The sequence below is a fragment of the Nocardia sp. bgisy134 genome (assembly GCF_057708325.1).
Map to the genome: position 1 here is coordinate 1 of NZ_JBYIRW010000018.1, position 57,671 is coordinate 57,671.

Genomic DNA, 57,671 nt, shown 5'->3' on the forward strand with positions numbered 1-57,671 from the left:
CGGCCACGCGCCGCCACCAACACACACGCATCCCCGAGCGACATCACCCCCGCCACATGCGCAGCAGCCACCTCGCCGATCGAATGACCGGCCACCACATCCGCACGCACGCCCCACGACTCCAGCAGCCGGAACAACGCCACCTCGAACGCGAACAACCCCGCCTGAGCGAACACCGTCCGATCGATCAGAGCCTCGTCGGCCAACGCCACGTTCAGCGAAACCGACTGTCCCAACAGCGGATCCAGCTGAGCGACGATCGCATCGAAAGCCTCGGCGAACACCGGATACGCACCACGCAGCTCGGCAGCCATACCCGCCCACTGCGCACCCTGACCGGAAAACACCACACCCGTCGAACCCGGCAGCACACGACCGGTCACCACACCGGGAATGGTTTCGGCGCGACCCAGCGCCCGCACTCCCGCCAGCAGACCATCACGGTTATCGGCCACGACAACAGCGCGATGCTCGAACACAGCACGCGTGGACGCCATCGAGAAACCGACATCCACCGGATCCAGATCGTTCTCACCCGCATGAGACGCCAAACGGACCGCCTGACCCGCAAGAGCCTCACCACCACGCGCCGAAACCACCCACGGCAGCAACCCACCCGCCGGGACAGTCTTCACCACCGGCACCGAAGCCTGATCCACCACCGGCTCGGTCGCGGGGGCCTCTTCCACGATGACGTGAGCATTCGTGCCGCTGATACCGAAGGACGAGACACCGGCACGACGCGGCCGATCTGCCACCGGCCACGCCACCGCCTCGGTCAGCAACCGGATGTGGCCTTCGGTCCAATCGACCTTGGTGCTGGGCTGATCGACATGCAGGGTCTGGGGCAGCACACCGTGCCGCATCGCCATCACCATCTTGATCACACCACCCACACCCGCCGCGGCTTGGGAATGACCGATGTTGGACTTCAACGACCCCAACCACAACGGACGATCCGCATCACGGTCCTGCCCGTAGGTCGCCAGCAGCGCTTGGGCTTCGATCGGATCGCCCAGAGTCGTACCGGTGCCGTGAGCTTCGACCACGTCCACCTCGCCAGGGGACACCCCGGCATTCGCCAACGCCGCCCGAATGACCCGCCGCTGCGACGGACCGTTGGGCGCGGTCAAACCATTCGAGGCGCCATCCTGATTCACCGCCGAACCAGCGATCACCGCAAGAATCTGGTGACCGTTACGCTGCGCGTCGGACAACCGCTCCAACACCAGTACGCCGACACCTTCCGACCAGCCCACCCCATCGGCGGCATCGGCGAAGGACTTGCACCGCCCGTCCGGGGCCAGCCCGCGCTGTCGGCTGAACTCCACGAAGGTCTCCGGCGTGGCCATCACCGCCACACCACCGGCCAATGCCAGATCACACTCCCCCGACCGCAACGACGCCGCAGCCGAATGCATTGCCACCAAAGACGATGAACACGCCGTGTCCACGGTGACCGAGGGCCCTTCCAGACCGAACACATACGACACTCGCCCGGACGCGATCGATCCCGAATTCGCATTGGCCGGATAGTCGTGATACATCATGCCGACCCACACACCGGTCCGGCTTCCCTTCAGCGAGCCGGGATCGACGCCGGCCCGCTCGAACGCCTCCCATGAGGTCTCCAGCAGCAGAAACTGCTGCGGATCCATCAGCGCGGCTTCGTTGGGACTGATATTGAAGAACGCCGGATCGAACTCGCCGGCGGAATGCAGGAATCCACCCTCGCGGGTATAGGTGCTGTTCGGTGTCTCGCCGGTGTGATCGTAGAGACGTTCGGTATCCCAGCCTCGATTTTCGGGGAACTCCGACGTCGCGTCGGTCCCGTCCGAGACCAACCGCCAGAGGTCCTCGGGAGAGCCGACACCACCCGGATAACGACACGCCATACCCACAATCGCAATAGGTTCGCGAAGGGCTGCGTCGAGCTTGCGGTTGCGGGCACGCAATCTCTCGGTCTCTTTGAGTGAGACGCGCAACGCCTGAGCGAGCTTCTGGGTATTGTCGTCGGGCTTCGTCATTATTGTTCCAGCTCTTCCTACGGTCACCGTGACTCGTCGACGAAATCTCGTCTACGAGACAGAATTCCGATGCATTACGGGTGATCGCGGCACGGGTTTTCCACCCGTGCCGCGGACATCGCCGTCAGTCCTCTGATGAGTTGTTGTAAGCCATGTCGATCAAGTCATCGATATCGAGCTCGTCGATCGATTCATCCGAGATGCTCTGATCGATCTCGCTGTGGCTTTCCTGTCCATGTGCGAGCTGCATGAGTGCATCCAGCATGCCCGCGTCGCGGAGACGGGCGACGGGGATCGTTTGCAGGGCTCTGCGAATATCGTCTTCCGACGAATCCGTCGATCGGCCGGAGTTGCGGTGGTCGGTGAACTCGTCGGCCAGGTATTTGGCCAAAGCCTCCGGTGACGGGTAGTCGAACACCAGAGTCGCGGGCAACCGCAGACCTGTAACGGATTTGAGGGCGTTGCGGAATTCGATAGCGGTGATCGAATCGAAGCCCAATTCGTTGAAGGCCCGGTCCGCCGCAATCGCATTCGCATTCTGATGACCCAGCACCGCCGCGACCTGACCGCGAACGATTTCGACGAGCACACCGAGACGTTCGCTGTCGGGTGTGTTCGCCAAACGGGCACGAAGCGCCGTGGGTGCGCCCGAGGCTGTTGCGCGGCGCGCGGGTACCAGGCCGGACAACAGGGTCGCGGCGAACCCCGTGCTGCGGAGACTCGCCAGATCGAGACGGGCGAGAATGGGAGCCGCCGTGCCGATCTCGGCAGCGGCATGGAACAGCGCCAAGCCCTGTTCTTCCGACAAAGGCAGCATGCCCGTACGAGACATGCGGTGCCGATCGACGTCGCTGAGCTCCGCGCCCATCCCGCCATCCATGCTCCACAGACCCCACGCCAGAGACCGGCCGGAGCGCCCGGATGCCCTGCGGTGTGCCGCGAGTGCGTCCAGGCAGGCGTTGGCCGCGGCATAGTTGCCCTGACCAGGGCTGCCGAATGCTCCGGCCGCCGAGCTGAACAGCACGAACGCTTTCAACGGCAGATCGGCGGTCAATTCGTGCAGGTGCAGAGCGGCATCGACCTTGGGCCGCAAAACCACGTCCATCCGATCCGCGGTCAGCGAAGCGATGGCGCCATCGTCGAGCACACCGGCCGTATGGAACACGCCGGTGAGCGGACGGCTCGCGGGAACGTCCGCCAACACCTCGGCAAGCGCCCCACGGTCGGCGACATCGCAGGCGGCGAACTCGACTTCGGCGCCGAGACCCTGCAACTCCGCCCGCAGCTCAGCAGCGCCGGGAGCGGATTCACCACGGCGGCTCAGCAACAGCAGGTGACGGACACCCAGCGCGTCGACCAGATGCCGGGCGAACAATCCACCGAGGAAGCCGCTGGCACCGGTGATCAGAACCGTCTCGTCCGGACCGAAAGTGGGGCTCGGAGCCGAAGCGGTCGCCTGAGTGGCGGCCGCTCGGGTGAGTCGCGCACCGTGTACCTGTCCACCGCGCACGGCCACCTGCGGTTCCTCCGCGGCCAGAATCCCGCCGAGCAGCCCCTCGATGTCGGAATCGGTGTCCACCAACATGATCCGGCCCTGACTCTCCGCCTGCGCGGAACGAACCAGGCCACCCACAGCAGCACCGGCCAGATTCGTAATGTTCTCCCCGGCAACCGATACCGCACCACTGGTCCGAACCACCAGCACCGAATCAACGGACCGCTGATGGGCAATCCAGGACTGAAGCGCTTGCAGCACATCGTGAGTCGCGGCACGAACGGCTGCGGGATCGTTGCCCGTCGGGCATTCCAATATGACCGCCGCCGGGACCTCGTCACCGAGATCCGCCCAGGACACTGCGCTGACCTCGGCATCGGACACCGAGATCGGTGTCCAACCAACCTGGAACATCGCATTACCGGCAGTGGACGCACCGGCCGTGAGCTGTGCGGGATCGATGGGCCGGGAAGCCAGATGCCGCACCGTGGCGACCGGAGCGCCCGACGGATCCGCCAGATCCAGAGCGGCACCGTGCTCACCGACGCGGGTGAGCCGAACACGCAAGGCGTTGGCACCGGCCGCGTGCACGGTGACACCGGACCACTCGAACGGCAGCGCGAGCCCACTTCCCTCCGCGGGCGTGTGCCCGGCGATGAGCAGTGCGTGCAAGGCGGAGTCGAACAGCGCAGGGTGGATCCCGAAACCCTCGGCATCCCGCGGATCGGGCAGCGCAACCTCGGCGAACAGCTCGTCGCCACGCTGCCAAGCCGCCTGCAAACCCTGGAAGGACGGGCCATACCCATACCCGGCATCGAGCAGCTCGTCGTATACACCGTCGATCGGCAACGGCTGCGCACCAACCGGAGGCCAGGAGGTGAGACCGGAATCGGCCGCCACCTCGCCCGGGGCAAGCACACCTTCGGCGTTCAGCGTCCACGACGACGCCGAAGCGACATCATCAGGGCAGGAGAAGATCCGCACCGCGCGACGGCCCGTCGGGTCCTGGTCGCCGACCACAATGCGCAGCGCGAGCCCGCCGGACTCCGACAGCACCAGCGGGGCCTGTAGGACCAGCTCCTCCAGGGTCGGGCAGCCGACCTGCTCCGCCGCGTGCAGGGCGAGTTCGACGAGACCTGTGCCGGGGAACAGCACGGTGTCCATCACCCTGTGGTCGGCCAGCCATGGGTACGTCTGCGCCGACAGGCGGCCGGTGAGGATCACCGCGTCGGAGTCCGGTTGCGATATCACCGCCGAAACCAGGGGATGTCCGGTTGCCACCAGACCCATCGCCCGAGCGTCACTGCCACCGGCGAACCCTTCGGCCATCCAATAGCGTCGACGCTGGAAGGCGTAGGTGGGCAGGTCGATTCGCCGGCCTGCGGAACCGGCGTACCGACCGGACCAATCCACCGTCGAACCTGCGACATGCAACCGGGCGAGACCCGTCAGCAGGGTCGAGGGGTCCGCATTGTTTCGTCTGGTCAGCGGGACTGTGGTCGCGGTGTCGAGGGTCTGGACGATCATCGGGGCCAGCACCGCATCGGGCCCGACCTCGGCGAACCTGGTCACGCCCATGCCCGCCATCACGGCGACCGCATCAGCGAATCGCACCGTTTCGCGGACCTGACCGACCCAGTACGACGGATCCGACATCTCGTCACCGACCCGGGCGCCGGTCACTGTGGACACCAACGGGATGGCGGGCCGACCGAACGCCAAACCCTGCACCACTGAAGCGAACTCAGCCAGCATCGGCTCCATCAGCGCCGAATGGAAAGCGTGCGAAACCCGCAACCGATGCGTCCGCCACCCACGATCGACACAACGATCGACCACAGCGGCGACATCAGCCTCGACACCGGAGAGCACCACCGACGACGGACCATTGACCGCCGCCATCGACACCTCGAGCTGGGCTTCGACACCTCCCAGCAACGCCAGCACCTCGGCGACCTCGTCTTCCGAGGCACCCACGGCGACCATCGCCCCACCCGCGGGCAACGCCTGCATCAACCGGCCACGCGCCGCTACCAGCACACACGCATCCCCGAGCGACATCACCCCCGCCACATGCGCAGCCGCGACCTCGCCGATCGAATGACCGGCCACCACATCCGCACGCACGCCCCACGACTCCAGCAGCCGGAACAACGCCACCTCGAACGCGAACAAACCCGCCTGAGCGAACACCGTCGCATCGACCATGTCCTCGGACGACAACGCCTCACCCAGCGAAACCGACTGCCCCAACAACGGATCCAACTCAGCCACGATCGCATCGAAAGCCTCGGCGAACACCGGATACGCACCACGCAGCTCAGTAGCCATACCCGCCCACTGCGCACCCTGGCCGGAGAACACCACACCAGTCGAACCCGGCACCACACGACCGGTCACCACACCGGGCGCCTGCACGTCGGCGGCCAGCGCCCGCACTCCGGCGAGCAGACCGTCGCGGTCATCGGCCATGACAACAGCACGATGCTCGAAGACACCACGCGTCGACGCCAACGAGTAACCCACATCGATCGGATCGTGGTCGTCGACATACGACGCCAGACGGGCGGCTTGACTCGCGAGAGCCTCGCCACTACGTGCCGAGAGCACCCACGGCAGCACTCCACCGGCCGAGCCGATACTGACCGCAGGCACCGATCCCAGCGCCGGCACCGAACCCACCACCGGCGGAGCCTGCTCCACGATGACGTGCGCATTCGTGCCACTGATACCGAACGACGACACACCGGCACGACGCGGCCGATCCACGACCGGCCACGGCACCGACTCGGTCAACAACCGAACGTGGCCCTCGGACCAATCGACCTTGGTACTCGGCTGATCGACATGCAGGGTCTGGGGCAGCACACCGTGCCGCATCGCCATCACCATCTTGATCACACCACCCACACCCGCGGCGGCCTGAGCATGACCGATATTGGACTTCAACGATCCCAGCCACAACGGACGATCCGGGTCACGATCCTGCCCGTAGGTAGCCAGCAATGCCTGGGCTTCGATCGGATCGCCCAACGTGGTGCCGGTGCCATGCGCTTCCACAGCATCGACCTCGACCGGGGACACTCCGGCATTCGCCAGTGCTTGGCGGATCACTCGCCTTTGCGAGGGACCGTTCGGCGCGGTCAAACCATTCGACGCACCATCCTGATTCACCGCCGAACCGGCAAGCACCGCCAACACCTGATGACCATTGCGGCGGGCGTCGGACAACCGCTCCAACACCAGCACACCGGCGCCTTCGGACCAGCCGACACCATCGGCGGCATCGGCGAACGACTTACACCGTCCATCCGGCGACAACCCACGCTGACGACCGAACTCGAGGAACATATCCGGTGTCGCCATAACCGCCACACCACCGGCCAACGCCAGATCACACTCGCCCGACCGCAACGACTGCCCGGCCAGATGCAGGGCCACCAGCGACGACGAACACGCCGTATCCACGGTGACCGACGGCCCTTCCAGACCGAACACATACGACACACGACCCGAGACCAAACTGCCTGCGGCACCGCTACCGGTCCCGGTTGCCTGGGCGTAGTCGTGGTACATCAGACCGGTGAACACGCCGGTCGAACTGCCCCGCAGCACCGCCGGATCCATACCGGCCCGTTCCAACGCCTCCCACGAGACCTCCAAAAGCAACCGCTGCTGGGGATCCATCACCGTGGCCTCGTTGGGGCTGATTCCGAAGAAGTCCGCGTCGAATTCGGCTGCGGAGTACAAGAACCCACCACTGCGCGTATAGGTCTTGCCCGCCTTACCGGGTTCGGGATCGTAGATGCCCTCGATGTCCCAGCCTCGATCCACCGGCATCTCCCCGGTGGTATCGACGCCCGAGACGACCAGATTCCACAGGTCCTCCGGCGAGGCGACCCCACCTGGATAACGGCAGGCCATCGCGACCACAGCGATCGGCTCGTCGTCGGCTCGAACCCGACTGACCGCGTGCTCTTCGACAGCTTCGGTACCGGTGAGTTGCGTACCGATGAACTCGGCCACGACTTGCGGATTGGGGTAATCGAAGATGAGCGTGGCCGGGAGCTGCAGACCGGTCGCGGTGTTGAGCTTGTTGCGGAACTCGACGGCGCTCAACGAGTCGAACCCGAGCTGCTGGAAAGCCTGCTGGGGTTCGACGGAATCGAGGGAGGCGTGTCCGAGGATGCCCGCGGCAACCGACCGGACGAGGTCGACCAGAGCACCTTCGCGGTCGGAATCCGACAGGCCTGCCAGCGTCTGTAGAAACGCCTGACCCGCGGGGGTCCGGCTGGGGCGGCGCACAGGTGCCGGTGCCATCGAGCGGACGAGAGCCGGGATCTGCTCGCCCCGTGTTCGAAGCACCGCGGGATCGACCCGCAGTGCTACCAGCTGAGCGGTATCGGCGGCGATCGCCGCATCGAACAATGCCAGACCCTCGGCCTCGGTCAGCGGCGGGAAGCCCTGCCTGCGCATCCGATCGAAATCGTCCTCGGACAGCTCGATACCGAGCCCGCTCGACCGCGCCCACATGCCGTAATCGAGGGAGGCCGCAGGCAGCCCCAACCTGTGACGATGCACCGCGAGGGCATCCAGGAAGACGTTGGCCGCAGCGTAATTGGCTTGGCCCGCGGCCAGCACCAACCCACCCGCCGAGGACACCAGCACGAACAGCGACAGCGATCGATCACGCGTGAGCTCGTGCAGATGCCATGCGGCATCGACCTTGGGCCGGAAAACATACCCGATCCGGTCCACCGTCATCGACTCGATCACACCGTTGTCGGCAGTTCCCGCCGCGTGCACCACACCCACCAGGGGATGCTCGTCGGAGATGCCGTCCAGCAGCGCGGCCAGCGCGGACCGATCGGACACATCACACGCGGCAATGGTGACCTCGGCGCCGAGCTCGACCAACTCGTCACGCATCTCAGCGGCACCCGGAGCGTCCAGGCCTCGCCGAGACGTCAAAAGCAGATGTCCCACACCATGTTCGGTCACCAGATGCCGAGCGATCACGGCACCCAGACCACCGGTACCACCGGTAACCAGCACGGTGCCAGGCTCTGTCAGCCGAGCGATCGTGCCCGGTGCGTGGCGGATCAAACGCGGCACGAGCAGTGTCGTGCCGCGTAGCGCGGCCTCCGGTTCCCCAGCAGCGGCTGCCACTGCGGTCGCGACAGCGAACATGTCACCGTCCTGATCCAGATCGACAAGCTGGAACCGACCCGGGTGCTCGGCCTGCGCGGCACGCAGCAGCCCCCACACCGGCGCTTGATCCAGACGCACCTGCTCGGAATCGGCAACGGCCACCGCCTGCCTGGTCGATACGACCAAACGGGAAGCAGCGAAACGGGTTTCGGCCATCCAGCCCTGGACGTTGTCGAGCACAGAGGTCACGACCTGCCGTGCCGCCGCTGTCGGCGGACCGTCCTGGAGCGGGCACTCGAGCAGCACGATGTCGGGAACAGCCGACTCCTCGGCCGCATCCAGATCGGTGATCAACGCCGCGAGATCACGATAGCGCCGCACTCCGTCGGAACTCTGGTCACCGCGGTTCTCGCCGGAACCGAGGACCGCCACGCGGCCCGGGTCGACACTCACCGCTGACGAGGCCGCAACGGTGACCCATTCCACGCCGAAGAGGGCCTCCGACACCCGGCCCGCGCCCAGGCGTTCGGCCGACACCGGCCGAGACACCAGAGCACCCACCGACAGCACCGGCCGGCCCTGGTCATCGGCTATCTGCACCGCGAAGTCGTCGCCTTCGGGGACGCTGTGTACCCGCACGGCGGCGGCACCGGTCGAGTGCACGACCACACGATTCCAGGCGAAAGGCAGCACCGCGGAATCATTTCCGCTGCGACGACCATGAATGATCTCGGTGTGCAGGGCCGCGTCGAACAATGCGGGATGGATTCCGAAACCCTTGGCATCCTGCGGATCCGGCAGCGCGACCTCGGCGAACAACTCATCGCCGCGCCGCCAAGCCGCCCGCAGACCCTGGAAGAACGGGCCATACCCGTACCCGAGTTCGAGCAACTCGTCATAGGCTCCGTCGATGTCCAACGGCTGCGCGCCAGCCGGAGGCCACGAAGTCAGATCGAAATCAGCCATGACGTCACCCGGGGCGAGCACGCCCTCGGCGTGGAGCGACCACGGACCCTCTGCGGCCTGTCGAGAATGGACGGTCAGTCGTCGGCGACCGGCCTCGTCGGCAGCGGTCACCACGACCTGTACCGCGACACTGCCTTCGGCGGGCAACGTCAACGCGGTGTGCAGGACGAGCTCGTCCACCACCGGGCAGCCCAGCAGACCGCCGACATAACCGGCCAGCTCGACGAATCCGGTACCCGGCAGCAACACGACTCCGTGCACGCTGTGGTCGGCCAGCCATTCGACGGAGTCCAGCGACCACCGGCCGGTGAGGCTCATTCCACCCGACTCCGGGTGCGGCACAACGGCACCGAGCAAGGGATGGTCCACCGTATCGAGCCCGACGGCGGTGATTCCGCCGAGTTCGGCACCGAGCCACGACTGGGCCAACATCTGCTTGGCGTCGAGCCAGAACCGCTCGTGTTGGAAAGCGTAGGTGGGCAGGTCGATTCGCCGAGCTCCGGTACCGGCGTAGAGACCGGCCCAGTCCACTTCGGCACCGGCCACGAACAACCCGGCCACCGCATTCAATACGGTTGAGGCATCTGCGTGGTCACGTCTGGTGACAGCGACTGTCGCTGCGTCACTGAGAGTTTGGGCGACCATCGGTGTCAAGACGGCGTCGGGCCCGACCTCGGCGAACCTGGATACACCCATGGCCGCCATCGCGGCGACCGCATCGGCGAACCGCACCGTTTCACGAACCTGACCGACCCAATACGACGGATCCGACATCTCGTCTTCGACGCGGGCACCGGTCACCGTCGACACCAACGGGATACTCGGGCGGGCGAACGCCAAACCCTCTATCGCCGAAGCGAACTCATCCAGCATCGGCTCCATCGACGCCGAATGGAAAGCGTGCGACACCCGCAGCCTGTGTATACGCCAACCCTGTTCGGCGCACCGATCGGCGACAGCCACGACATCGTTCTCGACACCGGAGAGCACTACCGACGACGGACCGTTCACCGCCGCGATCGACACCCCACCGGCCAGCAGCGGTAGTACGTCGGCCTCGGACGCACCGACGGCAATCATCGCCCCGCCCGCGGGCAGCGCCCACATCAACCGGCCACGCGCCGCCACGAGCACACACGCATCCGCCAACGACAACACACCCGCCACATGCGCGGCAGCGACCTCACCGATCGAATGTCCGGCCACCACATCCGCACGCACGCCCCACGACTCGAGCAGCCGGAACAACGCCACCTCGAACGCGAACAACCCCGCCTGCGCGAACACCGTCTGGTCGATCAGGTCATCGCTCACCAAAGCAGCACTCAGCGAAACAGTCTGCCCCAGCATCGGATCCAGTTCAGCGACGATCGCGTCGAAATGCTCGGCGAACACCGGATACGCACCATGGAGCGCGGCGGCCATGCCAGCCCACTGCGCACCCTGACCCGAAAACACCACACCCGTCGAACCCGGCACCACACGACCGGTCACGACGCCAGGAGCCTGCGCGCCGGCAGCCAATGCCCGCATACCTACGAGCAGACCATCACGACCCTCGGCCACCACGACTCCGCGATGCTCGAACACACTGCGCGTCGATGCCAGCGAGAAGCCGATATCGAGCGGATCATGTTCGCCCACACGCGATGTCAAACGATCGGCTTGATCGGCAAGCGCCTCGCGACCGCGGGCCGAAACCACCCACGGCAGCACAGCCGGGACGGTCCGCACAACCGGCGCCGGAGCAGGCTCCACCACCGACGCCTGTTCCAGGATGAGGTGAGCGTTGGTGCCGCTGATACCGAACGAGGACACACCGGCGCGGCGCGGCCGATCCACCTCCGGCCATGCCACCTGCTCGGTCAGCAACCGGATGTGGCCTTCGGACCAATCGACCTTTGTGGAGGGCTGATCGACGTGCAGGGTCTGCGGCAGCAGCCCGTGCCGCATCGCCATCACCATCTTGATCACACCGCCGACACCCGCCGCCGCCTGAGTGTGACCGATATTGGACTTCAACGACCCCAACCACAACGGACGATCCGCATCACGGGCCTGACCGTAAGTAGCAAGCAGCGCCTGCGCCTCGATCGGATCTCCCAAGGTGGTACCGGTGCCGTGGGCTTCCACCGCGTCGACCTCCGTTGGGGAGACCCCGGCATTCGCCAATGCTTGGCGGATCACCCGCCGCTGCGACGGACCGTTCGGCGCGGTCAAACCATTCGACGCGCCGTCCTGATTCACCGCCGAACCCGCGATCACCGCGAGAACCTCATGACCATTGCGGCGCGCGTCGGACAACCGCTCCAACACCAGCACACCGGCGCCTTCGGACCAGCCGACACCATCGGCGGCATCGGCGAACGACTTACTCCGCCCGTCCGGCGAAAGCCCCCGCTGCCGACTGAACTCGACAAAGACCTCCGGCGTCGCCATGACCGCCACACCACCGGCCAACGCCAGATCACATTCGCCCGACCGCAACGACTGCGCGGCCAGATGCATCGCCACCAGCGACGACGAACACGCCGTATCCACGGTGACCGACGGCCCCTCCAGACCGAACACATACGAAACTCGACCGGACGCGATAGATCCCGAATTCGAATTGACCGGATAGTCGTGATACATCATCCCGGTGAAGACCCCGGTCGAACTGCCACTCAGCACGGTGGGATCGACACCGGCCCGCTCCAATGCCTCCCATGAGGTCTCCAGCAACAGGAACTGCTGCGGATCCATCAGCGCGGCTTCATTGGGACTGATGCCGAAGAAGACAGGATCGAACTCGCCGGCAGAATGCAGGAATCCACCCTCACGCGTGTAGGTGGTGTGCGGTGTTTCGCCGGTGGGATCGTAGATACGTTCGGTATCCCAGCCACGATTCACGGGGAATTCCGACGTCGTGTCGATACCGTCTACGACCAAATTCCAAAGATCCTCGGGCGAACTGACACCACCCGGGTACCGGCAAGCCATGCCGACGATCGCAATAGGTTCGTCGGCAACAACTTTGGCGGCAGTGACCGCGATGTCCTCTCCTGCGCCGGTGAGCTCGCCCGCGAGGTATGTGGCCAGCGCCTGTGGTGTCGGGTAGTCGAAGACCACCGCGGCCGAAAGCGACAGGCCGGTGGCGGTTTTGAGCCGGTTGCGCAGCTCGACCGCGCTCAGCGAATCGAAGCCCAGGTCCTGGAACGCGCGATCGGGATCGATCGCGGACGCACTGTCATGACCGAGGACGGCCGCGACGTACGTGCGCACGGTATCGAGTACCGCCTGCTGCTGTCGATCGGCGTCCAGACCGGCCAGCCGCTGCTGGAGACCGGACATCACCGCCGATGTCGCCGCCGCCGGCCGCCGGGCGGCTCTCGGCGCCAGTTCCCGCAGCAGCGGTGGCAGCAGTCCGGCATCGGCCTGGGCACGAATCGCGGCGGTGTCCACCGCGGCGATCACCGCGTGTGCCACGCCGCGGTCGAGCACCGCATTCCAGCCGGCCAACGCCTGCTCATCCGGCATCGCGGTGAATCCGCCCCGGCTCATCCGGGCCACATCGGTCTCACTCAGGTGTCCGGTCATGCCCCCCGAGCGTGCCCACGGACCCCACGCCAGCGATTGGCCGGCCAGCCCTCGTGCACGACGGTGCGCCACCAGCCCGTCGAGGAAGGTATTCGCGGCCGCGTAGTTGGCCTGTCCTGGTCCGCCGATCGTGCCCGACACCGACGAGAACACCACGAACGCCGCAAGATTCAGCTCCGCGGTCGCCTCGTGCAGGTACCAGGCGGCATCCACCTTCGGCGCCAGGACTGCGTCCAACCGTTGTGCGGTCAGCGACGCGATGATCCCGTCGTCGAGCACACCCGCGGCATGGATCACGCCCGTCAACGGCCACTGTGCAGGCGCTTCGGCAGGCAGCCCCGCCACCGCGTCGGTGTCGGTGACGTCGCAGGCCACCACCCGAACCTGTGCGCCCAGTTGCTCCAACTCGGCGCACAGCGGTGCCACGCCGTCGGCCCGCGGACCGCTGCGGCTCACCAGTAGCAACGACCGCACGCCGTGCTCGGCCACCACGTGGCGGGCCACCACCGCACCCAAACCACCTGTGCCGCCGGTGATCAGCACCGTTCCCGTGCCGAAGGCGGAAGCATCATCGCCAGGTACGGAAGGCACCACGGTCGCGGGTCGGGTGAGCCGAGCGGTGTGGGTGACTCCGGCGCGCACGACCACCTGGGGTTCGCCCACGGCCATGACAGTGGCCGCGAGTTGCTCGTCGATGCCGGTGTCCGCATCGACCAAGACGATTCGGCCCGGATCTTCCGTCTGCGCTGTGCGCACCAAACCCCACACCGCGGCGCCGGCAAGGTCGGTGAGGTCTTCATCGGGCAGCGCGACCGCGCCGCGCGTGGCGATCAGCAGGGTGCTCGAGGCGAACCGGTCCTGATCCAGCCATGCCTGCACCACCTCGAGGATCCGCGCGACCTCGGAATGGGTGGCGGTCACCACATCGGTGCCGGTGTGTTCGTCCCACCCGAACCCGGCCTCGACCACCACCACCGGGGGTACCGGCGACTCCGGATCCAGGTCCCACCGACCCACGGCCACATCTCGAGGTGTTACCGCCACCACCGCGGACTCGGACGCGGTCGGCGACCACACCAGTTCCAGTACCGGATCGGCCGCGCCCGCGGCAGCCGCGGCGAGCTGCTCGAGTGGCATCGGCCGGGTCTTCACCGATCCCGACAACACCGGCTGTCCCTGCTCATCGGCTACCGACACCGACACCGACGATCCGGTCGTGGTCAGACGTACGCGCAGCACCGACGCTCCGGCCGCGTGCAGCGACACCGATTCCCACGAGAACGGCAGCACGACCTGCCCGGCCCCGACCGTGAACGGTGAATCAGGCTTTCCCGCAGCGCTTTCGAGTACACCAGCCAGCAGTCCCGCCTGCAGGGCAGCATCCAGCAGTGCCGGATGGATCCCGAATCCTTCGGCTCGCACCCCGGTGTCCGCATCGACGGCGATCTCGGCGAACACGTCCGCACCGCGTCGCCACAGCGCCCGCACACCCTGGAACGCCGGACCGTAGTCGTAACCACGCGCCAGCAGCTCCGGGTACGCGGCCGCGACATCGATACCACTCGACGCGGCCGGCGGCCATGCCGCCGGTTCGGGTTCGGTCATGTCGTCGTGGGTGGTCAGCAGCCCTCGCGCGTGCAGTACCCACTGTCCGTCGCGGTCGTGTTCATCGCGGGAGTAGATCGATATCGGCCGCTGCGGGGACTCGTGTTCGGGCCCGCCGACGATGACGTGGATCTGCACACCGCCTGCCGCGGGCAGCAGCAGTGGCGCCTGTAGCGTCAATTCCTCGATCACCGGACACCCGGTGACGGCGCCTGCACGCAACGCCAGCTCCACAAACCCGGTGCCCGGCAACAACACCGACCCGGCTACCGCATGGTCGGCCAGCCAGGGCTGTGTCGCTACCGACAATCGGCCGGTCAACAGCACGCCACCGGACTCAGGCACCGACACCATCGCGCCCAGCAACGGATGGTCCACCGCACCCAAACCAACGGATTCGACACCCGCCGTGCCGGCAGTGGCCTCGAGCCAGTAGCGACGGCGCTGGAACGCATAGGTGGGCAACGCGACCCTATCCGTGCGGCGGCCCGCATACAGCGGCGTCCAGTCCACCCCTACACCGACGACAGAGGCTTGTGCCAGCGCGGACACGAACTGAGTCGGCTCGTCGATCGAGCGCCGGGCGGCCGCGACCACTATCGACTTGGCCTCGACGGCCGGAGTCTCGACAAGACATTGCCGAGTCATCGCGGCCAGCACCGCATCCGGTCCGATCTCCACGAATCGCCGCACACCCGCCTCGACCAGGGCGTCGATCCCTGGTGCGAACCGGACACACCGCCGCACCTGCTCGACCCAGTACGCGGGATCGGTCAGCTCGGCAGCGACCACGACCGCCGAAACGTTCGACACGATCGGCAAGGACGGCTCGCGGTACGTCAATCCTTCGGCGACAGCGCGGAACTCGTCGAGCATCGGCTCCATCGACACCGAGTGGAACGCGTGGCTGACCCGTAGCCGGGAGGTCTTCACTCCATCCGCAACCAGCCGATCACCGATCTCGTCTATCACCGACGCTTCCCCGGACAACACCACCGACGACGGGCTGTTCACCGCCGCCAACGACACCCGGCCGCCGAACTCGGCCAGCACCTCCAACGCCTCGGCCTCTGACACCGCGACCGCGAGCATTGCCCCGCCCTCCGGCAAGGCACCCATCAACAGACCACGCGCCACAACCAGCGCACACGCGTCCTCGAGCGACCACACCCCCGCCACATACGCCGCCGCCAACTCACCGATCGAGTGCCCGATCAGCAGATCCGGTGTCACACCGAATGATTCGATCAACCGGAACAACGCCACCTCGAACGCGAACAACGCCGGCTGGGTGAATTCGGTCCGATCCAACACACCCTCGGTGTCGGCGAACATCAACTCCTTCAAGGACAGCGCGGAGCTCCTCGATGGGTGGGCCCGACCCAACAACGGATCGACCTGCGCGCACACCTCGTCGAACGCCGCCGCGAATACCGGAAACGCGTCGTACAGACCCGCACCCATCCCCATCCGCTGCGCACCCTGCCCCGTGAACAGAAACGCCGTCTTCCCCGAACCCGCCGACCCCTCGATCGTGCGCGGCGAACCCACCGCCAAATCGGCCAGACCCGCCAGCAGTTCGTCCCGATCCCGACCGACGACGACACCCCGGCGCTCCAGCAATGCCCGCGAGTCCACCAATGACCGCGCCGCCGACCAGATGTCGACCTCCGGGCGATCGACCAACCACGCCCGCAACCGCTCGGCCTGCGCCCGCAGGCCCTCCTCCGATGTGGCCGAGATCGTCCACGCCACAGCGGCATCGATGTCCGGCAAGGCCGATCCGTGCTCAGGCATCGATACCGCCTGGGCCGGAGCCTCCTCGATGATCACGTGCGCGTTGGTGCCGCTGACTCCGAACGAGGACACACCGGCGCGGCGAACCGTCCCCCCTGCGCGCCATGGTTCCGCCCGAGACAGCAGTCGCACCGCGCCTGCCGACCAATCCACGTGCGGGGACGGCGTTTCCGCGTGCAGGGTCGCGGGCAGGGTTTCGTGTCGCAGCGACTGCACCATCTTGATCACGCCACCGACACCGGCCGCCGCGACGGTGTGACCGATATTCGATTTGATCGATCCGATGCGGAGCGGCTCCCGATCCCCACGCTCCTGCCCGTACGCGGCGATCAACGCGTTGGCTTCGATGGGATCTCCCAGCGGAGTGCCGGTCCCGTGCGCTTCCACCGCATCCACGTCGGCGGGCGTGAGCCCGGCATTCGCGAGGGCCTGCGCGATCACTCGCTCCTGCGACGGACCGTTCGGCGCTGTCAGGCCATTGCTCGCACCGTCCTGATTCACCGCACTGCCCCGGACGACGGCCAGGATGTCATGGCCGAGCCGCTGCGCATCCGACAGCCGCTCCAAGACCAGGACGCCCACGCCTTCGGCGAAGGCCACACCGTCGGCCGCGGCGGAGAACGCCTTGCAGCGGCCATCCGGCGACAGGCCGCGTTGCCGCGCGAAATCAACGGAGAGATAAGGGGTTGCGGCCACGGTGACGCCGCCGGCCAGGGCCAGTGACGTTTCGCCCTGACGCAGGGCCTGACACGCCAGATGCAATGCCACCAGTGAGGACGAGCATGCGGTATCGATCGTGACCGCTGGTCCCTCGAGGCCGAACACGTATGCGACGCGGCCGGAGATGACACTGTGGGTGGTGCCGGTCAGCCGGAACCCTTCGAGATCGCCGGTGACGCGGTCGACATATCCGGAGGCGCACGCGCCCGCGAACACGCCGGTATCGCTGCCGCGCAACGCGATCGGGTCGATTCCGGATTGCTCCAGTGCCTCCCAGGATGCTTCCAGCAGCAACCGCTGCTGCGGATCCATCGCCAGGGCTTCCCGCGGGCTGATTCCGAAGAATCCGGCGTCGAAATCACCGGCATCGTCGAGGAATCCGCCGCCGCGGCTGTAGACCGTGCCGGGTCTATCCGGATCCTGGTCGATCAGCTGGTCGAGATCCCACCCACGATCGTTCGGGAATTCCGTGGTGGCATCGGTACCCGACCGCACCAGATCCCACAACTGGTCCGGGGTTCGGACGCCGCCGGGGAATCGGCAGCTCATGCCGACGATCGCGATGGGCTCGTCCACGCGGACGCGGCGCGACACCCGGGTCGTTCCGGAACCGGACGCCGCTCCCTCGATCTTGGAGTGCAAGAGGGTGGCCACCGCCGCGGCGGTGGGGTGGTCGAAGACCATGGTGGACGGTAGCTGGACACCGGTGGCCTTCGACAGGCGGTTGCGGAATTCGACGCCGCCGAGCGAGTCGAATCCCAGTGTGTCGAATCGCTCGTCGGGACTGATGTCTTCGGCGGAGCCGTGCCCAAGGACGGCTGCCGCGTGCTCCCGGACGAGTTCGAGCACCACCTCGGCGCGTTTGGCCTCCGGTACCCGGCTCAGTCGAGTGCCGAGCGAACTCGACGCGGCCGCGGTCGGGGCTGTGGTGCGGGGCAGGTAACCGCGCAGCACCGCAGGCACCGCACCGTCGCGCGCTTCGCGCCGCAGCTCCGCCGGGTCGAACCCGATCGCAGCCAGGTGCGCGGCGGCGCGTGCGGTGGCCGCATCGAACAGCCGGAGACCTTCGTCGTTCCCGAGCGGGTGGAGACCGAGCCTCTCCCAGCGGGCGACGGCGCTGCGGTCCAAAGCGCCGGTCATACCGGCGGCGGAATTCCAGGGCCCCCACGCCAGCGAAATCGCGGACAGTCCTTCGGCTCGGCGACGGTGCGCCAGTGCGTCGAGGAATGCGTTGGCTGCCGCGTAGTTGCCCTGTCCCGCCGATCCGATCGTTGCCGCGATGGACGAGAACAGCACGAAGGCCGACAGGTCACGGTCGCGACTGAGCTCGTGCAGATGCCACGCGGCCGCAGCCTTCGAGTCGAACACTCGCCGCAGTTGCTCGGCGGTCAGGCCTGCGAGGGTGCCGTCGTCGAGGACACCCGCCGCATGTACTACGCCGGTCAGCGGATGATCGGCGTCGATCGAATCCAACAGCGAACGGAGGGCTGCTCGATCGCCCACATCGCAGGCCGCCACGCTGACGCCAGCTCCGGCCGCCGACAGCTCGGACACCAGTTCCGTCGCACCGTCGGCAGTTTCGCCACGCCTGGACACCAGCAGCAAACGGCGGACTCCGTGTGCGGCGACCAGACGTCGGGCCACGAGGGCGCCGAGGCCACCGGTGCCACCGGTTATCAGTACGGTGCCATCGCCAAATGACGGGTGGGCCTGCGTCGCGTAGCGACTCGATGAGGGGTGGTGGTCGGGCGACGGGTGGGCCTGTCCCTCGGCATCGTGTTCGGCTCGTGCTTTCGCGAGCCTGGGCACGAGCAATGCTCCGGCGCGCACCGCGACCTGTGGTTCGCCTGCCGCGATCACCGCACCGATCGGCATCGAATCACCCAGGGGCGCAGCGGCCGACGGATCGGCGTCGACGAGAACGAACCGACCCGGATATTCGGATTGGGCGCTACGCATCAGCCCCCAGACGGCTGCCGCGGCGAGATCCGGCGCCTCGCCAGGCAGCGCGGCACCGTTGGTGGTCACCAGAACCAGCCGAGTGTCGGCCAGGCGGTCTTCGGCCAGCCAGGCCTGCACCGTCGCCAAGACCGTTTCCAGGTGGCCGCGAACGGCCGCCGGATCGTCGGCCGCGGCGCTGTCCTGCGGATGCCAGATCACGACATCCGGAATAGTCGGTGCCGCAGCGAGTTCCGATGGGCTCGGCGAGCAGGTGTCGATTCCGGCGATCGGCACCGAACCGAGGACGGCCATCCGTTCCGCGGACGGACTCGGTGCCGTTGCCTGCACGGGCATCCACTGGACGCCGTAGAGATCGGCGTCGTCCCCGGCCACTGTGCCGCGCATCTGTTGTACGTCGTAGGGCCGCATGACGACCGCGTCGACGGAGACCACCGGCCGCCCCGAATCGTCCACGGTCGCGACGGAGATCGTCTCCGGCCCGGTCGCCGTGGCGATGACCCGCAGCGTCGTCGCCTTGACCAGCGGCTGGTGCAGTCGCGCCCCGCCCCAACGGAACAGCAACCGGCCGGTGTTCGGATCGCTGCCTTGATCGCGCCAGACGAGCCCTGCCAGACCGGCGTGCATCACGAGGTCGAGCAGAGCGGGATGCAGATCGAACCGCTCCGGTTCGGCCGCGGCTGCGGTATCCAGGGTGATCTCGGAGAAGACGGTCCCGCCCCGCTGCCACGCGGCGTCGACACCGAGGAACGCGGGACCGTATTCGAGTCCGGAGCCCTTCGCGATCTGCTCGGGAATCCATGCCGTGTCGAGGGTTTCGGCGTCGACCGGCGGCCAAGCCTCATCGCGCAGCTGATTCAGCAGCGCGTCGTCGCCGTCCCAGGAGGGGGCCAGTACGCCACTGGCGTTGCGCACCCATTCGCCCGCTCGGCGACCTGTCTTACGGAAGTAGAAGCTGAACTGCCGTCGCCCGGTCCGGTCCGGCTCCTGCACCGACACCTGGAGCTCGACCTCGTCGTCCTCCGACGGAAGGATCGGAGCCTCCAGGGTCAGCTCCTCGACGACGCCGCAATCTATTCTGCTGCCCGCTACGAGGAGGAACTCGACGAGCGTCGCACTCGGCAGCACCACGGTGCCGTAGGTCATATGGTCGGCGACCCACGGGTCGGTCGGCAGCGAGAACCGGCCGGTGAAAACGAACTCGTCCTTGCCGGCCACCGGCACCACGCCGGTGAGCAACGGGTGGCCGTGGGCGTCGCCGGTGGCTTCGGGACGCGGCGGCAACCAGAATCGCTGGTGTTGGAAGGCATACGTGGGCAGGGGAACTCGCGGCATCGCACGGCCACCGAACAGTGACGTCCAGTCCACCCGCACGCCGGACGTGTGAGCGTGCGCCAACATCGTCAGGAACTGTTGGGGCTCATCGTGATCCCGGCGCGTAGCCGCGGCAACCACCGACGACTCCACGCTGTCCGGAAGGGTCTGCCGGGTCAGCGCCGCCAGCACCGCGTCGGGCCCCACTTCCAGGAAGCGACGCACACCCGAGTCGATCAACGTCTCGATACCCGGCGCGAATCGCACCGCGGCCCGCACTTGCCGGACCCAGTAGGCAGCTTCCATCACCTCGTCCCCGGCAAGCTGACCGGAAACATTCGATACCACAGGAAGGCGCGGCCGGTTGTACGTCAAGTTCGCTGCGACAGATTCGAATTCGGCCAGCATCGGCTCCATCCGATGCGAGTGGAAGGCGTGGCTGACTCGCAGCCGCGAGGTCTTCCGGCCACGCTCGGCGAATCGAGCCTCGATTTCGGCGACCGCGTCCTCGTCACCCGAGATCACCAGGGCCGCAGGCGCGTTCACCGCAGCGACCGACACTCGCTCGGAATACCGAGCGACGACATCGTTCACTTCGCTTTCGGACGCCGCGATGGCCAGCATCGCTCCGCCCTCGGGCAACGCACCCATGAGACGGCCGCGCGCCGCCACCAACCGGCAGGCATCCTCGAGCGACCACAGACCCGCGAGGTATGCGGCCGCGACTTCGCCGATCGAATGGCCGATCAACACGTCCGGGGTGACGCCGAACGACTCCAGCAGCCGATACAGCGCGACCTCGAAGGCGAACAACGCAGGCTGGGTGAACTCCGTCCGATTCAGAATCGTGGCATCAGTACCGCCATGAGCGGCGCCGCTGAACATGAGTTGTTTCAGCGAGCACTCCAACACCGGATCGAACTGGGCGCACACCGAATCCAACACGTCGGCGAATACCGGGAACGCCTCGTACAAGCCTGCGCCCATGCCGATTCGCTGGGCACCCTGACCGGTGAACAAGAACGCCGTCGTCCCCGAGCCGATGGCGCCCGCGACGACACCGGAGCCGGTTCCCGATTCGGCAAGATCGGCCAGCCGCTCGAGCAACTCGGCCCGATCGCGACCGAGGATCACACTCCGCGAATCCAACTGCGCCCGGGACGTCGCCAGCGAATAGGCGGCATCGGCGATGTCGATCTCCGGCCGCTCCGACAACCATGCGCGCAGCCGTGCCGCCTGCGCGCGCAGGCCTGCCTCGCCCTTACCCGACACCAGCACCGGGGTGACCGGCACGGTGATAGTCGAGTGCCGCTCCGCTTCGTCGTCGATGTCACCCTCGGTGGCCGCCACCGGTGCAGCAGGTGCTTCTTCGAGGATCACATGCGCGTTGGTACCGCTGATCCCGAAGGACGACACACCGGCCCGACGCACTCGATCGCCTGCGGTCCACGGTTCGGCTTCGGTCAGTAGACGCACCGCGCCCGCATCCCAATCCACGTGCGGCGTAGGAGTTTCGACGTGCAGCGTGCGCGGCAGTCGTTCGTGCCGCATCGCCTGCACCATCTTGATCACACCGGCCACACCGGCAGCGGCGACCGTATGGCCGATATTCGATTTCAAGGAACCGATCCGCAACGATTCCCGATCACCGCGATCCTGTCCGTAGGCGGCGATCAACGCCTGCGCTTCGATCGGATCACCCAGGGTCGTGCCGGTCCCGTGCGCCTCCACGGCGTCGACATCGACCGCCGAGATCCCCGCATTGGCGAGGGCCTGCGCAATCACCCGTTGCTGGGCCGGACCGTTCGGTGCGGTCAGGCCGTTGCTCGCGCCGTCCTGGTTCACCGCACTACCGCGAACGACGGCCAGGATGTTGTGACCGAGCCGCCGCGCATCCGAAAGCCGCTCGAGCACAAGCACACCCGAGCCCTCTGACCACGCCACACCGTCGGCGGCGGCCGAGAACGCCTTGCACCGACCATCGGGTGACAGGCCGCGCTGGCGGGAGAAGTCCACGTACAGATACGGGCTGGCCGCCACGGTCACACCACCGGCGAGCACCAGCGAGCTGTCGCCCTGGCGCAGCGCCTGGCAGGCCAGGTGCAACGCCACCAGCGATGACGAGCACGCCGTATCCACCGTCACCGCAGGCCCTTCCAGGCCGAACGCGTACGCGACGCGACCCGAGATGACGCTGTGCGACGTGCCGGTCAGCCGGAAGCCCTCCAGGTCACCGGTCACCCGACGGGAGTATCCCGACGAGCAGGCACCGACGAAGACGCCGGTATCGCTGCCCCGCAACGACATCGGGTCGACACCCGCGTCCTCCAGGGCTTCCCATGCTGTTTCGAGCAGCAACCGCTGCTGCGGATCCATCGCCAGCGCTTCGCGAGGACTGATGCCGAAGAAGCCTGGATCGAAATCGCCTGCACCGCCCAGGAATCCACCGTGGCGCGTGTAGACCTTTCCAGGCTTGTCGGGGTCCGGGTCGAACAGCCGGTCCAGGTCCCACCCGCGGTCGGTGGGAAATTCGCCGATGACATCCCGGTCCGCCGCGAGCAGGTCCCACAGATCCTCGGCGGACCGAACGCCGCCCGGGAATCGGGCACTCATGCCGACGATCGCGATCGGCTCGTCCGACGCCGGGGATGGTCGGCCAGCGGAACGGGTGAGCTCAGCGCGCCGCTGCCCGCGGCCCGTCCCCGTGACCCGTTCCAGTAGTAACGCCGCGACCGCACTCGCGGTCGGATGGTCGAATATGAGCGTCTTCGGCAGCGGCACACCGGTGGCCCGCATCAGTCGGTTCTGCAGCTCCACTCCGCTGACGGAGTCGAAACCGAACTCGGTGAACGGCAGGTCGGGGTGGATCGACAGGGCCGACTCGTGGCCTAGGACGGCAGCGGCATGCTCACCAACGAGATCGAGAACTACTGTGTCGCGCTGATATTCGGGGACCGACAGCAGTTTGCGTGCCAGCGGGCCGTCGTCCCACGCTCCGGTCTGCTCCCTGCCCTCCGAAAGCTGGCCCTCGGAAATCTGCTCCTCGGTTATCGCAACGACGTCGGTTACGCGGGAAGCGACGGATGCACCGGCCCAGAAACTACGGCGCTGGAACGCGTACGGCGGCAGGTCGACCCGCGTCCCACCGGACACCAGCGCGCGCGGATCCACCGGCACACCGGCGCAATGGGCCTGTGCCAGCGACGCCATGAACCGTTCCGGTCCACCGTCACCGCGCCGCAACGATCCGACAACCTGCACGCCCTCGGCCGCACCGGCCGCCTCGGCGGTGACGCCGATGCCCATCGTGAGCACCGGATGCGGACTCGCCTCGATGAACCCGTTGATACCGTCACCGATCAGCGCCGTAACGGCATCGGCGAATCGAACCGGTTCCCGCAGTGACCGATACCAGTATTCGGCGTCCAGTTCCGCCGTATCCAACCGGTCGGCGAATACCGTGGAGAAGAAGGGCACCGACCCTGATCGCGGGCGGATCGGCTCCAGTTCCTCGAGCAGCCGATCACGCAGCCGCTCAACCGCTTTCGAATGCGACGCGTAATCCACCGGAATCCGGCGGGCCCATACACCGTCGCGGGCGCAGTCGGCGAGGAAGTCATCCATCGCCGAAACGTCACCGGCTATCACACTTTGCGCCGGTCCATTCACCGCCGCCAACGACAGCCGGTCCCCATACGCCGACAAACGTTCCCGGACCGCCTCCGCGCCGAGTCCGATCGAGGCCATACCGCCCTGTCCGGCCAGCTCATCGGCGACCGCCCGCGATCGGAGAGCCACCACACGCGCCGCGTCGGACAGCGATAGTCCACCGGCAACATAGGCGGCGGCGATCTCGCCCTGGGAATGGCCGATCACCACGTCCGGCTCCACGCCGGCCGCTCGCCACATCCGGGCCAGCGAGACCATCACCGCGAACAGCGTCGGCTGCACCACATCCACGCGATCCAGCGGGGGCGCGTCACCTTCGCGACGCAGCACCGCCGTCAGCGACCAGTCCACGTACGGCGCGAGCGCCGCTTCACATTCCGCAATCGACTCCGCGAACACGCCACCCGAATCCAACAGCCCGAGCGCCATCCCCTCCCACTGGCTGCCCTGCCCCGGGAAGACGAACGCGATCCGCCGCTGCTCGGCCCGCGCGGTTGTCGGCTCGACCGCCACAGCGGGCGCGGTCGGGTCGGCCAGTGCTGCCATGCCTGCCAGCAGCTCCGCTCGATCCCGCCCGACGACGTTGCCGCACCATTCCATTCGGGCTCGCGTGGCCAGGAGCGAGTGCGCCACATCGACCGCATCCAGCTCCGGGCGATGGAGCAGCCACTCTCGGAGCCGGGCCGCTTGCGCACGCACGCCGTCCTCGCTGCGGGCCGACACCACCCACGGCACCGCACCGGCCGCGTCGCGTGCCGTGGACGCGGCGGACCCGACGGCGGGCGCCTCCTCCACGATCACGTGGGCATTCGATCCCCCCATACCGAACGACGACACGCCTGCCATGCGCACGTTGTCGACGGGCCAGTTCTCGGTGCCGGTCACGACCCGTAAACCCAAGTCCTCGAGTGGAATTCGCGGATTCGGCGTCTCGAAGTTCAGGCTGGCCACCAGTTCCCGGTTGCTCAGACAGAGCACGGTCTTGATGAGGCCCGCGATACCGGAAGCACCTTCCAGATGCCCGATATTCGTCTTGACCGATCCGACGGCCAGCGGCGCATCCTGCGTCCGGCTCACGCCGTAGGTTTCGCCGAGCGCGGCGGCCTCCACCGGATCACCGGCGGGTGTTCCGGTCCCGTGCAATTCGACGTACTGCACCGACGGCGCCTCGACACCTGCCGCCGTCAGAGCCGAGCGGATCGCCGCGGCCTGCGCGTCCCGGCTCGGGGCGCTCAGCACTCGGCGTTCGTTGCCGGTGTTGACCGCACTGCCGCGGATCACGGCATGAATCCGGTCGCCGTCGGCGACCGCCTGCGCCAGTGGTTTCAGCACCACCATGCCGCCGCCCTCGCCGCGCACGAAACCGTCGGCCCGCGCATCGAAGGTGTAGCACCCGCCGAGCGCCGACTGCGCGCCGAACTGCTCGATACGCTCGCCGCTCGTAGGCGACAGAATGAGGTTCAGGCCACCGGCCAAGGCCACATCGCTCTCGCCGCTGCGCAGACTCTCACAGGCCAGATGAACCGCGACCAGCGAGGATGCCTGGGCGCTGTCGATTACGATGCTCGGGCCGCTGAAACCGAAGTAGTTCGAGACGCGGTTGGCGATGATGCCGCGTCCGACACCCCACAGCGAGTGGCGGCTGACACCCGGCCCGCCCTGGGAGGCCACGATTTCGGCGAAATCGCTTCCGGTGGAACCGAGGAACACACCACACCGCCGGGCGTCGCGCGCCGTGGCTGCCAGGCCTGCGTCCTCCAGCGCCTCCCAGCTCAACTCCAGTGCAAGCAACTGCTGCGGATCGAGCGCCCGCGCCTCGTTAGGCGAGACCCCGAAGAAGTCCACATCGAAATGCCCTGCGGTGTCGATGAATCCGGCACGCTCGGTGATGTTCTCTCGCCCGAGGGGAGCTGTGCCGATCTCGGCGCGCCCTTCCCTGAGCAGTTGCCAGAAACTGTCGAGATCGGCCGCGCCCGGCATTCTGCAGGACATGCCAACGATAGCGACGGCAAACGCCGATCCGGTCACCTCTGAACATCCTTCCTCAAGGCATGCTGTGACCCCCCGTAAGCATCTGACGTGTGTGTTTGTTGCCGATCACCGTTATCGGAGACGTTTGCCGGTCGCCCCGCCGGCAATGCGTTCTCGATTCGGCGTTTCCGCCGCGGCTCCTCAGCGATGGCGGTCGGTGAACGACCGCCGCCTCCCGCGACACCATCCGGATCGCGGAGCAGATCAGGTAACCATCAATTAGTAGGTCAAAATTTAGGTTTAAACTAAAGATTCTGTTAAACTGGGGTCCACTCAGACGTTTCCTACTTCGGCATAATGGATTTCGACGCGACCGAGGCTCGGCGAATCACCCCGAGGCATGCGGAACGCCTTCGCAGGCGACCCGGACCCCGAGGAGATGCGCGCAGACTGGACCCAGCTGTGCCGCCGGGCTCAGCAGAGCAATCGATCAGCGAGTGACGCTTCAGAAAACCGAAGCGTTACGGTGGCATGCCAGGGACGCAGCCTTCGCGCCATCGGGCGCGCGTAAGAGGGTGTAGTGCCCGAACAAGGTGCGTACGTCGCACCTACGCTATGGCGGTGTGGATTGGCACAATGATCCCTCTCGGATTTTCGTACGACAGCACACGATTCATGGTTACCGAACAGTATTTGTACGATCTTGACCTTGTCAACCGTCCGGAAGTATCACGACGGTTACTCTGACTCAGGACCAGCCGCAGGCTCGATCGAGCCGGTGGTCACCGGTCGGCTCCGGCGCTCCACCAGTGGAGGTTCGATGGATCGTCGGCGTCGTCGCGGTCGCCGCGCTCGGCATCTCGCTTCTCGGTGATCGATCGCCGCCGCGAGCCGTTCGGGTGGTGGTTGTGTCCGTTCACCGGGATGAGATCCTTCCGTCGGCTCACCAGGAAGAGCTCGCCCGCTCGGCCTCGACCGGCGACCGTCGGTTGCCGATCCCGAGATCGACGAACCCACCGAGCGAATCAGGCAACTCGGCGGACCCGGTGCCGGTCCGGAATCGCTTGTCCCGGAGACTGATTCGACTATCGGTCTATGATCTTGGTGCAGCCAGGGGCGGTGGCCGTCAGGCGGACCGCACCGCTCCAATTGCGAGTCGGCCCGCAGTGCTGCATAGTTGACCGATCGGTCGCAATAGCTCTAGTATCTCGAAATATGGTGCGCACCAAGGAATTCGACTTTGCCGTGATGTTGGACCGCACACTGGAACTGTGCTGATTTCGCGGCTACGAGGCGCCCTACACCGCGAATCCGACTGGGCACCCTGGCACTGCCAGGGCCTGCGCATTCGCGACCTCCAGCCGCAAACACGAGCGCTTCAGAGGCGCTGCAACGCGGAGGTCGTCGCGGAGGTCGCGCCCGAGTTGACAGGTGCCAGCAGACCAGCTGCCCCGCATCGCGATCCGCGCCCACGAGCCGACAGCGATGCTGTCAAGGGCGCGGATCTCTGTCGACGAAGGCCGTCGGCTGTTCCGGTACGTATCCGCCGCGCCGGAAGCGATCCAACCCGAGTTCGGTCCCGAGTTCCGATCGCAGTCCCGGATTACGCACGTAGAACACGAACAGGTGGTAGACCCGGGTCGGGTCGGTCTCGAGATCCTTGTGGCCGATGTCGATGGTTCGGTAGCCGGTGTCGGCATCACCGGCGACAAGGGTGATCACGTTGGTTCCGCTGCCGACTTTGTTTTTCTCTCGGCGGCTGCGGGCGCCGACTGCCGAGATGTCCTGCCAGGCAACATTGGTCGGGCCTTTGCCGTAATCGATCGAGATGTCCTGTGCCGTGAGCACGATGCCGACGTTGCCGAGGGTCTTGCGAGGGTGGTATGTGCCGAGGCCGATGAGGATGGCGAACAAAGCTGGCAGGGAAATGAGGAAGAAGAACGCTGCTCCGGACGACCAGTCGTCGTTCAACGATGCGATGAGTTGCCACAGTCCGGCCCCGAGCAGGGCAACTCCGAATGCGATAGCTACCAGACTTCCGATCGAGGAAGGGCGCGGCACCGGCAGCACGAGCGCGGAGCCAGCTCCGGTGGCTCGAATGTCAGCGGCCACCGGAGCAGTTCGGGGGAGTTCCGACCATCCCCATAGGGTGAGAGTAGCAGCGAAGGGGCCCAGAAGCACGAGCCCGAGGAGTACGCCCCACACCGATTCCGGATCTCTCACAGCTGTCCAGATCCCACCCAGAACCAACGGCCACACGACCATCGCCATGGCGAACGGCAGCACCGTATAGCGGTACGCGCCGAACGCCTTTCGTTCCCAATCCGCTGGTAGCGGCAAGCTGGACGTGCTCCGGTATCTACCCACGAGATCTCCTCCTGCGATCTTGCACGCTTACGCCGTTGCCGATCTGATCCCAGCCTCGGTTGCGCCCTGCACGATCTGAATCAGTTTCGGCACCATTCCGATGATCGTCGACGCTTCTTTCGCAAGCTGGAGCAGGATCTGCGACATCTTCGTGCCTGCGCCCGCGATGCTCGTGCTGGCGCGGGCGACCGCCGCGAAAGACGCCGTCCCCCCGGTGCAGATGATGATCGCGGCAGCCTCGACCAGCACGCCGGCCAGCCAGTTCAGGAGTTCGGTCACGACACCGCGAACACCCTCGACCAGGTCACCGAGCGCGGCATTCACTTTGCTCAGCGAGGTCGCGAGGGAGGACTGAGCCTCGATGTCCGCCATGAACGCATCGGCCTTGGCTTTGTAGGCCGCGCCTGCGGCACCGGCCCATTCACTGACGTCTTTCTGCAGTTCGGTGTTCCATGTCGCGGCGGCTTCGGTCAGCGCACCGGAAATGTTTTCCCAGGACGTGGAATACGCCTTGACCATGTCCGGGTTACCGGTGACCCAGTCGAGCGCCTTGCGCAGCGGTTCGACATTCTCCAGCATCCAGCCCATCAGCAGGGCGCCAACGATATTGAACGGATCGAACTTCGCCAGGGGAACCCCTGCGGACATGCGGCTCCGGTACTCCAGCACGTCCGCCGCGGCGACGGCTACCGAGGAAGCTTTGAGGGCCGCGCCGTACAGGTTCTTGACCGGGTCTTCCCCGTTCAACGCTTCCTTGACGAGCCCGCCGGCTTCCCAGGCATCTCCCAGCGGCGTGCCTTTGAGCAGACCTGATTCGGCACCGTCGCTGTTTATCCTGGGGAGCAGAGCCTTCTGGTCGAAACCGTAAGCCTCGTCGTCGTCGACCTTCCCGTCGATCAGTTCATTGCCTTCAGGCGGCGCGGCGTCGTTGAACGGCACGGCTCCCTCCCCTATTTGATCTGGTTCTGTTGACCCTCGATCTCGGCTTTACGGCCGGCATCGAGGTTTTCGAAGGTATCCGCGCAGTACCGCAGCGTCTTCGGTAGCGCCTCGGTCGTTTCGACGATCTTCTGCAGGCTGTCGGTGATCCGCTCGTGCAGCGAGCCCACCATCAGATCCGCGTACCACCCGACGAAAACCCCGTAGCCGTCATCCAACTTGGCGACATAGTCAGCGGCCTGCTTGGCCTTGCTGACGTTCCCGAGCGTCGATTCGACGGCGCTGGCATGCGCGCGTACCTTCTCCGGATCGACGACGACGTCGTCGCTGTTCCACATCTATGTCCTCGTTCCAGCCACGACTTCTTGCCCCATCCCGAACGCCGTCGGCACCCCGCTGCTGTCCACCGCCACGCTCACGCTGGACTCGGACAACGTCGCCATCCGCCCCTCCAGCTCTCCGAACCGCCGTGCCCGCCCCAAATCGGCCGCGAACTGCGCCAATCCCCCTGCGGCACTGCCCGGATCGAAGCCGACCATCGACACCTCCCCCTCCCACCAGCTGTCCAGTCCGATCGAACTCTGTCAACGAAACACGCACCACGCAAATCACAGTGCGATCTTTCGGTCTCGTCCTCTGTATTGGACGCACCCTCGACCCATCCGGTTCCATCGAATGTCAGCCAACGTGGAGCTGCGCGAGCGCCATCCCGGAGGTCGGGCCTACTGGCTGATCGTCTTCTCGTGTCACATGATCCCGACGATGCTCGCCACGCCCGGCATCAACGACCCCGCGATCAAGCCCGATGTACTCCGAGGCAACAGCCGTCGTCGACTGATGGTCGACCAGGCACCCGCACGAGCGCGATCGGCGGGCCGTAGTGCTGTCGGGACCAGCGAACCTTGTTGCCAGCGTCGATAATCTCGGTCTCATGGTGTTCGACTCGACCCGTTTCGATCTGGAGCCGTATGCCGGTTTCGATACGCCTCGGTACGTTCGGCGGACGTATTGCAGTTGGGAGGTTGCCGGCTGGCGGTCGCTGCTCGTGCAGCGGTTCGAGCATGTCCCCGTGGTCGAGGACATGACGTTGCCGGGCACGGCAGATCTGCACCTGGTAGTGCCCGTCGCGGGGCGGGCTGTGATGGAGACGCGCAGTGATGGTCGGGCGCAACGCTCCACGTGGGTGCCGGGTCGGCCGGAGCTGGCGATCCCGGGCCGGCCCGTCCTTCGCCGCTATCGGGCGGACGGGGCGATGCGCAGCGTACAGGTCCACATTCCGCGTGACACCGTCGATACGGTCGTGGCGCAACTGGGTGGCCACGCGGTGGACTACGAGGCCATGGCCGCGTCCGTCACCGCGGGGGATTCGCTGGTCGAGGAAACCGTCCGAGCGCTCGGTCGCACGGGCGAGGCCGACGACCTGTATGCCGAGGCCGCGGCGGCCTTCTTGACCGTGCATCTACTCACCCGCCATGCGCGACTGCCTGCTGATCGGACGCCGACGCGCGAGGACGCACGCGTGCGCACGGTCGTCGCGACGATGCGTGCGCGGCTGGCCGATTCGATCACCCTGGCCGACATCGCCGGCGAGGTGCATCTGAGCGTCTACCACCTCGTCAGGGTCTTCAAGGAGGCGACCGGGGTGACACCGTACCGGTACCTCACCCGGTTACGGATCGACGAGGCGAAACGGCTGTTGCGCGAGACCGACCTGACGATCGCCCAGGTCGCGGCACGGTGTGGCTTCGCAAGCCCTGGTGCGCTGTCAACCGCCTTCTTGCGGCACACCGGGGCGCGTCCCTCGGAGTATCGCAATTATTGACCGGTGCACCGCAATCTCGAGCATTGGGTGGGGGATGACTCGCCCTTACGGTTCATTCCATGGCCGACATCTTCTCGGGCGAGGTCGCCACGGGTATGGACCTGAATCCGATGACATGGATGGTCGAGCGGGCCGACGCACCCCGTCGGATCGCGACCGGGGCGGGCGGGCGCAGCGCCGAGGTCACCGACCACGTCCTGCTCATCCGCCGAACCGCCTGACGCTCGCGACAAGGGAGACCGCCATGCCCAGCACGACCGGCCGCACCCGCTGCCGCGACACCCCGCCGCCTCGGACCGCAAACAACGAGGCCGAGACCCTGCGCGGATTCCTCGACTATCTCCGGACCTCGATCGCGGCAAAGGTCGAGGGCGCCCCCGAACCGCAAGCACGAACTGCCGCAGTACCGTCGGGCACCAACCTGCTCGGCCTGCTCGAACACCTGACTCACGTCGAACGCTCGATCTTCCTCGGCGACAACGTCACCGACTGGCCTGCGACGTTCCGAGCCACATCATCCGACAGCGTGGCCGACGTCGTCGCCCGCTACCGAGCCACGGTCGAGCACGCCAACGAAATCCTCGACGTCTGCACCGACCTCGGTGCACCTGTCCCGCGGCCCCGGTCGAACCGCCCCACCCCCAGCGTCCGCTGGGCACTGGTCCACATGATCGAGGAAACCGGCCGCCACGCCGGCCATGCGGACATCCTCCGCGAAATGATCGACGGCTCGACCGGCCGCTGAACCGATCACCTTCGATCGAATTCGCCTCCACCGCAGCGGTAGCCGTACCCCAAGACCCGGTCTGCTCGGCGACCAGAGCGTGTGGCCGACCTCGGGCAGCCGCCGAACGCCGGGAAACAGCTTGTCCCCCGACGCATCTCGGTCTCACCGTGCAGATCGCGTCGACTGAAAACGCAGGAAGGATATGACGTGCCGCACTACCGAGTACGTTCCACAACCTCGGCTCCCGTCAGCACGGTGTGGGGTTTGCTGATCGATGGCCACAGCTGGCCCCGCTGGTCCTCCGGGCTGGACGAACTGGTCGAGGAACGCTCCAGCGGCCTCGATTCGCGCGGCAACGACGGCATCGGCGCGGTCCGCGCGTTCCGCACCGGCCGGGTCGTCACCGGTGAGCGACTGACAGAACTCGTGCAGGATCGGCTCCTCGCGTACGAGGATGCCTTCAACTTCGCCATGAAGGACTATCGCGCCGTCGTCGAACTGCAGCCGACTCCCACGGGCGGAACGACCATCACCTGGCGCGGCACCTGGCGTATGCGGCCTGGGATCGGCTGGATCATGCCGTTCTTCCTTCCCCAAGTGATGCAGCGCATGGCCGACGACCTCGCCGATTACGCAGCCACCGCAGCGGGGCCGCACAACCCCTGACGGTCCAGCCCAAACAGGTCATGGCCGACGTCCTGGTCCGAGGCGCCGGGAGCTCTACCACGGGACGGTCTCGCCGTGGCGATCCAGGAACTGCAGGCCGGGCGCGCCGGCTTGTGCTTCGAGGACGTCGGCGACGGCGGGGATGCTCTCGCGGGGCGTGAGAGGCGCGTCGGGGCCGCCGAGCTGGGTTTGGTTGTGGCCGGGGTCGATGAGCAGCTTGGTGTGTCCATCGCCGGCATGGCGGGTGGCGTAACTGCGCATCAGCTGGTTGAGCGCGGCCTTGCTGGCCTTGTAGAGCTCGTAGCCGTCCTCGGTGTTTCGCGAGATGCTGCCCTGCTCGGAGGACATGACTGCGACGGTCCCGCCGGGCGCGACGAGTCCGCGCAGGGCCTCGAGGGTGCGCAGGGGGCTCAACGCGTTGGTGATCATCACCTCGGTGAACATGTCGGTCGAGACCTCGCTGATCGGCAGATCGCCTCGGTCGATCGCGGCGTTGACGAAGAGCAGATCGAACCGACGATCGGCCAGGCGCTCGGACAGCTCGGCCAGCTGGACGGAGCTTGTCATCTCCAACGATTCGACCTCTAGAAGTCCTTGCGAGGCATGGGCATTCGCTTGCAGCCGGCCGCCGCTGCGGCGCGTCGTGGCGATGACTCGCCAGCCGCGTCGAGCGAGCTCGTCGGCGAGGACGAGCCCCAGCCCTCAAGAGGCACCGATGACGAGAGCTTGGCGGTGGGACGTGGCGGACACATTCACTCCTACGTTGTGATACTTAGTCTAGACGCGACGTTGCGACTAGACTACAGCCCGACACCGCTGATGGGTATGGTGTCTCGCATGCCCGCCGCGAACTCCCAGCCCCGTAGGGCGCACTCCGGCCCTCGACGCGACGAGGCAGCGCGCCTGGCTGTACTTCATGCCGCAGACGATCTGCTGGTCGAGAACGGATTCGGGGCTCTGACCATCGAGGCGATCGCGCGGCGCGCCGGCGTCGCCAAGCAGACGATCTACCGCTGGTGGCCCTCGAAGGTCGAGATCCTGCTCGACACGCTCATCGAAGACAGCACCAAGCACCTTCCCGTTCCGACGGAAAAGCCCACGGCAGAGAACATCCGCGGCTACCTACGCCGCTTCGCGCGATTCCTTACCCGCGACCCCGCCGGCAAGGTCCTGCTCGCGCTCATCGCCGAGGCGCAGCATGATCCCGACACAGCCACAAGCTTTCACCAGCGCTATCTCGGTCCACGCCGTGACCAGGAATGCGACATGCTCACGCGCGCAATCGACGCCGGCGAGATCTCGCCCCACCTCGGCCCCGACGCCACGATCGACGCTCTCGTCGGCCCGATCGTCTATTGCGCCCTGAGGGGGTCGAGCATCCCACGCGGACTGGTGGACACCCTCGTCGAGAACCTGCTCAGGCCCCGCGACACTCGAGTGTCCGCCGAGTAGCTCGCCCGGCCGATCAACCGGGCACCGACCAGACCGATCGATGACAATTCGCAAGCCGGTTCACATGATGCAAAGCAGCCAGGACCCTGTCTGACCGGCTTATGCCGTCGGAGACATTTCAATGAACTCTGGCTCACTTGTTGCTCGTTCGCGGGTGAGGTCGCAGTCGTAGACCCGCGGGTTTGAGGGTGAGGGTTTCGCGGACGTCGAGTCGGTAGTCCGGGTCGGGTTCCAGGTCGAACTGGTGCAGGATCACAGCCAGTGCGACAGTGATCTCGTGCTGGGCGAACTGCCGACCGATGCGGGCTCGTGGACCCGTACCGAACGGCTTGAAGATGCACGGTGGCAGGTTCCGGATGCTGTCGGGAAGGAACCGGTCAGGATTGAACTCGTCGGCGTCGGGACCCCATGCCGGGTCACGGTGCGCCGCAAGGAGCAAAACCAGCACCCAATCCTTCTGCCGGAAACGGTATCTGCCGTCGCAGAGCGTCGTGTCCTGGCGTGCGCGCCGAAAGTAGCCCGGTCCGGTCGGCCACAGCCGCAACGTCTCGTCGACGACCCGTCGCAAGCCCCGTAGTTTGGCCACATCCTCGAAGCGGATGTCAGGGAAATCTTGGATAGAGGACCAGGGAACAGAGATTCGCGCAATTGGACTGCTGGCTGCGATATCTGGCCATCGAGTGGCATCGAGGATCGCTCCGGCTAACGTCCGGCGTAACAATTGCTGGCGAACTACGCACTGCCACTTGATGTTTGAACGCGGAGGCCCAAGAGATCTCAGTTCGTGCAGTTGCCCATGCTCCTGGTAGTGTCGGATTTCAGTGTTCGGGGGGCGGGCTTCGAGCGTTGGGGATCGGCGAAGTCCGTGAAGCTCTTCGATGAATTGCGATCCGGGGGAGTTCGATCGGATGTCGAGTATCGGGGATCGGTTCCGCGAGCTTTCTGTGATGGTGCCGATCCCGCGGCCCTGGAATCTGGATGCCTACGTCGCCGCGGTGGCCGAACATCGTGGGCGCCCGATCGAGCTAGCGGCCATGGACACCTCCGCGCTGGGCGCGGCGGGCTGCGGCACAGGTAGCGGTTTGTGGATCGCGTGCCGCAACGACGACATCATCTTCTACGACCGCGACACTTCCGCCTGGCATGCGCAGCACATCGTCTTGCACGAGATCGGGCATATGCTGCTCGAACACGATCGACAGCCGTCTCGGCAGGTCGATGAACTCCGAGACACAGCGCTGACGATGTTGATGCCGTCGATCTCGGGCGATTCCATCCAGCATGTGCTGCGGACGCAACGCCTACGGCGACGACAACGAGCGCGACGCCGAGTCGTTCGCCGACATGGCGCTGTTACACGCGACCCAACCGCCGCCGCCTGCTTCGTCCATGCGTCGCACTCTCTTCAGAAACAAGCGCCGATGACTTCTCCGCTGCCCGCCACCGCCGCGCTGCCGATCATCGCCACGACCTCCACCATCACTGTGCTGCGGTGGAGGCTGATCAACCAGACACCCACCGACAAACTGATCAACCGGACGCTGGCCTGGGGCGTCGTCGGTCAGCTGCTGCACGAGCGCGGGGTGGCTCTGGGTATCGCCAGCCTGCTGCACCAGCTGTCACTAGGTGCCATCCTGGCTAGCCTGTCCGGTATCTACGGGATCGCCAAACTGTGGGGCGGAGCGGATCCGGAAACTACTGGGCAGCGACAGCGCCGCTACGACGGCGTGATTATTGACGTGTTCATCCTGTTGTTGATTGCGGGAACCCCTGCGCGCAGGCAAGGTCTGCTCATCGACCAGGCGCTGGGCTGGCCGGCGGTCGCGTTCTGGGCGATATTCGGTGCGCCGTTGGCTGTCTGTGCGGCACTGCTGTTGCAAATCACTGTCCGTGATTTCCGTACCGAAGATCTGACCCTGCGCGAAAAAGTATTCTACGGCGCAATTTTCGCCGCCGCAGGTAGCCTGCTGTTCGACGCGTTCGCCGGGCCAGCGGTCGCGGCACTATCTACCTACACCGACTTCTCGGCACACGACGAACAGATGAGTCGCAAGGCCACGACGTTCTTCGCGTCTGCTCTCATCGGTGCGCTCATCGTCGCGGTTCCGCTGTTCCCCGTCCTGGCTGAGCATTTCGGATGGGATCGAACCAGTCGCCACGCCCGCCGACTCCAGCCGCTGTGGCGTGATCTGACCACAGCGTTCCCTGACTTGGTCCTCTACCCCGCCACCGAACTCGCCAAGCTCCCTCCGACGCCGCGGCTGCACCGGATGACCATCGAAATCCGTGACATCTTGTTGAACCTGCGGCCGTACATGTCGGTCACCACCGATACCGCGCCAGCACTGCCAGATGAGATGGGCGAAGAGACAACGCGGTACGCGATCTTGGTCGCTCATGCTTTGGATACCAAACGGGCTGGGACGCAGCCTGACCCGGTTGGGGCGCGAACCGTACCTCGGGCACCGGAGGCGACTGGCGATCTGGATTCCGAGATTCAGGTTCTGCTCGAGCTGGCCCGTCAATGGCCGCATGCCCAGACCGCTGTAGTGGCCACATACACATCGGCCCCAGCCACACCGAACGCATCGAACAAGGAGCAGCCCCGTTGACCGACCTATCCGTCCGCCCCGTCCAACGACTCCCCCATCCACCATTTCGACTGCCTCTGCTGGGTGACCTGCTGACTGTGCGGCCGGGAAGGCCAACACAGGCCGCGATGCGGGACGCACGCCGCCTCGGACCGATCTACGAACGCCTGATCATCAACTATCCGATCGTCATCGTCTCCGGCGTCGATCTGCTCGCCGAGATCAACAACCAAGAGCATTGGGCGAAGAATCTGAGCCCGTTGTTCCGCCTCATGCGGCCAGTCGCCCGCGATGGACTGTTCACGGCCTACAACGACGAACCGAACTGGCAGACCGCACACAACATCCTCATGCCCGCGTTCACCCAGTCAGCGATGCGCAGCTACCACCAGACGATGACCGACACCGCCGCCGAACTGGTAGACCACTGGTCCGAGCAGTCCGGCCGTTGGATCGATGTCGCCGAGGACACCAACAAGTACACCCTCGAAGTCATCGGGCGTTGTGGTTTCAGCACCGGCTTCGACTCGTTCACCCGCGCGCACACCGACGAGCATCCCTTCGTCGCGGCGATGACCCGCAGTCTGCGTTTCATCAACCGCAACGCCAATCTGCCGCCTGCCGTGCACAAATTTCCCCGCAACCGTGCCGCGCAGCATGCCAATGACGTTGCCTTCGCCAAGAAAATCGTCGACGACGTCATCGCCGCCCGCCGCAGCGAGGATCCCTACAGCACTCGCGACCTGCTCGGGTTGATGCTCAACAGCACCGATCCCGCCACCGGGAACGCTCTCGACGAGAAGAACATCCGCCACCAAATCCTCACCTTCCTGGTCGCTGGACACGAAACCTCCGCCGGTGTGCTCGTCTTCGCCCTGCACTTCCTCGCTTCCCGCCCTGATGTAGCGGCCCGTGCCCGCGCCGAGGTCGACGAGCGTTGGCCCGGCCGCGAGCGGCCGCACATCGGCTATGAGGATGTCGCGAAGCTTCGCTACCTACGCCGCGTTATCGACGAAACGATGCGGCTGTGGCCGATCGCCCCCGGATACTTCCGGGAAGCCAAGCACGACACCACCATCGGCGACGGCAAATACCACTTCCGCAAAGGCGACTGGGTATTCGTCCTCACCCTCGCCGCCCACCGAGATCCAGGCTGGGGCCCCGACCACGACGAGTTCGACCCCGATCGCTTTCTTCCAGAGAACCTGCGCAAACTCGACCCCAACGTCCGCGCAGCCTACAAACCCTTCGGAACCGGCGAACGCGCCTGCATCGGCCGACAATTCGCCTACCACGAAATCCTGCTCGCCCTCGCCCACATTCTTCACACCTTCACCATCGAACCCGAACCTGGCTACGAACTCGACGTCGCCGAGCAGATCTCCCTGAAGCCCCGGGGACTGCGCCTCCGATTCCATCACCGGTAGTGCATGACGGGCAGCCTGCTGTGTGGTTTCCGGTCGGTGGTCTCGATGAGTTCGCCGCCGAGCTGGTCTGGATTCGGTGTTGTTCCTGTGCTGGCCGCCGGGCTGGGGTAACTCCATGGCATCCGAGGCCGACCGCCACGCACGATGCGGCTGCACCGGCCGTCACCGCTCCGCAGCCGAACCGCGGAGCGTGTCGGTAGCTGTAGTGAGGGAGTCGTTGAGCGCGGCGACGAACCGCTGCAGCACCGCTAGTTCACTGTCGTCGCACTCGGCCAGATACGCGCCGACGGACGTGCCGAGCCCTGTGAACAACGGAGCAACCACGTCCCGCGCCTGCGCGCCGGCCAAGGCGACAAGGACCCGGCGCCGATCCTGCGGATCTCGATCGCGGCGCACGAAGCCCGCCCGCTCGAGCCGGTCGATCATCGCGGTCACCGCACCTCCCCGGGTGATGCCGATACGGTCGGCCAATTGCCCTGGCGTCTGCGGTCCGTCCATGCTCAGCACATTGAGGCAGCTCAGGTCGGTGACGGCAAGCCCGAGCCGTGCGGCGACGGCCGAATGAAAGATGACGGTGCGGGTTGCCTGTATCCGCAGTTCCGTCTGCAGCGAACTCAGGGCCGCCCTCCGGGTTTTCCCTGATCCCATTTCACATCACTCCTTCTAATCTCTCTATATCAGAGAGGCTCTGAAATAGAGAGTACTTGAAGGCAAGAAGGAGATGCGGACATGACGACGAAGCGGGCGATACCCCTCTGGCTGCTGGTCATCTTTGTGGGAATCCAGTTCGGGGCCGGATGGTACGAGAAACTCGGCGTCATTCCGATGTGGGCGGACGCACCCCCCGACGAGCTGTTCCCGGCGATGGAGGCGTCCGGCTTCAAGAAGGCAGGCCGCGCGTTCTGGCCGTTCGTTTCCCCGGTGGTGGCGGTTCTGTCGCTGATCAACCTGTACCTCGCGTGGCGCACGCCGGTCGCCTTCCGGCGCTGGTGGATTGCGGGGGCCGCCATCATGTTCGGCTACTCGGTCTCGACCTACGCCTACTTCGCGACCCAGATGCTGATCTTCCAATCCAACGGCGCGGACTGGACTCCCGAGCGCGTGGAGTCCTTCGTTGACACATGGACCACACTGAACTACCCCAGGATGGCCATCGGCGCCATCGGCTGGCTGTGTGCGCTGCGCGCGCTGTCGCTGTCAGGGGTTACAACTCGGAACCACGCGCCCGCCGTGCCGACCGGCAACGCGGTCGGGTAGTCCGGGCGGAAGTCGCGCCCGCCCGATCGGGCGGGCAAACCGTCCGGCTACACCATCGCATGTCGTGCCGTCGACAGGTTGCGCCGATTGCAGCAAATCACCTGCGCCCTTCTGCGACAGGACATCTGGTCGCCGCAATGACGGCAACGACACACTCCTCGGCCACGATCGAGATCGGCTGGCCCGGCGCCCAGCGCGCGAAGCGCCAACGGTCACCCAACCGACCCGGTGCATCCACAGACGAAGTGGCACAAACGATCTCACCCAAAGGATTGGCCGCGACGTCGGCGGAAACTCCATCGAACCTCACACCGTGTGGATGCGCCACTGAATCAGCTGACCCCGCCGATCACTGCCTTTCCCTCGGCTGCGGCGGCCGCGAAGTACGGGCACAGGTCCTCGAACTCGTCATCCTCGTTCTCCTCGTCCCAGTCGGCTACCGTGGTGCCGAGGACCCAGCCTTCCGCGACCAGCCCCTCCGTGACCTGGCGAACCTCGTTCGGGGTGAGGACGAAGGCTGGTCCGTAGCAGAACTCGTACCCCGCGATGACGTCGCAGTGGTCGCCGGTCGCCCTGGCGAGCCAGGGGTAAGCGTCCCTCCAGTCGGCAGTGCCTTTCTCGGCCTCAGCGCGGCCTTCGGCGATGGCGCTGAGCGTGCGGTAGTCGTATCCGTAGAAGTCCGCCACCCGGCGGAGCCCGCCGGGGAGTGGCGCGGAGTCGTTCTCGGAGAAGAACACGGTGTGAATCAGTTCGGGTTTCTCGCGCATCTCTTCGAGCAGCGAAGGTTCGATCTTTGCCAGTTCCAACCACATGGACACGGGCAGCTACTTCCTATTCCAGATGTTCGATCGGTCCGGTTCAGCGCGCGTGCGGCGTATCCGGCAGCTTTACCACGGCGGTGCCGGCCTGGGATTCGCCATACTCCCAGCCCACGACCAGGCGAGCGCCGAGGCTGGCCAGGATGTCGGTAGTGAAGGGCCACCGGTCGGCGCTGCAGTAGTGCGCGCCGGCCGCCCGCGCGTCATCCTCGTCGAGGCAGAGCATGCGCAGGTGGTCGCGGAGCTCGGGGCGGGTGATCGCTGCCAGTGCTACCTCCCATCTGCGTTCGGCTGTGTCGACGTAGCCCTCGTCGTCGAACGGCACCAGATGTTCGGGGCCGCGCTCGGTGAAGGTCGCCGCGCGCATCGCGTCGGCGAGAGTGCCATCGGTGGAGACCCGAAACAGTACGGTCAGCCAGTTGTTGAGCTTCTTGGAGCTCTCGTGGGTCAGATCTATGCCGTGCCGAGCGAGCAACGGGCCGAGTTCCGCGCCACGCACAAGTACCTGATCGGCGCCGGCGGTCGCGGCGGCGCGTATGTCGGCGACGAAGTCGTCACCGAAGGGTCGGGGGCCTTTGGACCCGGCCTCGCCCCACGGTCCCGTCTCGTCCAGCAGGTGATCGTCGAAGCGGAAGAGGGACCGGCTCAGGTCGAACCGCCACACCCCCGGGGACAAGGGGTACTCGTCGGCGCCAGGAAACGGTAGCTGCCTGGGCTCCGGCTCGGCGAGCGCTGCTGGGGTCGCCCAGGCACTCGGGAACAGGAACTCGTCCAGCGAGTCATCGGCGTAGTACACGCCGTACTCCGCCGTGGGGTCCTCGGCCGGCTTTCCGCCTAGCAGGATGTCGAAAGCGGCGGTCAGTTCGGCATCCCACGCACGGGTGCCTGCCGCTGGGCTTTCACTGGACGTCATGAGAACTCCTGTGTATCAAGTGGTTCGGCCTCGCTGACACGCTAAGGGCTGCCACCGACATTGATGTCGGTAAGCTGCGGCGCGACTGCTGGATAGTGGGGTTTCGACGGATCGCATGGACTGGTCATGAGGGCACTGCGGTGACGCCCCGACGGTTAGTCCGCCGCGCCCGCCATGAGTAGCTGGTGTAGCGCGCCGTCCACATCCTCGTGCTCGCCGAAGAGCCGCACCAGCAGTGCGCGCTCGGCCAGGCCGTGCTCCGCGGCCAGCACCAGTTCCAGTGCCGCGTCCCGCGCTTCGACGCCCGATTCCGCGGCGAGCGACGCCACGATGTCGGCTGCGCTCTCCCTGGTCCATACCCCGGGAATCGCGGCCGCGACCTCGCTCGCGGGCGGGGCGGCGCCGCGATACCAGTGGCCGCCCTCCCACCAGTAGCAGAAGGAGAGCAACCCGGACCCGGCGCGCGGGTTGAGCAGCGGGTTCGCCACCCACCCAGGCGCGCCCGCGTAGAGATCCGGCATGGGCGCGCCGGCGTTGTAGACCGCGTCCAGCACCGGGTCGTTCCATACTCCGCCGGAGAGCACCGCACGGCCGCCAGGGACCAGCCACAGCGAGGAACCGCTGCGTTCGGCGCCCTCGAACAGGCCGAGCGCGGGCAGCACCCGCGGCCCCCACGGAGATCCGGCCGCCACGAACGCCGCGGCGATCGCCGCCCAGCGCATCGCCAGCAACGGCAGCGCGGGCAATGTCGTCTCGATTTCCGGGGTGAGCGTGGCGGTCCGGGCCAGTGCCCCCGCCTGCTCGGCGGGCCGGGACTGCCGGTCCTCGTGCCCGATATGGGCTGCCAGCCAGACGGGGAGCCGCGCCCGCGGAAACGCCTCCAGGTCAGCCCGATACACCTCCGGTGGGAAGAGGTGATCGTCCGGAAAGGGCTCGGCGCCGAAGTCGTGCTCGGCACCGATCTCGCCGGACGCCGACGCCATCACCAGGTAACGCCACCACGGGCCACCGGGCAGGGCGGCCGATGCCTCACGGTACCGCCGGACCAGTGCCAGCACCTCCTCCGAGGGCAACACCTGGGCCGGATGGCCTTGCTCGTCGGTGAAGAAGACCGACGCCAGCTCCGATACGGCGGTCAGCGCGAACACCGCTTGCATCTCGTGCCAGCCCGGCGGGGCGAGCGCGATCAATTCCTCGGCGATCCGGCGGCTCGCCGCGTCGGCGAGCGGTGACTCGGAATCGGCGGAAGGCGAATCCTCTGCTGCGGTCATGAAAGCGGCACCTCCTCGATCGGGCCCGCACGCTACCACTCGGGAGCGAACGGCGCCGGTGCGGCGAATTCGTTTGCCCGTCATTGCGAATTCAACTGTCTGCGTTGTAATCCCACGACATCGAACGCCGAGAGGAGAGCTGTGGTGAGCAATCCGACGGGACGGTACGGAGCCGCCGCGGTGCAGCGATGACCATCCACATGCCCGAGGGGTTGCAGTGGCTGGCCTGGGTGGCCGGAACCACCTGGCCGGAGGGCGACGAGGACGTCGCATGGGCGGTGTCGGAGGCATGGAAGACGGCGAGCACGGAGCTGACGGCCCTGCTCGCCGATATCGATGCGGCCGAACAGGCCACCATCGACGCCTATCCGCAGGGCGAGGGCGGTACCGCGATGGGCGCCCGCTACGACACGCTGCGCACCGGTGAACATTCCATCGAGGCGCTGGCGAAGTTCATGAGCACCGTCGGCGACAGCACCTTCGACATGGGCACCGAGATCCAGGCCACCAAGATCACCGTCATCGTGACGCTGGCCTGGCTGGCGCTGGAGATCTTGTGGGCCTGGCTCTTTCCGCCCACCGCGCCCGCCGTGGAGGCGGCCGCCATCACCACCACGCGATCCTTTCTCAAGGTGTTCGAGGACTTCGTGCAGAAGGCGATCACCAATCTCGCTGCGCGCCTGGGTGCTTCGACCGCCAAGCGGCACTTCTGGACCCAGGCCGCGCGGCTGCGGCCAGTCTTTCCCACCGCGAAGGGCTGGGGCGTCTACGGTACGCGGGCCATAGAGGCGACCGCCATCGTCGGGACCATCAACGGCTCGGTGCAGGTCGGCCAGCTCGCGGCGGGCAAAAGACGGCACTTCAACGGCACAGAGTTCGGGCTGTCCATCCTCGCCGGTGTCGCGGGCGTGGTGCCCGGACGCGAATTCGGGCGCTACCTCGGGCACGGTATCGACAAGGTCGCGGGCAAGCAGTTGAACAACATCCCGGGCCGGGTCGGTCGTGGCGCGGTGATCGGTGGCGCCTCCGGCGCGGTCGGCACCATTTTCGGCAACCTGGCCGTGGGCGCCGCGACCAGAGACTTCTCGTCGTTCGCCTCCGGGCAGGGCTGGGTCGGCGGTGTCACGCGGGGTGCGGTGGTGGGCGGTGCGCGCGGCGGTTTCGCCATCGGCAAGCCGATTCCGCCGGGGCACGGCGACATTCGCTCCTATGTCTGGATGCCGAAACCGAATTCCGGCAATGCGGCGCCCCGGCCACCGGTGAGCGACGGTTCGTCCAGCGGGTCGAGTTCCCGGTCGTCCGGCCAGTCGGACAGCGGTTCCGGTGCGAGCGTGTCGTCCTCGGTTCAACCGGTGCACTCCACCGTTGCGGGCTCGTCGAGCCGGCCGCAGTCCTCGCACAGCAGCGTCTCCGGCAACAGCGTCTACCACGATGCCGCGAGCTCGTTCCAGAGCGGCGGGAGCAGTTCGAGCAGTGGGAGCAGTTCGAGCAGTAGCTCGGGCAACAGCGTCTACCACGACGCGCGCACCAATCAACCTCCGACCTCGTGGTCGTCCTCGGTCGACGGCGGCTGGACCCCACCGCCTCCGTCCGGCTCACACGCCGCTCCCCCGGTGCCGACGGGGTCGTCCTCCTCGTCGAGCAGCGGACATTCTGGCTCCGGCGGTGCGCAGCGACCCCCGCTCCCGCCGTCCGGTGCTCAGGTGACCGGCGCGAATGGCGGGAGCAGCAACGGAAACCCGATCGCCACCCACCACAGCGAACCCTTCCTGGGCGAGGGCAAGGACGTGCGCGGCAAGCCGCGGCCCAAGCAGTGGCCGTGGGTGGAACCGCTGCCCGGCCCGTATTCACCGCCATCGTCGAGTGGCTCCTCCGGGCAGCAGTGGTTACCGGCCCCGGGCGCCCCGCCCCCGGCGGGTGCGCCACTCGAGAACGCCGTCGAGCAGGTCGACGTCCCGTTCACCCCGTAATCCGACGACACAGAAGGGAGTGCCATGGCCGCGGACCGGTTGGAGGTCGATCCCCAGAAGCTGCGCCACGCCTCGGATCTGACCCGGGAGCTGTCGAACGACACCAAGGGAGTCGCCGAGAAGCTGCGCAACACCCTCAGCGGTATCGAGTCCGACGGCACCGTCATGCCGTGGGGTGACGACAAGCGCGGCCACAAGTTCTTCGACGGCGACAAGGGCTACAAGGCGGCGCGGGACAACCTGATCGAGGGCGCCATCGGCGCCGCGACCACGTTGGGCGACATGGCGACCGGTCAGCGTGATGCCGCGGACGCCCTGGCCGATACCGACTCCGGCAACGCCGGCCTGCTCGGGAAGCCGACGCGGTGACCGGGCAGCCCACCGTCAACGAACGCCTGCGCGCCGACATGGCGACGCTGGTGGAGGGTCTCGGCGAGCAGTTCCGCGGCATCGCCGAACTGCAGCAGCGGCGTTCGCGGCTCACCGAGACGGTGAGCGTGTGCGATCAGCGCATCGAGGTCACGGTGAACGCCGACGGCATCCTGATCGACACCCAGTTCGCCGACGACGTCCTGGATCTGACCCTCGAGGAGATCGCGGAGAACGTCACCGCGGCGGTGCAGGCCGCCGCGGCGAAGGCCGCCGAGCGCAGCCAGGAGCTCATGCGCCCGCTGCTGGAACGCAAGAACGCCCTGCCGAAACTCTCCGAGATCATCGAGGGCGCACCGGATCTGGGCTCGCTCATGCCGACGGCGCCCCCACCGCCGCTGCGCCCGCCGGACCCGAACCGCTGGCCCGACGACGACCATTCCGGCGCCCGCGCGCCCCGGTCCGTGGTGGCCGACAACGACGACTGACGCGGCGCACGTGGTGCGCCCATGCGACAAGAAGGGTGAACGGGATGGCTCTCGAACCGGGCACGTGGTCGGGCCTGAAGAACCAGGCGCAGGCCGGGTATCTGAAGTTCGACACGGCCGACGCGCTGGCCGCCGCTCGCGCCTGCGCCGATCTGGTCGACGACCTGCTCGGTATGGCCGAGGCCGTGACGAACCTGCGTCTCGACAATTTCGCGCCGATCGGCACCCTCACCTCCGGCGCTCAGCTGGCGATGGCGTTCACCACCAAGGGAAACCGGCTGCGAACCATCCTCAGAGATCACGCCGACATCGTCACGGACATGGGCGAGACCTACATCGCGGCGGGCAAGGCGTTCGCGAACGCCGAGGGTGAGTCCGAGAGCGACTTCCGGGCGCTCAACGACCTGAAGATGCCGACCGTGGCCGGCCCCTACACCCCCGGCGCACGCAAGCCGGGCGGACCGGATGCCGAATTCGACAAGGCGAACGGCGGATTCGCCTGGATGGGCAAGGACGGCAAGCCGCACCTCCAGAACGCGAACGCGGAGAGCTTCCCCGCCTCGCTGAAGGACTACCAGGGCGAGAAGGATCCGGGCGTCACCGCCAGCATCGAGAACAAGGACAGCCTCGCCTTCAGCGAATTATACGAGCTGGGACGCGATCTCGACCCTGCTCCGGTGCTGGCCGCCGCGGGCACCTGGCACAGCATGGCCAACGACCTGCTCGGCAAGCTCAACACCTTCGTGAACGCCATCAACACCGGCACTGAGGCGTGGGAGGGGCAGGGCGCGACCGCGGCGACCGCGGCGATCGAAAACTACTCCGACGGCGTGCAACCCCTGGCCACCTCGATGATCGCGATGAGCCAGAACCTGGACTACAGCGCGCAGTGGCTGCACCTGACAAAGCTCAGCATGCCCTCCAGCCCCGATCCCGGTGACTGCTGCCCGGGCCGGGTGACCCGCCGGTACCGCAACGAGTGGCAGAAGCACTACGGCGAGGGCATGAAGAACACCGTCTCGGCGATGCCCGTGGTGAACGGTCCGATCGCCCAGCCGGCGCCGCCGGGTGGTCAGGGCCAGAACCAGCCCGGGAACCAGCAGGGCAACGGCCAGTACGGCAACGGCAACGGCCAGTACGGGGTCGACCAGGACGGCTACGGGAACCAGCAACCGGATCCGAGGTACCAGCCGGGCAACGGGCAGGCCGACCCGGCGAGCCAGTCCGGTTACGACACAGCGGGTTCCGGCACAAGCCCGGGACCTCGCAGCGCCGGATCGCACGGCGCCGAATCGGGCGGCACGGGTTCGGGCAGGGGTGCCCCCCTGCCCAACGGCGCCGAGAGCGGTGGCGGCAGCCGCGGAGGTTCCGGGTCGCAGGGGCAACTCCCACCCGGCTACGAAGCCGCGCAGAGGGAGGCCGAGTCCGCCGCGGCTCGCGCCGGCGGTGCGGCGACCCCGGTCGGCTCGTCCGGCGCTGGTTCGCCGAATGGCGGCGGGACGCAGTCGCGCCCGTCGAGTTCGGGAAATCCGTTCCCGCGCAGTAGCTTTCCCAGCGAGTCGGCGTCCGACTCGCCCTCGGGAGGCAGCGGCGCCAGCATGCCCAACGTCCCGTCGCTCGCGTCCGCTCCGCTGCCCAACGGCGCGAAGGGCAGATCGTCCGGCAGCGGTGGAACGGGCAGTGGGTCATCGGGTGCGGGTGCGGGTAGATCCGGCGCGAGCGGGCTGGAGGACGCGCTCGCCAAGGCCACCGGTGCCGATCCGGCCCAGGTGCGTTCGATGCTCGGCGATCTGCCGAAGCTGCTGAACGAGAACACCCTGTCCAAGAAGAGCGGCCTCTCCCCGGAACAGGTGCGCTCGGTGCTGAAGAACATCCCGGAGGTGGCCGACGTCGGCGAACTGGCGAAGCTCACCGGTCTCGACCCGGCGCAGGTGCGGTCGGTGCTGAACAACCTGCCGAACGCGCTGGATGAGAAGGCGCTGGCGGCCGCGACCGGCACGAGTGACCACTCGCCCTGGCGTGCCGGCTTGCCGGGCCAGTCGTCCTCCGTGGCCGGGCTGCCCGGTCAGACGATGGGCGCCGACGGCGGCCCGGCGTCGTTCGCCCAGGCGGGCAAGGACTTCCTCGGCCAGATCGGTACGGCGCTCACCCAGGGACTGGAGTCGCTCGGTCAGCTCGGTGCCACCCTGCCCGGCGCGGACCAGTTGCAGGAGATGCTGCGCCGGTTCGACCCGGCCGCGCTCACCGCCGCCGTGGGCGATCTGGCGGTCGATCCGGCGTCCGGCGCGGGCGGCGGTGGCGCCGGTTCCGGTGGTGTGGGCAGCCCAGCTGGTCTGTCCGAGCATCCTTACCAGCAGGCCCGTGCGTTTCCGCGCGCGTCGCTGCCCGGCGCCGAACACCCGATGTATCCGGCCACAGCGGCGGCGGGCCAGGGCGCGCCCGGGATGGGCGGTGCCCCGATGATGGGTCCGGCCGGTGCCGGCGCGGGCGGCGGTGCGCAGGGCAATACCGCGCAGAAGCCGGCCAAGTACCTGAAGTCCAAAACGCATCTGGACGACGCCATCGGCGCCGTGCCAGACCGAGTGAAGCCGGTGATCGACTCGTGAGCCGAACCTGGGAGTTCACCGACCTGGAGTTCAACCTGCTGTGCGAGGAGGTGCGGCAGGGCGAACTGCCCGCCCCGTTCGTCTTCACCAGCCGCACCCGGCTGGCGGACGACTACGAGCGGGAGAAGTTCGAGGTCCAGCAGCAGTTGCGGGGACGGTTCGACCACGAACTGGACGCCATGGCGGGCGCCATCGCCCGACCTGACATCTTCATCGTGGCGCACGCCTGGGACGACCAGGATTTCGACAACCCGGAAGCGCGCACTCGGGTGCATGCCGTCCGGCAACGCGCCCGCGGGTACATCATCACCCAGCGCCCCGGCGAAACCCTCATGCACGCAGGTGGTTTCGACGCTGTCGAATGCGACCCGCACGCCCTGGCCGATACCGTGCTCGGGCTGCTGCCCACATGCAATGCAGGCAGTCTGGACGACATCCAGCTCGCCTTGCCGACCTCGGAACCCGCGATCGTCCACCAGGGCCCGTCGTCCGGCGTCATGGACAACGACGACACAGACGACGACACGGTCCGCAGCGACGCCTTCTTCGCGACCCCCGCGGTGAGCACCGGCATCGTCAAGGTCCTGCAGGGCCGTTCCAAGTACGGCCCGCGCGGCCGGATCGAAGCAGGCATGCTCTGGCGCGACCTCCCCGACGACGGCCGCTACGTCATGCCGCTGGACCACCCGGCCCCGGTCGCCACAGCGATGAGCAGTGACGGCCTCACCGAGTGGGTGCGCGAACAGATCGACCACATTCTGGCGCGCATGGAATCGCATATGGAGACAGAGGACTGACGACGCTCGATCGTGCCCCGAGCCGGGGCCGTCTCGGCGTATCCGAACGCACCGTGATGCCGATTGTCGCGAGTCGCCCGAGGTGTTGGTGGCGGCCGAGAGCGTCGTGTTGCGAATAGGGACGCGCGGCAACGTGTTTCGATGTCGGCACGAGCGATAGCTTGGGTTGTGCTTACGGTGAGGATGAACGACCGAGCGGCGAGACTGCTCGGTGTGCGGGACGGCTTCGGTGGTCTGTATCCCGAGGAGGGTCTGGCCCTCGGTTTGCGTACCTGGGTGGACGGCGGGATCGAAAGTCGCGGCGAGGTGGTCTCCTGGGCCCCGATTCCCGCGGACGCTGACGACGCACCGGGGCGTTTGATCGATCTCTACGATTGGGAGCACTGGCACAACGACTTCCACCTGGAAGATTTCGTGTCCGTCGACTCCACGTATGCCGACGGGCCGATCGTCGGCGTCGACGCGCAGCGGACCCTGCTCAGGCAAGGGATCGCGTTGGCGCGGGAGGTCGGGCGGCTGGCCGGTGAGCTGAGCACGCCGATTCCGCTGCGGTGCATCATTAGGGCCAACGAAACCAACGGCAAGTTCGCGTTCTATCGGATTCGGCCCGAGGACAGTTGGGTGCTCGATGACCTCGACAATGACGACCGTGGCTATGTAGTGATCATCGACTTCGTTCCTCGGCCTCGCGACAGGTTCCGAAGCGCGCGCATCGCTGCAGCGCAACGGGCGGCGCTCATCGAACTCGTCGAGCTGCTCGCACCCGATGTCGAGAAGGCTCGTGGCAGATTGGCGTACGTCCTCGAGAATGCGTTGTGGTCAGCGTTCGATCCCGAAGATGCGCTGATAGAGGCATTGTTCGACGGAATCGACAGCGCCTTGAGCTACTTCCCTCGCGTTATCGCCGATCCCAACGCGATTCGCCGCCGCTTGGAGCTGATGCCCACCTGTCCGGAAGGACTGGCCTGGGACTGGGACCGGTACGACGGCGATATCGGATCCTGGAACAGCGAGACCGATCTTCAGCCCTACTTGCGGTTGTTGGCCGATCGTTGTCGTGCGGTCGATACCGCGTTGATCGGCGTCTTCACCGGCGCGGATGGACTGGTGCTGGGTTTCCTGCCTTCGGACAAGCTCGAGCGATTCGTCGTTCTCGCCGCGACGGCCAAGGCAGAGATCGTCATCTACGGCTCGGTAGAGCCCGGCGAGCACTGAACCGGCTCCATCGATGACGCCCAAACCGCGGGGTTTCCGTGGGGTTGGGCCAAATGAGACAGGTCAGGCCCGGTTAAAAACCGGGTCTGACCTAGTGTTTCTGTCGAGCTAAGGGGACTCGAACCCCTGACCCCCACGCAGGGGTTCTAGATGCCTCGTGGCTCCCACCGCTTCCCGAAATTGCCTGTGAACTGCGGAAACAGGGCGGAGGTTCGTCCCGTCGCTTCCCGCTGGTTCCCGTGGTTTCCCGTTCAAAGCGGGGGGTTAGCGCGGGGGCGGTCAAGTTTGCAGGGTTCCCGGCTACGGACGTTCCGCCGCCCCGTAGCGCTGCGGGGTGCCTGCCGCGCTGTGCGCCCAGCGGCGGGGGCGCCGCTGCGTTGTCGCGGGTTCCCACCCATCCCGGTTCCCCGGGTCGTTCTGGGCGGTACCGGAGACAGAAGGTGCTAGCCGGTTGAGAATCGCCAGGCAGGCGGTAAAGGATCGCCACCCACCAGCGGGCGGCACCCTCGACGCCGGGCAGCCCGTGACACATCAACGCCAGGGGTGCGCCCACGACGAGCAGGATCGTGATCGTGACCCGGACGACGTTGGAGATGAGCAGCACGAGCAGCATCACCGCCAGCGCCAGTTGCAGCAGCACGAGCACTCCCCGGCTCTGGGGGCCGGTGACCGCGAGCTCGGTCAGCGCATCTGCAGCCGACCCGGAATCGACACCTTCTCCCGCTACTGTGTCGGCGAGGGCGTTGGCGAAACTGATAGCGGCTGTGGCGACCACCATGCTCAGTGCCCCTGCGGCGAACCCGACCACGAGGCGGGGGCGCGAGTTCGCGGATCGACCACTGGGTCTGCAGGGTCTCGCGCATCATCACCAGCACCCCCACCGCCATCACGACCAGGACGTAGACGCTGGTGACGATCTGCCATGACTGGTTCCAGCGCCCCGATCTCCGGGATCTGTCCCGGCTCCGGTGTCGTGAGCAGGGTTTGCGACAGCAGCTCAAGCAGCGGGTTGAGCGAGGTCTCCACGATGCGCTGGAAGAATCCATCGATCGCGTTCTCCACGCACCCGTTGATGTTGGTGACCCCGCACTCGACCGACCCCGAACTCGGATCGGTCCTGGGCGGGTCGGTGTGGGTGCGGTTGGGTGGTGGTCGAGGGTGGCGTCACCCACCGCGACGGCGGGGTCGTCGTCGGAGTGGGAGTCGCCGGGCCCGGGGGTGACCGGAACCCCCGGTGTCGGTGTGAGGGGTTAGGCGGCCGCCCCGGCCGCGGCCGAGCACCGCGAGCGCAACCGTAGCGAGCACCACGGCAGCGGCCCCGGCCACGGCACGCACATACCTGACGGGAACGGGTGGGAGTTGGGCCTGGGAAGGGTTACAGCCCCGAGGGCATACCGGGCGACTCCGGTTCTCAGCGTCTTCTCAGCGAGGCGCCGCTGGCCTGGTCGAGCATTCGGCCGCGTGCTGCACATCGCACCCACTTCCTCGCGCCAGAAGCAACCGGTCGGCGCCGCCGCACAGACGCTGCGAGCGCGGCGACTTTCGGGCTATGGATCGAGCCCCGAACCGGGTGGGTTCGGGGCTCGAAAAGGGTAATCGCCCATGCAGATTCACATCAGCATGTTTGACGAGCGCGACATTACCGTGGTGGACCGGTCCACTGCTGCGGCATGCCCAGGTCGTGCACCGGCTATCGATGGTCCATGGCGAGTGCCAACGAATCCGACAGCGAGGCCAAGAGCGGCTCGATCTGCGCTCGGTCGACGGTGCCCGCGTCGAACTCAGCGGTGGCTGTCGCGGTGCCGGCCTCGTCCTCGCGGACAGAGATGAACACGTCGTTACCCATGCCCGGCCGGGCGCCGGCCTTGGCGAATAGGAACTCACCGCGGTGCGCATCACCGGCTTCCGCGCGCCGCAGCGGTCGGACTTCGAAATAGATCGCAGCCCCAGCTGACGGGTTCGTCCAGTCGAGATCGAACCGTCGCCCGAGTTGGACCAATGGCAGCGCGCCCTCCACGATCGTGGCGAATTCTGCATCGACGATGCGACGTCGCTCGCTGGGCGTGAGCCGGGTGTCGCGGTCGACCACCGTGACGGGAACACCGAAACTGAACAACCCGCACGAATCGGCATATCGCACCTTCGACCTGCCGTGAACGGCCGCACATACCGCGGGTACCTGCCGGTCGAACACCGTCGTCAACGCATCGAAGAACGAGGCCATGCACAACGAGTAGACGCTGACTCGCTCGCTTCGTGCAGCGGCCGTCATCGAGCGCCACGACACAGCCGTCACGCACTCGGACAGGGTTGGCTGATCGATCGAGCACCGATCAGCTCGCAGCAGGCCATCGACCCGTGGAGGGTAGCCTCCGAGCGTGTCCATGCTGCGTTCGGCCCGCGCGACAGCCTCTTGGCCTTCCTCGGACGCCAAGGTCAGCCGTTGCTCGTGGCAGTAGGCCAAATAGTCGTAGCGGGTCTCGACGTGTCGGATGTGAGGACCCGACAGAATATCCCGCATGCTCTGGTCGAGCCCGACGAAGGACCTTTCGTCCATCGCGATGTGGTCGACGGCGACGATGACCGTGACGATGGTTCCGGAGCGGCCGACACCAACAACCAGCGTCGCCAGTCCCTGCGACAAATCGAGCGGTTCGAAGGAAACACTCGAATCTCTCGCCAGCGCCTCGGGATCTGTGTCGTCGACGTCGCGGATCTCGACGAAGTGGGCGAGCATCTGTTGCACTGCAGACTGCATGTCCAGTACTTCCACCCGCGTTGCGGATTGGAATCGGAACCGCAGAATGTCGTGCCGAGCCAGCAGCACCGCGCAAAGCCCCGCAACGAAATCCATCGAGAACGGTATCGCGCCACTGGCATGCCACCGCAGAGCAATCGGACGTCGGCCGCCGCTGGCGACGGTGGCAAGTCTCGATTCCAACTGCAGACTCGGCGGAACCTCGATACGAATGGCCATTCCAGTCCTCATTTCGAACGATTGCGGGATACCGAGAGACGTCGCCGAGTGCTGTACGCCTCCAACGAGACAGTGCAAACTAGCGGTTCATCGAGACAGATCCGGTCAGCCAACAGCTGTTCCGACACGACGTCACCTGCGCGTATCAGGACCTCTGCCGGTACGCGACCCAGGTAGGGAACGAATCCCGATTGCAACCGGGAAAGGATCTCCTGACGCGAAACTGCTACAGACCACGTGTCGACCAGTTCACCCTTGACCACCATCCCGAGCCGCTGCAGGGTCTCATCGATCGCGGCGTCTGCTCCCTTGCCGTACAAACGAAACCCGAAGTAACCCATCCTTCGAAGTGCGTCGTGAAAAAGGCCTTCGACACATTTGAGTTCTTCGTTCAAACCCACGCGGGAAACCAACCGGAGCAGAACACCGCCGTCCTTGACGACGCGCAGAGCTTCCAGCGCAGCTCGGACTGGACTCGGAGCGAAGCAGAATACTTCGTGCTCGATCGCGCAGTCGACCGCTTCGTCGACCATTGGGAGCCGAAGGCATGAGGACTGCACCGTCAAGATCTGTCGATCGTGTGTGGCCGACACACCGAACTCTCGCAACATGTCCCGGGACAGATCCGTCGCAATCACTTTCGCGCCCAGATTCGCCGCAATCTCCGACAGCGCCCCTGTCCCACAACCAATATCGGCAACAACCGACGACGGTGACACTGACGCCGAGAGTGCACTCTTCACAGCCGAGAAGAACTCGTCGCCGCGGAATCGGCGGCGGTTGTATCCAGCAGCCTGTTCGGCGAAGTACTCCTGCCCGTACAGACTCCAGGGCCGGTCGCCGGTGCCACCGCAACCATGAAACTCGCCGTACAGAGCCTCACGCTGGACAGCGTGCGCCACACCGAGCTCAGACAGCCAGCCGACGAGACCGAGACACACCCCGATCTGGGACACCCGAACCACGGAACAGCGGCGCGGATCGTCGAACGGCTTTGCCCAGTTCTCGAGCAGAGCCCTCAGCTCTCGATCACCGGCGACCTCGTCCATGTCTGGACAGATCGCCGAATGCACACGTGCGCCCAAGCCTGCCCTCAGCAGCAGTGCGGCCTCGTCGAACGCAAGCTCGCCGCCGTGGAGAAGCCAGCTGCTGGCGCGCTCCACAACATTCGGCAACCATCCAGCGATCGACTCGATCCGTTCCTCGGTCAGCAGCGGGACGTGCTCGAACGTGCTATCCAACCGGCACACCGTCCCATAGCGGTGCACCGAACGATCCCCGCAGCCTCTCGGCGGAGTCCGGGCCTGCAGCGCCGAGCTCACCGCGGCTTACTGAGGCGATCATGTCCGCGACGATGCTCATGCTTTCGGCGGTGGCACCGAGCAGCGCCATCTCCGCGGTCCCCAGACGCAGCGATGGCCCGCCCACGCGTGGAAGGCTCCTCTGCACGTTCAGGAAGATTCCCGTGGAGGCGAGGATGTCCGCGACCTCGAACCATGTGTTGGTGCAGCGTGCATCGGGGCCCACCCACACCTGATGGGATCCGACGCATCCAGGGGACACCGACTCGACCGCCACACCTCGGACCGTCAGGGCATCGGCGAGGGCTCGACTACTCTCCAACACCCGCGAGGCGTACTCCGCGCCGTAGAACTGAAACTCCAACGCCGACAATGCCAGAGATGCTTCGGCGGCGAGATGGTGACTGCTCAGGATGTACGGCTGTGCACCATCGAGATCCTTGCTCACCGCGTCATCGGAGGTCATGATGCAACCCTTGTGCGGGCCCGGGAAGGTCTTGTGGGTCGATCCGCCGAAGGAGAGCGGCCCGTCGACTGTCGGCCGGCTGTGCGCACCGCCGAGGATCAATCCGAGCGTATGACTGCAATCGACGTGGACCCACGCGTCCACACCCCCCTCCCGCAACTCCTCCACCGCTTGCGAGTACCTCGGCTCCACCACAGTGTTCTGGACGTCCAGATATACCCCCACCACAGAGCGCGGGTCCACGCGTGACAAGGCGGATCGAATATCGAACACACCGTATTCGTCGTAGCCGATCGGGACAGGGACGCCTCCGAACATCTTGACAATCTCGCCGGTCGCGTAATGACCGCCGCTGGTCTCCTCGACATACAAGATCGTCCCAGACCCCCGCCGCGCCATCGCGTACAGCACCAGGTGCATCGCCGACATTCCCGACACGGGCCGGGTGTTGACGAATTGGCATCGACCCAACTCCGCCAATGCGGCCCTGCCCGCCTCCACCAGACGAGCAGCCCGCGCACCTGCGGGGAACTCGTCGGTGCCGTTCAAGTCGGCTCCGAAATGGTACCTGTTCGCCAAATCGGACCCCAAAAGCGCCGCAGCCCGAGGACTCAGCCTGTTCTCACTCGGCGTGAGATTGACTATCGAGCCACGCTCCGCCACGGATAGATCGGAAAGCAGCGTTTGCACCCTCGTAATCATGTCCACAATCCTCGTTGCTCGCTATAGAAACAAGTACTTCAACCGGGTACTGAAGGCCATGAATAGGCCGGAACATGCCGGCTGAATATGCGCCGAAACCTCGGAAGACGAGGCGATCGCCGACAGCGAACTCCTGCGCTTCCTCGGAAATCAACCACACATCACCCTCGTAACATGTCGGCCCCGATATCCGGGTGGGGCCGCCCCGGCGACGGTCAGCGCCACCTATGAAGTGACAGCCGATGAATTCAATGTCGGTCCAGGTGTTCAGCGAGAAAACGGATGCATCCACGGTGACTTCTTGAAAGGAAGCATTTCTGGAAACAGTCACCACAGTGCACACGACGTACCCTGAACCCATTACGACATCGGCGCCCGGTTCGAGCTCGACAGCCTGAACGTACGGCAAAAGCTCGGTGGACAGAACCTGTCGTACCCGGTCGGCACCAACGTTTCGGAAGAGGGCGGTCATCCCGCCTCCAAGGCTCGCCGTTTCGACATTCGGGAGATATCGGGTCGCGTCACGAAGAAGGCCGATCAGTTCGCGGAGTTGGACGATATCGCGCACGTCAGCGACATGACCCAGTATGTGGCCGACACTTCCTCTCTCACGAACACTGAGCGTGGACAGCTGTCCGACATCGACACCGAACCTGCTCACCGGGCCCGTACGCAACCGCAATCCGACAGATTTCGCACGACCCGCATATTCTTTGAACTGGGGAATTGAATTGCAGAATACGACCCCGTCGGATGTCTCGCCTACGACCCGGCGGAGCTCCTCCGAATCGCCGGGAAAGACGAATCTGAACTCCGTGAAGCCAGCCGCCTCCGCGGACGCGTGCTCCGCGACGCTCGAAACCGAGGCAAAGTCGACAACCGTCGCCAAGTGGCTGAGGACCGATGGCGTACGGTTCGCCTTGACGGCGAATCCGACGCCGTGCTCCCCTACCGCGTCACGGTACCGTCGGACCGATGCTTCGATGTCGATCGCGTTGTAGACCAGCGCCGAGTCGGTCGCATCGATGCCGGCGGAGGCGACCGCTTCGAGGAGCATGCCCGCGTCGACGTTGTTCGATGCCCAGTCGAATCTGGAAACGGTGGACAACGACTCTGCCACGATCGGGTACTTAGGCACAGCGCTTCCCTCCTCTGGAGATCGAATCCAGACCGGCCTTCACGGTTCGGAGCGCTCGTTCGAGGCAAGCAGGAGACTCAGAGATGTTGACCCGGACTCCGGCCCCATGCGGGTACAGTCCGTTCCAGGCGGCCTCGTTTCCGCCGAACATCAGGGTCGGGTTCAGTTTCAGCCGGAAGTTGCGACCGACGCTGTTGCAAGCCGCGACGAGGTTCTCGTAGCCAATCGTGCGGCCGACGGGCACATGGGTCGAGTATCCGGCGTAGGGCTCGATCTTCGTTAGATCGCATTCGTCTGCGATCCACGAGTGTTCGATCACGTCCCAGCCCGATGCCAGTCCGTTCATCAGGGTGCCGAAATGCGCGATCATCGATTCCGAGAGTGAGGAAATTGCATGGCCGGCACCGGCACCTACGTGGGCAGCGACCCAGCCGACATCGGCGAAGGCATCTTCCTCGCCGCCGTCTCGGCTGTAGTTTCCGACGGCGAGCACGTACGAGGTCGATACGAGAGACCCATGCGGATTGAGGCAGTAGGATCGCGCAAATCGGCTCTGATCGATGCTCTCGATGAGTCGATCGTCCCAGGAGACCACGACTCCGGGCCGCAGGCCGGGCAACGACAGATCCTTGCTGGCCGTGAACGTGACGACACAACGCTCGAGATCCGTATTTCTCAGTTTTTCACCGAGGGTCATCAATGGAAGATCGTGGGCTCGGTGACCGATCTGGAAGGCGGTATCGAAAACGGAGTATCCGGGATCAATGTCCGGCTCCTGGAACATTCTTCCCGAGACGCCGTTCGGCGTTACCGAGACCAACGCGATGGGGTCTGGTGTTTCGTCGGGGATCGGAAAGGTGTTCCCGTTTTCGTTGTAGTAGAGAGCTACCGGCATACCGTTCACGGCACGCGATTGCTCGAAGATGTAGTAAGAAGGCAGCGGGAGTGCCACGCTGAATCCGTTCGCAGCGAGGAATTCGAGGACAAGGCTGACCCCCTCGGTCGCTCCCTCGGTGAATCGGACGTTGGAGGGTGCGACTTCAACCTCCCAGATCCTGGAGAGTGCGTGTGCGACCACCGCCCGCTCCTGATCCTGCCATGCACCGCTGTAGTCGACCAGTCTGGATCGGTACCACTCC

34 protein-coding genes (1 of these 34 running past the window's edge) are annotated in these 57,671 nt (G+C 66.2%); 14 read left to right on the plus strand and 20 right to left on the minus strand.

The window, feature by feature from the left end:
* The 7 genes from AC3ERS_RS27500 to AC3ERS_RS27530 all read right to left on the minus strand — a co-directional run.
* Window positions 1–2,027, minus strand: a 2,027-nt coding sequence (locus tag AC3ERS_RS27500) for a type I polyketide synthase (RefSeq protein ID WP_431970995.1), incomplete at its 3' end; no start/stop codon positions are given.
* Between the two features lie 124 nt (window positions 2,028–2,151).
* Entirely contained in the window at window positions 2,152–26,310 is a 24,159-nt protein-coding gene (locus tag AC3ERS_RS27505) for an SDR family NAD(P)-dependent oxidoreductase (RefSeq protein ID WP_488186866.1), read from the minus strand.
* A gap of 725 nt (window positions 26,311–27,035) precedes the next feature.
* A complete protein-coding gene (locus tag AC3ERS_RS27510; protein ID WP_431970996.1) occupies window positions 27,036–27,173 on the minus strand; it encodes a hypothetical protein in 138 nt (45 codons plus the stop codon).
* 571 nt (window positions 27,174–27,744) lie between these two features.
* Window positions 27,745–28,620 (minus strand): hypothetical protein, encoded by an 876-nt coding sequence (locus AC3ERS_RS27515; RefSeq protein WP_431970997.1) that lies wholly within the window; start codon window positions 28,618–28,620, stop codon window positions 27,745–27,747.
* A gap of 27 nt (window positions 28,621–28,647) precedes the next feature.
* On the minus strand, window positions 28,648–29,559 hold the full coding sequence (locus tag AC3ERS_RS27520) for a WXG100-like domain-containing protein (RefSeq protein WP_431970999.1): 912 nt from the start codon (window positions 29,557–29,559) through the stop codon (window positions 28,648–28,650).
* Window positions 29,560–29,570: 11 nt separating this feature from the next.
* Window positions 29,571–29,897 carry a type VII secretion target gene (locus tag AC3ERS_RS27525; RefSeq protein ID WP_431971000.1) on the minus strand — a complete coding sequence of 109 codons (327 nt, stop codon included), beginning with the start codon at window positions 29,895–29,897 and terminating at the stop codon, window positions 29,571–29,573.
* Complete coding sequence (locus AC3ERS_RS27530) at window positions 29,898–30,098, minus strand: hypothetical protein (protein ID WP_431971001.1); 201 nt, start codon at window positions 30,096–30,098, stop codon at window positions 29,898–29,900. It lies immediately after the preceding gene.
* 392 nt (window positions 30,099–30,490) lie between these two features.
* On the opposite strand from AC3ERS_RS27530, the gene AC3ERS_RS27535 reads away from it, so the two are divergent.
* The 4 genes from AC3ERS_RS27535 to AC3ERS_RS27550 all read left to right on the plus strand — a co-directional run bounded on the left by AC3ERS_RS27535 (window position 30,491) and on the right by AC3ERS_RS27550 (window position 32,774).
* On the plus strand, window positions 30,491–31,381 hold the full coding sequence (locus tag AC3ERS_RS27535; protein WP_431971002.1) for a helix-turn-helix domain-containing protein: 891 nt from the start codon (window positions 30,491–30,493) through the stop codon (window positions 31,379–31,381).
* Between the two features lie 59 nt (window positions 31,382–31,440).
* A complete protein-coding gene (locus tag AC3ERS_RS27540; RefSeq protein WP_431971003.1) occupies window positions 31,441–31,602 on the plus strand; it encodes a hypothetical protein in 162 nt (53 codons plus the stop codon).
* A 23-nt stretch (window positions 31,603–31,625) separates the two neighbouring features.
* The gene (locus tag AC3ERS_RS27545; protein ID WP_431971004.1) at window positions 31,626–32,126 is read left to right on the plus strand and encodes a DinB family protein; all 501 of its coding nucleotides are present in this window, start codon (window positions 31,626–31,628) and stop codon (window positions 32,124–32,126) included.
* Window positions 32,127–32,315: 189 nt separating this feature from the next.
* On the plus strand, window positions 32,316–32,774 hold the full coding sequence (locus AC3ERS_RS27550; protein WP_431971005.1) for an SRPBCC family protein: 459 nt from the start codon (window positions 32,316–32,318) through the stop codon (window positions 32,772–32,774).
* Between the two features lie 54 nt (window positions 32,775–32,828).
* Here AC3ERS_RS27550 and AC3ERS_RS27555 read toward each other — a convergent pair whose 3' ends face one another.
* Window positions 32,829–33,473, minus strand: a complete 645-nt coding sequence (locus AC3ERS_RS27555) for an SDR family oxidoreductase (protein WP_431971135.1) — start codon at window positions 33,471–33,473, stop codon at window positions 32,829–32,831.
* Window positions 33,474–33,611: 138 nt separating this feature from the next.
* On the opposite strand from AC3ERS_RS27555, the gene AC3ERS_RS27560 reads away from it, so the two are divergent.
* Window positions 33,612–34,226: a TetR/AcrR family transcriptional regulator gene (locus AC3ERS_RS27560; protein WP_431971006.1), complete on the plus strand. Its 615-nt coding sequence runs from the start codon at window positions 33,612–33,614 to the stop codon at window positions 34,224–34,226.
* Window positions 34,227–34,359: 133 nt separating this feature from the next.
* Here the strand turns inward: AC3ERS_RS27560 and AC3ERS_RS27565 are convergent, their stop codons facing one another.
* Window positions 34,360–34,947: a cytochrome P450 gene (locus tag AC3ERS_RS27565; protein WP_431971007.1), complete on the minus strand. Its 588-nt coding sequence runs from the start codon at window positions 34,945–34,947 to the stop codon at window positions 34,360–34,362.
* A 187-nt stretch (window positions 34,948–35,134) separates the two neighbouring features.
* On the opposite strand from AC3ERS_RS27565, the gene AC3ERS_RS27570 reads away from it, so the two are divergent.
* Together AC3ERS_RS27570 and AC3ERS_RS27575 are read left to right on the plus strand one after the other, a co-directional pair.
* On the plus strand, window positions 35,135–36,838 hold the full coding sequence (locus AC3ERS_RS27570) for an MAB_1171c family putative transporter (RefSeq protein WP_431971009.1): 1,704 nt from the start codon (window positions 35,135–35,137) through the stop codon (window positions 36,836–36,838).
* A complete protein-coding gene (locus AC3ERS_RS27575) occupies window positions 36,751–38,244 on the plus strand; it encodes a cytochrome P450 (RefSeq protein ID WP_431971010.1) in 1,494 nt (497 codons plus the stop codon). The genes AC3ERS_RS27570 and AC3ERS_RS27575 overlap by 88 nt, the downstream gene beginning before the upstream one ends.
* A 162-nt stretch (window positions 38,245–38,406) precedes the next feature.
* On the opposite strand, the gene AC3ERS_RS27580 is transcribed toward AC3ERS_RS27575, so the two are convergent.
* Window positions 38,407–38,892 (minus strand): MarR family winged helix-turn-helix transcriptional regulator, encoded by a 486-nt coding sequence (locus AC3ERS_RS27580; RefSeq protein WP_431971011.1) that lies wholly within the window; start codon window positions 38,890–38,892, stop codon window positions 38,407–38,409.
* Window positions 38,893–38,973: 81 nt separating this feature from the next.
* On the opposite strand from AC3ERS_RS27580, the gene AC3ERS_RS27585 reads away from it, so the two are divergent.
* Entirely contained in the window at window positions 38,974–39,501 is a 528-nt protein-coding gene (locus tag AC3ERS_RS27585; protein WP_431971012.1) for a DUF1772 domain-containing protein, read from the plus strand.
* 332 nt (window positions 39,502–39,833) lie between these two features.
* Here AC3ERS_RS27585 and AC3ERS_RS27590 read toward each other — a convergent pair whose 3' ends face one another.
* The 3 genes from AC3ERS_RS27590 to AC3ERS_RS27600 form a co-directional block, all read right to left on the minus strand.
* On the minus strand, window positions 39,834–40,319 hold the full coding sequence (locus AC3ERS_RS27590) for a hypothetical protein (protein ID WP_431971013.1): 486 nt from the start codon (window positions 40,317–40,319) through the stop codon (window positions 39,834–39,836).
* 40 nt (window positions 40,320–40,359) lie between these two features.
* Complete coding sequence (locus AC3ERS_RS27595; protein ID WP_431971014.1) at window positions 40,360–41,232, minus strand: hypothetical protein; 873 nt, start codon at window positions 41,230–41,232, stop codon at window positions 40,360–40,362.
* A 155-nt stretch (window positions 41,233–41,387) separates the two neighbouring features.
* Complete coding sequence (locus tag AC3ERS_RS27600) at window positions 41,388–42,503, minus strand: hypothetical protein (RefSeq protein WP_431971015.1); 1,116 nt, start codon at window positions 42,501–42,503, stop codon at window positions 41,388–41,390.
* Between the two features lie 188 nt (window positions 42,504–42,691).
* Here AC3ERS_RS27600 and AC3ERS_RS27605 point away from each other — a divergent pair, with 188 nt between their 5' ends.
* The 6 genes from AC3ERS_RS27605 (at window position 42,692) to AC3ERS_RS27630 (ending at window position 49,948) form a co-directional block, all read left to right on the plus strand.
* On the plus strand, window positions 42,692–44,473 hold the full coding sequence (locus tag AC3ERS_RS27605) for a WXG100-like domain-containing protein (RefSeq protein WP_431971016.1): 1,782 nt from the start codon (window positions 42,692–42,694) through the stop codon (window positions 44,471–44,473).
* A 24-nt stretch (window positions 44,474–44,497) separates the two neighbouring features.
* The gene (locus AC3ERS_RS27610) at window positions 44,498–44,842 is read left to right on the plus strand and encodes a hypothetical protein (RefSeq protein ID WP_431971017.1); all 345 of its coding nucleotides are present in this window, start codon (window positions 44,498–44,500) and stop codon (window positions 44,840–44,842) included.
* Window positions 44,839–45,330: a YbaB/EbfC family nucleoid-associated protein gene (locus AC3ERS_RS27615; RefSeq protein WP_431971018.1), complete on the plus strand. Its 492-nt coding sequence runs from the start codon at window positions 44,839–44,841 to the stop codon at window positions 45,328–45,330. The genes AC3ERS_RS27610 and AC3ERS_RS27615 overlap by 4 nt, the downstream gene beginning before the upstream one ends.
* Before the next feature lie 44 nt (window positions 45,331–45,374).
* Window positions 45,375–47,936, plus strand: a complete 2,562-nt coding sequence (locus tag AC3ERS_RS27620) for a hypothetical protein (protein WP_431971019.1) — start codon at window positions 45,375–45,377, stop codon at window positions 47,934–47,936.
* Window positions 47,933–48,733, plus strand: a complete 801-nt coding sequence (locus tag AC3ERS_RS27625; protein WP_431971020.1) for an ESX secretion-associated protein EspG — start codon at window positions 47,933–47,935, stop codon at window positions 48,731–48,733. Before AC3ERS_RS27620 ends, AC3ERS_RS27625 begins: the two co-directional genes overlap by 4 nt.
* A gap of 183 nt (window positions 48,734–48,916) precedes the next feature.
* The gene (locus tag AC3ERS_RS27630; RefSeq protein WP_431971021.1) at window positions 48,917–49,948 is read left to right on the plus strand and encodes a DUF6630 family protein; all 1,032 of its coding nucleotides are present in this window, start codon (window positions 48,917–48,919) and stop codon (window positions 49,946–49,948) included.
* A gap of 91 nt (window positions 49,949–50,039) precedes the next feature.
* Here AC3ERS_RS27630 and AC3ERS_RS27635 read toward each other — a convergent pair whose 3' ends face one another.
* The 7 genes from AC3ERS_RS27635 to AC3ERS_RS27665 form a co-directional block, all read right to left on the minus strand.
* Window positions 50,040–50,726, minus strand: a complete 687-nt coding sequence (locus AC3ERS_RS27635; RefSeq protein WP_488186867.1) for a hypothetical protein — start codon at window positions 50,724–50,726, stop codon at window positions 50,040–50,042.
* A gap of 2 nt (window positions 50,727–50,728) precedes the next feature.
* On the minus strand, window positions 50,729–51,010 hold the full coding sequence (locus tag AC3ERS_RS27640; protein WP_431971022.1) for a hypothetical protein: 282 nt from the start codon (window positions 51,008–51,010) through the stop codon (window positions 50,729–50,731).
* A gap of 628 nt (window positions 51,011–51,638) precedes the next feature.
* Window positions 51,639–52,925 (minus strand): condensation domain-containing protein, encoded by a 1,287-nt coding sequence (locus AC3ERS_RS27645; protein WP_431971023.1) that lies wholly within the window; start codon window positions 52,923–52,925, stop codon window positions 51,639–51,641.
* An 8-nt stretch (window positions 52,926–52,933) separates the two neighbouring features.
* Entirely contained in the window at window positions 52,934–54,166 is a 1,233-nt protein-coding gene (locus AC3ERS_RS27650; protein WP_431971024.1) for a class I SAM-dependent methyltransferase, read from the minus strand.
* Window positions 54,159–55,394, minus strand: a complete 1,236-nt coding sequence (locus AC3ERS_RS27655; protein WP_431971025.1) for a PLP-dependent aminotransferase family protein — start codon at window positions 55,392–55,394, stop codon at window positions 54,159–54,161. Before AC3ERS_RS27655 ends, AC3ERS_RS27650 begins: the two co-directional genes overlap by 8 nt.
* The gene (locus tag AC3ERS_RS27660) at window positions 55,315–56,532 is read right to left on the minus strand and encodes a type III PLP-dependent enzyme domain-containing protein (RefSeq protein ID WP_431971026.1); all 1,218 of its coding nucleotides are present in this window, start codon (window positions 56,530–56,532) and stop codon (window positions 55,315–55,317) included. Before AC3ERS_RS27660 ends, AC3ERS_RS27655 begins: the two co-directional genes overlap by 80 nt.
* Window positions 56,525–57,671 carry the 3' portion of a PLP-dependent aminotransferase family protein gene (locus AC3ERS_RS27665; RefSeq protein WP_431971027.1) on the minus strand. Its footprint extends 146 nt past the window's final position, so 1,147 of the gene's 1,293 nt are visible here — the last part of the coding sequence; the start codon falls outside the window, past its right edge — the gene reads right to left on this strand; the stop codon is at window positions 56,525–56,527. The genes AC3ERS_RS27660 and AC3ERS_RS27665 overlap by 8 nt, the downstream gene beginning before the upstream one ends.

Excerpts from the sequence above, each read along its gene's own strand:
- AC3ERS_RS27535 (WP_431971002.1), top strand. The coding sequence starts at position 30,491 with ATGGTGTTCGACTCGACCCGTTTCGATCTGGAGCCGTATGCCGGTTTC.
- AC3ERS_RS27530 (WP_431971001.1), bottom strand. The coding sequence starts at position 30,098 with ATGGTCGGCTTCGATCCGGGCAGTGCCGCAGGGGGATTGGCGCAGTTC.
- AC3ERS_RS27560 (WP_431971006.1), top strand. The coding sequence starts at position 33,612 with ATGCCCGCCGCGAACTCCCAGCCCCGTAGGGCGCACTCCGGCCCTCGA.
- AC3ERS_RS27635 (WP_488186867.1), bottom strand. The coding sequence starts at position 50,726 with ATGGTGGTCGCCACAGCCGCTATCAGTTTCGCCAACGCCCTCGCCGAC.
- AC3ERS_RS27605 (WP_431971016.1), top strand. The coding sequence starts at position 42,692 with ATGACCATCCACATGCCCGAGGGGTTGCAGTGGCTGGCCTGGGTGGCC.
- AC3ERS_RS27630 (WP_431971021.1), top strand. The coding sequence starts at position 48,917 with ATGAACGACCGAGCGGCGAGACTGCTCGGTGTGCGGGACGGCTTCGGT.
- AC3ERS_RS27600 (WP_431971015.1), bottom strand. The coding sequence starts at position 42,503 with ATGACCGCAGCAGAGGATTCGCCTTCCGCCGATTCCGAGTCACCGCTC.
- AC3ERS_RS27655 (WP_431971025.1), bottom strand. The coding sequence starts at position 55,394 with ATGATTACGAGGGTGCAAACGCTGCTTTCCGATCTATCCGTGGCGGAG.
- AC3ERS_RS27525 (WP_431971000.1), bottom strand. The coding sequence starts at position 29,897 with ATGTGGAACAGCGACGACGTCGTCGTCGATCCGGAGAAGGTACGCGCG.
- AC3ERS_RS27575 (WP_431971010.1), top strand. The coding sequence starts at position 36,751 with ATGGCCGCATGCCCAGACCGCTGTAGTGGCCACATACACATCGGCCCC.
- AC3ERS_RS27580 (WP_431971011.1), bottom strand. The coding sequence starts at position 38,892 with ATGGGATCAGGGAAAACCCGGAGGGCGGCCCTGAGTTCGCTGCAGACG.
- AC3ERS_RS27540 (WP_431971003.1), top strand. The coding sequence starts at position 31,441 with ATGGCCGACATCTTCTCGGGCGAGGTCGCCACGGGTATGGACCTGAAT.
- AC3ERS_RS27545 (WP_431971004.1), top strand. The coding sequence starts at position 31,626 with ATGCCCAGCACGACCGGCCGCACCCGCTGCCGCGACACCCCGCCGCCT.
- AC3ERS_RS27595 (WP_431971014.1), bottom strand. The coding sequence starts at position 41,232 with ATGACGTCCAGTGAAAGCCCAGCGGCAGGCACCCGTGCGTGGGATGCC.
- AC3ERS_RS27570 (WP_431971009.1), top strand. The coding sequence starts at position 35,135 with ATGTCGAGTATCGGGGATCGGTTCCGCGAGCTTTCTGTGATGGTGCCG.
- AC3ERS_RS27610 (WP_431971017.1), top strand. The coding sequence starts at position 44,498 with ATGGCCGCGGACCGGTTGGAGGTCGATCCCCAGAAGCTGCGCCACGCC.
- AC3ERS_RS27585 (WP_431971012.1), top strand. The coding sequence starts at position 38,974 with ATGACGACGAAGCGGGCGATACCCCTCTGGCTGCTGGTCATCTTTGTG.
- AC3ERS_RS27620 (WP_431971019.1), top strand. The coding sequence starts at position 45,375 with ATGGCTCTCGAACCGGGCACGTGGTCGGGCCTGAAGAACCAGGCGCAG.
- AC3ERS_RS27645 (WP_431971023.1), bottom strand. The coding sequence starts at position 52,925 with ATGGCCATTCGTATCGAGGTTCCGCCGAGTCTGCAGTTGGAATCGAGA.